Annotated in this window: 42 protein-coding genes and 6 pseudogenes; 27 read left to right on the top strand and 21 right to left on the bottom strand. The window is 70.4% G+C overall.

What is annotated here, in order from left to right; all coding sequences use genetic code 11:
* From ABZ656_RS02060 to ykgO, 6 genes and pseudogenes are all read left to right on the top strand, one after another.
* A partial coding sequence (locus ABZ656_RS02060; RefSeq protein WP_360263591.1) for a trypsin-like serine protease occupies positions 1-1,773 on the top strand: 1,773 nt, incomplete at its 5' end.
* A gap of 268 nt (positions 1,774-2,041) precedes the next feature.
* Positions 2,042-2,185, top strand: a pseudogene (locus tag ABZ656_RS02055) (oxidoreductase); the annotation flags it as partial.
* Between the two features lie 202 nt (positions 2,186-2,387).
* Positions 2,388-3,629 carry a cytochrome P450 gene (locus ABZ656_RS02050; RefSeq protein WP_101401941.1) on the top strand — a complete coding sequence of 414 codons (1,242 nt, stop codon included), beginning with the start codon at positions 2,388-2,390 and terminating at the stop codon, positions 3,627-3,629.
* Between the two features lie 629 nt (positions 3,630-4,258).
* Positions 4,259-4,423: a 50S ribosomal protein L33 gene (rpmG, locus tag ABZ656_RS02045; RefSeq protein ID WP_054230143.1), complete on the top strand. Its 165-nt coding sequence runs from the start codon at positions 4,259-4,261 to the stop codon at positions 4,421-4,423.
* A 65-nt stretch (positions 4,424-4,488) separates the two neighbouring features.
* Entirely contained in the window at positions 4,489-4,749 is a 261-nt protein-coding gene (locus ABZ656_RS02040) for a type B 50S ribosomal protein L31 (protein WP_360263586.1), read from the top strand.
* A gap of 115 nt (positions 4,750-4,864) precedes the next feature.
* Positions 4,865-4,987: a type B 50S ribosomal protein L36 gene (ykgO, locus tag ABZ656_RS02035; protein ID WP_054244622.1), complete on the top strand. Its 123-nt coding sequence runs from the start codon at positions 4,865-4,867 to the stop codon at positions 4,985-4,987.
* A gap of 111 nt (positions 4,988-5,098) precedes the next feature.
* On the opposite strand, the gene ABZ656_RS02030 is transcribed toward ykgO, so the two are convergent.
* Complete coding sequence (locus ABZ656_RS02030) at positions 5,099-6,217, bottom strand: histidine kinase (protein WP_101401943.1); 1,119 nt, start codon at positions 6,215-6,217, stop codon at positions 5,099-5,101.
* The gene (locus ABZ656_RS02025) at positions 6,214-6,885 is read right to left on the bottom strand and encodes a response regulator transcription factor (RefSeq protein ID WP_101401944.1); all 672 of its coding nucleotides are present in this window, start codon (positions 6,883-6,885) and stop codon (positions 6,214-6,216) included. Before ABZ656_RS02025 ends, ABZ656_RS02030 begins: the two co-directional genes overlap by 4 nt.
* Positions 6,886-7,728: 843 nt before the next feature.
* On the opposite strand from ABZ656_RS02025, the gene ABZ656_RS02020 reads away from it, so the two are divergent.
* Positions 7,729-7,944 carry a hypothetical protein gene (locus ABZ656_RS02020; RefSeq protein ID WP_360263581.1) on the top strand — a complete coding sequence of 72 codons (216 nt, stop codon included), beginning with the start codon at positions 7,729-7,731 and terminating at the stop codon, positions 7,942-7,944.
* A complete protein-coding gene (locus tag ABZ656_RS02015) occupies positions 7,935-8,138 on the top strand; it encodes a hypothetical protein (RefSeq protein ID WP_360263578.1) in 204 nt (67 codons plus the stop codon). Before ABZ656_RS02020 ends, ABZ656_RS02015 begins: the two co-directional genes overlap by 10 nt.
* A 191-nt stretch (positions 8,139-8,329) precedes the next feature.
* Here ABZ656_RS02015 and ABZ656_RS02010 read toward each other — a convergent pair whose 3' ends face one another.
* Positions 8,330-9,127 (bottom strand): hypothetical protein, encoded by a 798-nt coding sequence (locus tag ABZ656_RS02010; protein WP_101401945.1) that lies wholly within the window; start codon positions 9,125-9,127, stop codon positions 8,330-8,332.
* Between the two features lie 157 nt (positions 9,128-9,284).
* Positions 9,285-9,479: a ferredoxin gene (locus ABZ656_RS02005; RefSeq protein WP_360263574.1), complete on the bottom strand. Its 195-nt coding sequence runs from the start codon at positions 9,477-9,479 to the stop codon at positions 9,285-9,287.
* Between the two features lie 156 nt (positions 9,480-9,635).
* Between ABZ656_RS02005 and ABZ656_RS02000 the strand changes: the two are divergent.
* Positions 9,636-9,836: pseudogene (locus tag ABZ656_RS02000) on the top strand (helix-turn-helix domain-containing protein); the annotation flags it as partial.
* Positions 9,837-9,865: 29 nt separating this feature from the next.
* Here the strand turns inward: ABZ656_RS02000 and ABZ656_RS01995 are convergent.
* From ABZ656_RS01995 to ABZ656_RS01985, 3 genes are all read right to left on the bottom strand, one after another.
* Positions 9,866-11,053, bottom strand: coding sequence for an FAD-dependent oxidoreductase (locus ABZ656_RS01995; protein ID WP_101401947.1), 1,188 nt, complete (start codon positions 11,051-11,053; stop codon positions 9,866-9,868).
* A gap of 179 nt (positions 11,054-11,232) precedes the next feature.
* Complete coding sequence (locus tag ABZ656_RS01990; protein WP_360263571.1) at positions 11,233-11,991, bottom strand: 3-oxoacyl-ACP reductase family protein; 759 nt, start codon at positions 11,989-11,991, stop codon at positions 11,233-11,235.
* 658 nt (positions 11,992-12,649) lie between these two features.
* On the bottom strand, positions 12,650-13,099 hold the full coding sequence (locus tag ABZ656_RS01985) for a carboxymuconolactone decarboxylase family protein (protein WP_360263568.1): 450 nt from the start codon (positions 13,097-13,099) through the stop codon (positions 12,650-12,652).
* Between the two features lie 270 nt (positions 13,100-13,369).
* Here ABZ656_RS01985 and ABZ656_RS01980 point away from each other — a divergent pair, with 270 nt between their 5' ends.
* Entirely contained in the window at positions 13,370-15,007 is a 1,638-nt protein-coding gene (locus ABZ656_RS01980) for an NAD(P)/FAD-dependent oxidoreductase (protein WP_360263565.1), read from the top strand.
* Positions 15,008-15,322: 315 nt separating this feature from the next.
* Here the strand turns inward: ABZ656_RS01980 and ABZ656_RS01975 are convergent, their stop codons facing one another.
* Together ABZ656_RS01975 and ABZ656_RS01970 are read right to left on the bottom strand one after the other, a co-directional pair.
* A complete protein-coding gene (locus ABZ656_RS01975) occupies positions 15,323-15,721 on the bottom strand; it encodes a nuclear transport factor 2 family protein (protein ID WP_101401950.1) in 399 nt (132 codons plus the stop codon).
* Between the two features lie 35 nt (positions 15,722-15,756).
* Positions 15,757-16,152: a nuclear transport factor 2 family protein gene (locus tag ABZ656_RS01970; protein WP_101401951.1), complete on the bottom strand. Its 396-nt coding sequence runs from the start codon at positions 16,150-16,152 to the stop codon at positions 15,757-15,759.
* A gap of 152 nt (positions 16,153-16,304) precedes the next feature.
* On the opposite strand from ABZ656_RS01970, the gene ABZ656_RS01965 reads away from it, so the two are divergent.
* On the top strand, positions 16,305-17,351 hold the full coding sequence (locus ABZ656_RS01965) for a cyclase family protein (protein WP_360263560.1): 1,047 nt from the start codon (positions 16,305-16,307) through the stop codon (positions 17,349-17,351).
* Positions 17,352-17,411: 60 nt separating this feature from the next.
* Here ABZ656_RS01965 and ABZ656_RS01960 read toward each other — a convergent pair whose 3' ends face one another.
* A complete protein-coding gene (locus tag ABZ656_RS01960) occupies positions 17,412-19,409 on the bottom strand; it encodes a dehydrogenase E1 component subunit alpha/beta (protein WP_360263557.1) in 1,998 nt (665 codons plus the stop codon).
* Between the two features lie 197 nt (positions 19,410-19,606).
* Here ABZ656_RS01960 and ABZ656_RS01955 point away from each other — a divergent pair, with 197 nt between their 5' ends.
* On the top strand, positions 19,607-20,314 hold the full coding sequence (locus ABZ656_RS01955; RefSeq protein WP_101401953.1) for a TetR/AcrR family transcriptional regulator: 708 nt from the start codon (positions 19,607-19,609) through the stop codon (positions 20,312-20,314).
* 41 nt (positions 20,315-20,355) lie between these two features.
* Here the strand turns inward: ABZ656_RS01955 and ABZ656_RS01950 are convergent, their stop codons facing one another.
* From ABZ656_RS01950 to ABZ656_RS01940, 3 genes are all read right to left on the bottom strand, one after another.
* Positions 20,356-21,510, bottom strand: coding sequence for an acyl-CoA dehydrogenase family protein (locus ABZ656_RS01950; RefSeq protein ID WP_360263554.1), 1,155 nt, complete (start codon positions 21,508-21,510; stop codon positions 20,356-20,358).
* Between the two features lies 1 nt (position 21,511).
* The gene (locus ABZ656_RS01945) at positions 21,512-22,570 is read right to left on the bottom strand and encodes an alcohol dehydrogenase catalytic domain-containing protein (RefSeq protein ID WP_360263551.1); all 1,059 of its coding nucleotides are present in this window, start codon (positions 22,568-22,570) and stop codon (positions 21,512-21,514) included.
* Positions 22,571-22,645: 75 nt separating this feature from the next.
* On the bottom strand, positions 22,646-23,410 hold the full coding sequence (locus tag ABZ656_RS01940; RefSeq protein WP_180362380.1) for an enoyl-CoA hydratase-related protein: 765 nt from the start codon (positions 23,408-23,410) through the stop codon (positions 22,646-22,648).
* Positions 23,411-23,654: 244 nt separating this feature from the next.
* On the opposite strand from ABZ656_RS01940, the gene ABZ656_RS01935 reads away from it, so the two are divergent.
* From ABZ656_RS01935 to ABZ656_RS01910, 6 genes and pseudogenes are all read left to right on the top strand, one after another.
* Positions 23,655-25,244, top strand: a complete 1,590-nt coding sequence (locus ABZ656_RS01935; protein ID WP_360263548.1) for a long-chain fatty acid--CoA ligase — start codon at positions 23,655-23,657, stop codon at positions 25,242-25,244.
* Positions 25,241-26,059 (top strand): SDR family oxidoreductase, encoded by an 819-nt coding sequence (locus ABZ656_RS01930; RefSeq protein WP_360263545.1) that lies wholly within the window; start codon positions 25,241-25,243, stop codon positions 26,057-26,059. The genes ABZ656_RS01935 and ABZ656_RS01930 overlap by 4 nt, the downstream gene beginning before the upstream one ends.
* Positions 26,060-26,174: 115 nt before the next feature.
* A complete protein-coding gene (locus tag ABZ656_RS01925) occupies positions 26,175-27,137 on the top strand; it encodes an SDR family NAD(P)-dependent oxidoreductase (RefSeq protein ID WP_360263542.1) in 963 nt (320 codons plus the stop codon).
* A gap of 58 nt (positions 27,138-27,195) precedes the next feature.
* Positions 27,196-27,471, top strand: a pseudogene (locus tag ABZ656_RS01920) (winged helix-turn-helix domain-containing protein); the annotation flags it as partial.
* A gap of 19 nt (positions 27,472-27,490) precedes the next feature.
* On the top strand, positions 27,491-28,114 hold the full coding sequence (locus ABZ656_RS01915) for an SDR family oxidoreductase (protein WP_101401960.1): 624 nt from the start codon (positions 27,491-27,493) through the stop codon (positions 28,112-28,114).
* A 303-nt stretch (positions 28,115-28,417) separates the two neighbouring features.
* Positions 28,418-28,762, top strand: a complete 345-nt coding sequence (locus tag ABZ656_RS01910) for an acetyl-CoA synthetase (RefSeq protein WP_360263538.1) — start codon at positions 28,418-28,420, stop codon at positions 28,760-28,762.
* Between the two features lie 47 nt (positions 28,763-28,809).
* Here ABZ656_RS01910 and ABZ656_RS01905 read toward each other — a convergent pair whose 3' ends face one another.
* Positions 28,810-31,455: a glycosyl hydrolase gene (locus ABZ656_RS01905; protein WP_360263535.1), complete on the bottom strand. Its 2,646-nt coding sequence runs from the start codon at positions 31,453-31,455 to the stop codon at positions 28,810-28,812.
* 300 nt (positions 31,456-31,755) lie between these two features.
* Here ABZ656_RS01905 and ABZ656_RS01900 point away from each other — a divergent pair, with 300 nt between their 5' ends.
* A complete protein-coding gene (locus ABZ656_RS01900) occupies positions 31,756-31,950 on the top strand; it encodes an antitoxin (protein WP_360263532.1) in 195 nt (64 codons plus the stop codon).
* A 58-nt stretch (positions 31,951-32,008) separates the two neighbouring features.
* Here ABZ656_RS01900 and ABZ656_RS01895 read toward each other — a convergent pair whose 3' ends face one another.
* Positions 32,009-33,190: a glycosyltransferase gene (locus tag ABZ656_RS01895; protein WP_101403911.1), complete on the bottom strand. Its 1,182-nt coding sequence runs from the start codon at positions 33,188-33,190 to the stop codon at positions 32,009-32,011.
* A 565-nt stretch (positions 33,191-33,755) separates the two neighbouring features.
* On the opposite strand from ABZ656_RS01895, the pseudogene ABZ656_RS01890 reads away from it, so the two are divergent.
* Positions 33,756-34,063 (top strand): annotated as a pseudogene (locus tag ABZ656_RS01890) (alpha/beta hydrolase fold domain-containing protein); the annotation flags it as partial.
* Between the two features lie 119 nt (positions 34,064-34,182).
* On the opposite strand, the gene ABZ656_RS01885 reads toward ABZ656_RS01890, so the two are convergent.
* Positions 34,183-34,665, bottom strand: a complete 483-nt coding sequence (locus ABZ656_RS01885) for a MarR family transcriptional regulator (RefSeq protein ID WP_360263529.1) — start codon at positions 34,663-34,665, stop codon at positions 34,183-34,185.
* Positions 34,666-34,846: 181 nt separating this feature from the next.
* On the opposite strand from ABZ656_RS01885, the gene ABZ656_RS01880 reads away from it, so the two are divergent.
* Entirely contained in the window at positions 34,847-36,382 is a 1,536-nt protein-coding gene (locus ABZ656_RS01880) for an MFS transporter (protein ID WP_360263526.1), read from the top strand.
* A 169-nt stretch (positions 36,383-36,551) separates the two neighbouring features.
* A complete protein-coding gene (locus ABZ656_RS01875; RefSeq protein WP_075033207.1) occupies positions 36,552-37,253 on the top strand; it encodes an SDR family oxidoreductase in 702 nt (233 codons plus the stop codon).
* A gap of 71 nt (positions 37,254-37,324) precedes the next feature.
* On the opposite strand, the gene ABZ656_RS01870 is transcribed toward ABZ656_RS01875, so the two are convergent.
* Complete coding sequence (locus ABZ656_RS01870) at positions 37,325-38,746, bottom strand: VWA domain-containing protein (RefSeq protein ID WP_101401964.1); 1,422 nt, start codon at positions 38,744-38,746, stop codon at positions 37,325-37,327.
* Complete coding sequence (locus ABZ656_RS01865) at positions 38,743-39,600, bottom strand: MoxR family ATPase (protein ID WP_360263716.1); 858 nt, start codon at positions 39,598-39,600, stop codon at positions 38,743-38,745. The genes ABZ656_RS01870 and ABZ656_RS01865 overlap by 4 nt, the downstream gene beginning before the upstream one ends.
* Before the next feature lie 158 nt (positions 39,601-39,758).
* Here ABZ656_RS01865 and ABZ656_RS01860 point away from each other — a divergent pair, with 158 nt between their 5' ends.
* Positions 39,759-40,328, top strand: a complete 570-nt coding sequence (locus ABZ656_RS01860) for a TetR/AcrR family transcriptional regulator (protein ID WP_101401965.1) — start codon at positions 39,759-39,761, stop codon at positions 40,326-40,328.
* A 7-nt stretch (positions 40,329-40,335) separates the two neighbouring features.
* On the opposite strand, the pseudogene ABZ656_RS01855 reads toward ABZ656_RS01860, so the two are convergent.
* Positions 40,336-40,644, bottom strand: a pseudogene (locus ABZ656_RS01855) (3-oxoacyl-ACP synthase); the annotation flags it as partial.
* A gap of 308 nt (positions 40,645-40,952) precedes the next feature.
* Between ABZ656_RS01855 and ABZ656_RS01850 the strand changes: the two are divergent.
* Together ABZ656_RS01850 and ABZ656_RS01845 are read left to right on the top strand one after the other, a co-directional pair.
* On the top strand, positions 40,953-41,534 hold the full coding sequence (locus ABZ656_RS01850) for a dienelactone hydrolase family protein (protein ID WP_101401966.1): 582 nt from the start codon (positions 40,953-40,955) through the stop codon (positions 41,532-41,534).
* Positions 41,535-41,586: 52 nt separating this feature from the next.
* Entirely contained in the window at positions 41,587-41,982 is a 396-nt protein-coding gene (locus tag ABZ656_RS01845; protein WP_360263519.1) for a DinB family protein, read from the top strand.
* A 145-nt stretch (positions 41,983-42,127) separates the two neighbouring features.
* Here the strand turns inward: ABZ656_RS01845 and ABZ656_RS01840 are convergent, their stop codons facing one another.
* Both ABZ656_RS01840 and ABZ656_RS01835 read right to left on the bottom strand, forming a co-directional pair.
* Positions 42,128-43,294 (bottom strand): acyl-CoA dehydrogenase family protein, encoded by a 1,167-nt coding sequence (locus tag ABZ656_RS01840; RefSeq protein ID WP_360263516.1) that lies wholly within the window; start codon positions 43,292-43,294, stop codon positions 42,128-42,130.
* Between the two features lie 62 nt (positions 43,295-43,356).
* On the bottom strand, positions 43,357-44,559 hold the full coding sequence (locus ABZ656_RS01835) for a CaiB/BaiF CoA-transferase family protein (protein WP_101401969.1): 1,203 nt from the start codon (positions 44,557-44,559) through the stop codon (positions 43,357-43,359).
* 137 nt (positions 44,560-44,696) lie between these two features.
* On the opposite strand from ABZ656_RS01835, the gene ABZ656_RS01830 reads away from it, so the two are divergent.
* Both ABZ656_RS01830 and ABZ656_RS01825 read left to right on the top strand, forming a co-directional pair.
* Complete coding sequence (locus tag ABZ656_RS01830) at positions 44,697-45,110, top strand: LysR substrate-binding domain-containing protein (RefSeq protein WP_360263512.1); 414 nt, start codon at positions 44,697-44,699, stop codon at positions 45,108-45,110.
* Between the two features lie 180 nt (positions 45,111-45,290).
* Positions 45,291-45,616, top strand: a pseudogene (locus ABZ656_RS01825) (hypothetical protein); the annotation flags it as partial.

Genomic DNA, 45,616 nt, shown 5'->3' with positions numbered 1-45,616 from the left:
GCGTCCTCGACGCGGTCCGCCGAGCCGACCTCCTCTCCCTCCCCCTCGGACGGGCCGAGTCTCAGCGAGGAAGAGAAGTACTGGACGGCGGACCGCATGGACAACGCGGTCCCGATCGACTCCCCGCCGGCCCCCGCTTCGGCCGTATCGAAGCACGGCATCACGGCTGGCGCCGCCGTCGCGCACCAGCCGCCGCCATCGGGCACCCCCACCCCGGAGCACTTCCTCGGCCACCCGATGGTGGGCACGTTCTTCTTCGACGGCAAGCCGCTCGGCGGCCCGAAGACGTACTGCACCGGCAGCGTCGTACACACGGCAGCCAAGGACATCGTCCTGACCGCCGGACACTGCGGCCGTGGCCTGGAGAGGGCCACCCACCGCATCTTCGTTCCGCAGTACCGCATCGGCAGGTCCGCCGTCGAGCAGCCGTCCGGCGTCTACCCGGTGTCCCGCCTGTACATAGACCCGCGCTACGAGGCGAACACCAAGAAGCCGACCTCCGACCTGGACCTGGCCTTCGCGCAGGTCGACCCCAACACGCGGGGCAAGGTGGAGGACGTCACGGGGGCTTTGACCTTCACCCCGACCAGCAGCTACAACCACAAGGTCACCGTCATCGGCTATCCCGACGACGTCAGTGTCAACCCCGACCACGTGCCGGTCCGCTGCCCCGTCAGCACCTCCCGGCTGCCAGGCTTCCGACAGATGCGCATGACCTGCACCGGCTTCTACGGTGGCGTTTCCGGCGGCCCGTGGATCGAGGACTACAACAGCACCAACGGCACCGGCAAGGTCATCGGCAACACCGGCGGATACCACGGCGGTGGCAACGACGCCAACGACGACTGGGTGACCTACTCGCCGATCTACGGCAAGGACGCCCAGGACCTGTTCGCCGACGCCGCCGCGCATCGGAAAGTGGATGACGACAAGCCGCCGTACCAGCCGTCCGGAGACCCCTGGCTGCCCGGCGCGGCGACCACCTGGCAGAACGCCGACCTGATGGCCTCGGGCGACTTCCGCCAGACCGGCCACAGCGACATGATCGTGGTCTGGTCCGACGGCGAGGTCACGCTCTACCCCGGCAACGGACACGGCGGCTACGATCCCGAGCGGCAGCTGCTGCCCAAGAACTCCACGTGGAAGAACGCCAAGACCATCACGGCGGGCGACTTCACCGGGTCCAACCAGTTCGACCTGCTGGTCCGCTGGGTCGACGGCGAGGTGACGCTGTACGGCGACGTCGGCTCCAAAGGACTGAACTGGGCCGGCACCCAGATGATCAAACCCAACGACCTCTGGAAGAACGCGACTCAGATCGCCGCGGGCCGCTTCGCCGCCTCGAAGTACGTCACCGACCTCGTCGTGCGCTGGGTCGACGGTGAGCTGACCCTCTACACGAACGTCAGCGCCGGCACCTTCGGCCAGGAGCACCAGCTGAAGCCGAAGAACGACACCTGGCGGGACGCCACACTCCTGACGGCCGGTGAGTTCTCCGGCAACCAGAAATGGGACCTCATGGTGCGCTGGACCGACGGCGAGCTCGACAACTACGTCGGTACGACGACCTCGGGCCTCGGCGGCGAGCATCGCATCCTGGACCCCAACGGGCTCTGGAAGCACGACGCGGCCATGACGACCGGCGACTTCACCGGCAACGGCCGTACCGACGACCTCGTCATCCGCTGGTCCGACGGCGAGACCACCATGTACACCGATACCCTCGGCAACCAGCTGGGAACCGAACACATGCTCGTCGCCCCGACCTCCTGAGCCCGCCCGAACCACGCGGCCGGCCGCGGGATGACCTCCGCGCTGACCAAGGCTTCGCTGGATCGCGCAGAGCTCCGAGCACGAGCCGACAGATCCGGACGGCACCGCAACGTCCTTGAGAACGTCGTCCCAGTCCTCATGGCCGAGGCGAAAGACACGCCCGGCAACGACGCGTCCGACCGTGACATCGCCGCTGACCGGCCGTGGAACCCGCCGGTGACAGAAGCACGGCGAAGCCCCGGGCCCACGGCGAATTCCAGGGGGTTCCGAGGTGAAGGCCCAGATCGTCGAAAAGATGGACAGCATTGCGATCCCGCCGGCCGCGGTGGCCCGCGCCGTCGCCTTCGCCGTCGAGCAGCCGGACGGTGTCGACGTGGGTGACATCGTCGTGCGTCCCACCGCGCAGGATTGAGGTCCGTTCGCCGCCACGCCACGCCATGCCGCGTCATGGCCTGCCGACGCCCGGTTGTGGGGCGCGTACACGTGATCCGAGTCACGTCAGGTTCCCGTCGGTGAAGTGGCCCGAAGCCGTCAGTCTGCTCCGATCTCATAGGCCCCAGAGCCCCTCTGAGACCCCGCTCCCCGTTCCGAGGGAGCCCCCACCGAGGAGTGACATGGCTGAGACACCGACCGGAACCGCGAGCGACGCGGCCGAAGAGTTCCCCGAGTTCGTGCCGCCCAGGTCGGCCGCCTGTCCGTTCGCGCCGCCGCCGGCCCTTGCGGAGATCCGCGAGGAGAAGCCGATCAGCAAGGTGCGGATCTGGGACGGCAGCACCCCCTGGCTCATCACCCGCCACGAGGACCTGCGGGCCGTCCTCGGTGACTCCCGTGTCAGCGTCGACGACAAGCGGCCCGGCTTTCCGTTCCCGAAGAAGGCCATGGCGGAGAACGCGCACCACCACCCCGACACGCTTTTCAACACGGACGCCCCCGTTCACACCAGGCTCCGCCGGATGCTGACCTCCTCCTTCACCGCCAAGCGGATGGCGGCCCTGCGCCCCGCCATCCAGAAGGTCACCGACGAGCACATCGACGCGATGCTGGCCGGACCGAAGCCGGCCGACCTGGTCCAGGCACTGGGTCTGCCCATTCCGACGTTGATGATCTGCGAACTGCTCGGAGTCCCTTACGAGGACCACGAGTTCTTCCAGTACCACGCCACCGTCGCGGTCAGCCAGACGTCATCGGCCGAGCAGGACCGCGAGTCGAGCGTCGCGCTCGGCGAGTACCTGGCCCGGCAGATCCATGCCAAGACGGAGAACCCCGCCGAGGACGCGCTGTCCGATCTGGCGGCCCTGGTCAAGGCCGGTGAACTGACCATGGGTGAGGCGTCCCTCATGGCCGTCATCCTGCTCATCGCCGGGCACGAGACCAGCGCGAACATGATCGCGCTCGGCACCCTCGCGCTGCTGGAGCACCCGGAGCAGCTCGCCCTGCTGCGTGAGACGGACGATCCGAAGGTCGTGGCCGGAGCGGTCGAGGAACTGCTGCGCTATCTGACCATCGCCCACACCGGCCAGCGCCGGATCGCCCTGGAGGACATCGAGATCGGCGGCGAGGTCATCCGCGCCGGGGAGGGAATCATCGTCTCCCTTCCCGCCGCCAACCGGGACCCGGAGGCTTTCCCGGAGCCCGACCGCCTCGACCTGCTCCGCGACGCCCGCCAGCACAACGCGTTCGCCTTCGGCGTCCATCAGTGCCTGGGCCAGCAGCTCGCCCGCGTGGAGCTCCAGGTCGTCTACGGCACGCTCTACCGGCGCGTCCCCACGCTGCGACTGGCCGCCACGCTGGAGGAGATCGACTTCAAGGAAGACGCGATGGCGTACGGCGTCGCCGCGCTGCCGGTCACCTGGTAGCCCGTAGCCCGTAGCCCTTCGACACCAGCAGGGCATGCGAAGGGACATGCGAAGGGGCATACGAATGGAGGAGGGGGCCCCTGATCATGCCGAGCGCGTGCGTCGAGGACGTCCGTGTCCATGGCCCGGGGGCCGTCGGCGTGCCGCTGGATGAACCGTTCCAAGTTCCGGATCTCGTCCCGGACACGCGCGTCCCGGACACGCGGCAACCCTGGTCCGGACACGCGGCAACCCTGGTTCGGGCACGCGGCAACCCTGGTCCGGGCACGCGGCAACCCTGGTGGTGTCACGCACCGTTCCGGCTGCGCTATGATTGATCTTGAGCAGCCCGCCGGAAGAATTCGGCGGTAGGCCTCGCGTTGGTGGTCCAAGGAAAGACGTCCCGCTTCCTGCGGGGAGATGCAGGTGCAAGGCCTGCCCGGCGCTCCACAGCCCCGCCTCCTGTACTCCGGAGGCGGGGCTTGTTTCATTTCGCCCCAAGCCTCCCTGCCGCCCCCTGTCTCCCTCCCAGCCCTGGCTCCGGCCCGCTGCCCCTGCCCCGGGAATGCGCCGACCAGGTCCGCTGTTACAGCACACGTAGCTGACATGCGCGAGTCAAGATCGCGTGATGTGGGCGGAAGGAGGACCTCATGGCACGCAACAGCGCGCGACCCGTCGTCACGCTGAGGTCGACAGCCGGGACCGGCGTCACCTACGTGACGCGGAAGAACCGCGGAAACGACCCCGACCGGCTCGTCCTGCGCAAGTACGACCCGGTGGTCGGTGAGCACGTCCCGTTCCGGGAGGAGCGGTGAGCCGAGCCCGGCGCCACCGGGCGGACCCGCACAGGACCGTCGACCGTCACGAGGGAGGAAACCTCATGAAGCCCCGCATCCATCCCGAATCCCGTCCCGTCGTCTTCCGCGACCGGGCCGCGGACGTCGCGTTTCTGACCCGTTCGACCGCGCACTCGTCGAAGACGATCGAGTGGGAGGACGGGAGCACCTACCCGGTGATCGACGTCGAGATCTCGTCGGCGAGCCATCCGTTCTACACCGGGACCTCGCGGGTCCTGGACACCGCAGGCCGTGTGGAGCGCTTCGAGCGTCGTTACGGCCGTACGGCCTCGCCGCGGCACTGACGGCGGGCCGATCGCCGGCGCGACCGGCTTCCATTACGACCGGCTTCCGTCACGACCGGTGTCAAGCATGACCGGTTCACAGCACGACCGTTCCCCGCACGAGGAGGGCAGATCCATGAAGGTGCGCAAGTCCTTGCGTTCACTGAAGTCCAAGCCGGGGGCTCAGGTGGTCCGTCGACGAGGCGTGGTCTTCGTCGTCAACAAGAAGAACCCCCGTTTCAAGGCCCGGCAGGGCTGACGGCGCCCGGGGGACGACCGTCGCACACCACGCCCGTACCGCATGCCCAAAGCCGGCATGCGGTACGGGCGTGAGCCTTTGCCCCGAGACGTACGGGCCATGGCGCCGCGCTCAGTCCGCGTCCGCCGGGATGCGGAGCGTCACGCGGTAGCCGCCGTCGGGGGTGGGGCCGGACTCGAAGGTGCCGTTCAGGAGTTCGGCGCGCTCCCGGAGACCGACGAGGCCCTGTTGGGAGCCGGGCAGGGGCAGGGAGGGGCGGGTGGGGGCGTTGTTGGTCACTGTGACGCCGAAGCGGTCGCCGGTGTGCCACAGGCGGACGGTGGCGGCCGCGCCGGGCGCGTGTTTCCGTACGTTGGTCAGGGATTCCTGCACGGTGCGGTAGAGGGCGCGTTGTGTGGGGGTGGCGATGACGTTGGGGAGTTCACCGGTCAGGGTTGCCTCGATGCCGCTGGTCGACACGAGCTTGTGCAGGTCGGCGAGTGTGGGCTGTGGGGTGAGTTCGCCGACGCGGCTCCCGGAGGCCCGCAACAGCGCGACCATGTGGCGAAGTTCGTCCAGCGTGTCGACGCTCAGCGAACGGATGGTGCGGGCGCCCTCCTTGAAGTCCGGGTCCTTGGCGGCGACTTGAAGCGCACCCGCCTGTACGGCGATCAGGCTCACCTGGTGGGAGACGACGTCGTGCATCTCGCGGGCCAGCTGGGCGCGTTCCCGGGCCAGGACGGCCTGGGAGTGCAGCAGACGTTCGTGTTCGCGGGCCGTCTCGATCTCCGCGAGCCGGTCGGCCAGGTCCCGCCGGGCCTGGACGAGTTGACCGAGCAGGACGGGGGCGGCGGCCGTGGCCAGGGTGTAGAAGAAGTAGATCACCGTCCAGGCGCGTTCGTGTGAGCCGACGTTGCCCAGGGGCCAGGGCACGGCGGAGGCGACGGCGAACAGAAAGGCGGCCGCGACCAGGAGCCGACGGTCGCGGGAGCGCTCGGCGAGGGTGAACAGCGCGGCGAACGAGGCGAAGACGATGTCCACCATCAGGCTGGCCGGGAGCGTGAGCAGGAACACCGTGAGCGGAAAACGGCGGCGCAGGGCGAGCGCGGCACAGGCGACCGCTGTCGCGGCCGTCGCGAGGCGGCTCGAGTCCCCCAGGTTGATCAGGACGTCCACGGCGGCCACGGCGACGACCACGGCATCGACGACCGGATCCGGGATCCGCGCCCACCACGGCCTGCCCGCGTTCATCCCCGGTCCTCCGACCCGGTCCGCTCGTCCAGCAGGCCCGCCCGCTGGGCGAGCAGCGCGGCCCGCACCCGGCTGTTCACGCGCAGCTTGGTCAGGATCGCGCTGACGTGGTCCTTGACGGTGCCCGCGCTCAGGTGGACGCGGCTGCCGATGTCGGCGTTGGACAGCCCCTCCGCGATGAGCACCAGCACTTCGCGCTCCCGCTCGGTGAGCCGTCCGACGCGGGCGGCCTCCTCGTCGTCCGCGGCGGTCGCGCCGGGGTGGCTCTGCCACACGGCACGGGACGCCTTCGGTGACATCACGACACCGCCCGCGCACAATGTCCGTACGAGTTGGGCGAGTTGGTCCGGCTCGGTGTCCTTGAGTAGAAAACCGGCCGCCCCGGAGCGCAGTGCGGTGAGGATGTACTCGTCGGCGTCGAAGGTCGTCAGCATCGCCACCACGGGCGCGTCCGGCAGCGCCCGCAGGTGCCGCAGTACGGTCAGCCCGTCGACGTCCGGCATCCGGATGTCCAGCAGTACGACGTCCGGTCCCTCCCGCCGTACCGCGTCCACCGCCTCAGCGCCCGTCGTGGTCGCGACGACGTCGATGTCGTCGGCCGCGCCGAGGATGAGCTCGAAGCCGGACCGCACCAGGGCCTCGTCGTCCACCACCACTACCCGGATCACGCGCGTTCCGCCTCGTCCTTGATGTCATCGATGTCCTCGATGTCGATTGTCGTCACTGTGACCGTAGAACGGGAAAAGCCCGGTGCGGTGCTCCTGCGGGACGGCCCAGCCACGTGGCGGGTCGGTTCCAGTCGTCCGGGGGGTGTGGAGCGGACGCCTGTCGGATACTGGGCGATTGCCGCTCTCTCCAGCCTGTGAGCCATGACGCAGAACGCAGACGACACGGCGCTCTGCCCCCGCCTCGACCGGAGCCCGTGGCACCGCCCCGACAAGAGGCGTCCGAGACCACGCAACAACCCGATACCCGGCCCGGTGGGGCGCCTGATCGGAGTGGACCTCGCCCGGGGGCTCGCGGTCTTCGGGATGTACGCGGCCCACGTCGGCCCCGATCCCTCCGAGGGCGCTGTACTTCCTGCTGGTCCTGGCGCTGTACCGGCCCGGCGCCCGACCGTTGGCGGTCGTCGCCGTGAGCAGTGCGCTGATCCTGCCTCAGGTCCTGTACGTGGTGCGGCGGGCCCTCAACCCAGCAGCGGACCTCTCACACCGGGGGGTGGTTCGTCACCAAGTGTCACCGACTGCAGAAGATCCACCGAGCAGTAGTCCGACAGGCCGTGGGCGGCCACCTCGGCCAGTTCCCGGGCCGTCTGGGCCACCCGGGCGGCGGCGACGGAGGTGGTCCGGGCGGGATCTGGACCTGGCCTCCAGCGTCGTCCGTACCCGCTTCGCGATCACCGGTGCCTCGCTGGCCGTCCTCGGCTACGGCGGCTCCTTCCTGGTCCTGCGCCTCGTCCCGGCGCCGCCTGCGCACTGGGCGCCTCCGGCCGGGGCGAGGGCGGTTCGGTCGTGTCGGCCTGGTGGTCCGACACCGCGGGCTACCCGGCCGGCGCCACCCCGGCCTGGCTGCCGGCGGCCCCGCCGCACAGCGAGACGAGCCTCTCTGCCGTGGCCGACACCGGCGTGGCCATCATGGTCCTGGCCGCCTGCCTCGCCGCACCCGCGCCGTCCCGCGCCTTCGCCGACCGGCCGCTCCGGTCATTGCGGTGGGCACGATGTCCCTGACCGCGTACGTCTTCCGCATCGTCGGCATCCACGCCCTGGGCATAGAGCAATTGCCCGGCTCGCCGCCGCACGTGCTGCTCGGCTTCCTCGTGGCTGTGACCGTGTTCGCGACCCTAGGGTCCCGCCTCTTCGCGCGTGGCCCGCTGCAGTGGCTGCTCGGCCGGGCCCCCAGGATCGCGGAGCGCGTCCGATGAGGGCCCGTCGAGTGGCCGCTGGGAGCCCTGGCTCCTGACGGCGGCCGCGGCGGCGGCCGTCCTGGGCGTCCTACGCCCGGACTTGTACGCCTTCGCCGTCGACCACGTCGTCACCACGCTGGTCGGACACCCCTGACGGGAGGCCGACGACTCGGGCCGCCGCCCTGAGCGGGGCTTTCAGCCCGTCGACGTCACTTCTTCAGTGCCACCGCGTCCCCGGCCGAGACGATCCTCGCGGTCGTCGTCGTGCCGGGGAAGTACCAGCGCCAACTGCCCGCCGCGGTGGCGGTCACTTTGGTGCTGAGGTTTCCGTGGGTTCCCGACTTCACGGTCTTGACCGTGCTGTAGTGGGCGGCCCCAGCCTTCTTGAACTGGAGCTTGACCTGCTGCCCGGTGAAACCGTGGTAGGTGAGGTCCTCCCAGTCGGCACGGGACAGCTTGCCGGTGACGGTGAGCTCGGCGCCCTTGGCGACCGGTTCGGGCGACGCGTCGGTGGTCAGCTTCGAGGCGCGCTTCACCTTGTACTCGGCGATGCGGTCGGAGATCCAGTAGTCACCGTCGTTGGCCCTGACGGTGGCGTCGACCTGCCAGACGCCGGCGATCGTGTCGGCATCGGTGTCACTGGTGTCCGGGATCCAGGCTGGATCGACGGTCATCGTGGCTGTGCACACCGACGTGGTGGAGCTCTTCTTCACGCATGAGGACCCGGTCCAGTCGACGAAACCACGGCCGTTGGACGCGTTGAAGGTGCTGACGTCCGTGAGTCCCTTCACGCCCGAGTTGTCCTTGACGGTGATGGCGATCGGGAACGTGACGGTCTTCGACGTGCCCACGGTGACGTTGCCGCCGCCGTTGACGACGGTCTTCACGACCCGGACGTCGCCTCTCCCCTCGGCGTGCGCGCCGGTCGCCGTCAGCAGCACCAGGACCGCCGCCCCGCCCGCCGTGGCCCAGCTCCTGCCATGTCTGAGGCGTGTTCTTGCCTGCATGGTCCTCCCCTGTTCGTCGATCCCCTGATTCCGTACGGCGTCGGTGAACCAAGATCGCGACACCGTACGGAGAGGCTACACACGGGGGCGGCTCGGCCTGGAGCTGTCGTGCCTGGTCCTGGTGGGTGAGGTCGAGCCGGGGGAGTGGGGAACGTCTTCATTCCTCGATGCGGATCGCCAGCGCGGGGCAGACGGCCGCCGCGTTGCGCACGTCATCGGCCAGTTCCGGTGACGGGTTCTCGGTCAGCAGTACGACGATGCCGTCCTCGTCGCGCTGGTCGAAGACGTCCATGGCGGCGGCCACGCATTGCCCGGCAGCGACGCACTTCTCCTGGTCGACGACTACCTTCATCGGGATTCCTCCGTGGATGCTCCGCCCTTCGGGGCGGAGGGGAAGCGGACTCCTGCGCAGCAGGGCGGGGACAGGTGATCCGCCGCAAGGACGGATCGTCGTTCACCGCCAACAACCGGTCAGGTGGTCACAAGTTGATTTGATGGTTTGTGAGATATGGCCAGTCACGAGAAGCGGGCGTATCGGTACCGCTTCTGTCCGACGGATGCGCAGACGGCGGAGCTGTCGCGCACGTTCGGGTGCGTGCGGAAGGTCTACAACATGGCGCTCGCCGCCCGTACCGAGGCGTGGACGCGTCAGGAGCGGGTCGACTACCACCAGACGTCGGCGATGCTGACGGCGTGGAAGAAGACCGAGGGGAGCGTCAAGGGTCTCTCCTGATCGTTCTAATGGGTGGGGGACGGCGCGTTCAGCACGTCGACGATCTCCTGGCGGCGCAGGCGGGCCTGCTTGGGCATGTTCCAGCCGAGGACACCGGTGACCACGCCGTCGCTGCGGTACCGCGCGACGAATCGCCGTGCCGTCACATCGCCCTCGACGACGTCCACTTCGGCGTCGGGCGGCAGCAGGCCGTGCACCTGGAGCTTCGCGTCGAACTGGTCGGTCCAGAAGTACGGCACCGGCTGGTACGGACGGTCTTCCCCGAGGATCACCCCGGCGACCGCCGCGGCCTGCTCCGTGGCGTTCGTCCGGTTCTCCAGGCGTACGGGGCGGCCGAGTCGCTCGTGATGCCACCGGGCCACGTCGCCGACCGCGTAGACACCCTCCGCCGCGCGGCACCGGGAATCGCAGACCACCCCGTTGTCGAGGCGCAGTCCGCTGTCCGCCAGCCACTCCGTCGCGGGGGTCGCGCCGATCGCGACCACCACGGTGTCGGCCGGCAGGACCTCGCCCGTGCCCAGAAGCACTCCGGTGACCCGCCCGTGCTCCCCGGCCAGCCCCATGACGCCGGTGCCGAGCCGCAGTCGTACCCCGCGTTCGCCGTGCAGTTCCGCCAGCAGCCCGGACACCAGCGGGCCCACCTGCAGGGCCAGCGGCGCCGGCAGCGGGCCCGCCATGGTGACGTCCAGGCCCAACGTCCGTGCGGTGGCGGCGATCTCGGCGCCGAGGACACCCTCGCCGACGACCACCAACCGTGCGGAACCCAGCAGGTCCTTCCGCAGGGCCAGCGCGTCGTCGAGCGTGCGCAGCACATGTACGCCGGTCAGGCCTTCCTGTCCGGGCAGCACCCGCGGCCGTACCCCCGTCGCGATCACGATCGCGTCCGCCCGCAGTTCACGCCCGGACTCCGCCCGTACGGTCCGCGTCGCCGTGTCCAGCGCGACCGCCGCGTCCCCGAGGACGAACTCGGCGTCCAGCGTCGACAGCACCTCCCGAGTCCGCAGTGCGCAGCGGGCCGGCTCCCACGCGCCGGAGAGCACCTGCTTGGACAGCGGGGGCCGGTCGTACGGCGCGTGCGGTTCGGCTCCGAGCACCGTGATCCCGCCCTCGTGTCCCTTGCGCCGCAGCGCCTCCACCGTGGAGAGCCCGGCGGCGGACGCGCCCACCACCAGCACGCGGGCCGGGGCCGTCATCCGGGCACCCCGGGGGCTACGGTCTCCCTGGTGTCGTCCTCGATCTTCATGTGCTGCTCCGTTACGGCGTGGGTGCGGTGTCCCCGTGAGGAAAAATAGATCTAACGGTCGGTACAATCAATGGGTCGGGAAAGTCGCCTGCGAAATCCCGGCCGGTGCTTCGGCGGCCCCGTCGGGGCCTATGCCATGTAGCGGCCGCCGTTGGTGCTGAGCGTCTGGCCTGTCACGTAACCGGCCTCCTCGGAGGCGAGGTAGGCGACCGCGTAGGCGACGTCCTCCGGTCGGCCGGCCCGCTTCATGGGCATCATGGCCGCGACCGCCTCGACGTCGACGTCGGACTCCCGCACCAGCGGGGTGTCGATGAACCCGGGCGGGACGTGGTTCACGGTGATGCCCTTGTCGATGAACTCGAACGCCAGCGCCTTGGTGAGGCCGATGACACCGCCCTTGGACGCCGCGTAGTGGCCTACGGCCGGCGCTCCGGTCTGGGCCGCCGACGAGGAGATGTTGACGATCCGGCCCCATCGCGCCGCGAGCATGTCCGGCACCAGCTCCCTGGTGACCAGGAACGGCCCCTTGAGGTTGATCCTGATCATGCGGTCCCACGAGTCCTCGGTGATGTCCGTGAAGGACTCGTAGACGCTGATTCCGGCGTTGTTGACGAGGATGGTGACGGGGCCGAGTTCGTCGCGGGTGCGGGCGGCCGCCGCGGTCACGGCGGTGGCGTCGGCCGCGTCGCCGCCCACCGCGATCGCCGTTCCGCCCGCCTCGTGGATCGCGGCGACGGTCTTCTCGGCGGCCTCCAGCTTCAGGTCCCACACCGCGACCGCGGCGCCCTGGGCTGCGAGTACGGTCGCGATCGCCTGTCCTATCCCACGGGCGCCGCCGGTGACGACGGCGACCTTTCCTTCCAGCGACAGTGGCACTGGCAGCGGCATGGGGTGCTCCTTGTGTGCGTGGTCTCAGGTGCCGGGATCTCTGTTTTTGGGCTTCGTTCTCGGTGGGCAGGGGGTGGGAGCAGGCGTGGGGGAGAGGCTCTGCCCTCCCGGCGGCCTGCGGCTGGGAGAAGAGCTCCGTTCCCGGGGCGGCGGGGGGCGGAGCGGACTCCGCCACCGAGGCTCTTGGAAGCCGGAGTGGGACTTCGTCCCGGGTCTTGTGTGAGCCGGAGTGGGACTTCGTCCCGGGTCTTGTGTGAGCCGGAGTGGGACTTCGTCCCAGGTCTCGTGCAAGCCGGAGTGGGACTTCGTCCTCGGTCTCTCCGAGGTCGGAGCGGGACCCCGCCCCCGGGGCTCCTGGAAGCCGGGACGAACCTCGTCCCTGGTTTCCCAGGTACCGGAGCGGAACTCCCCCTCCGGTCAAAGGGGTTGGTGCGGGCCTCGGTCTGCGGTTCCGGGGGTTGGTGCGGGCCTCGGTCTGCGGTTCCGGGGGTTGGTGCGGGCCTCGGTCTGCGGTTCCGGGGGTTGGTGCGGGCCTCGGTCCGCGGTCCCGGGGGTCGGTGCGGAACTCGGTCCCCGGTCCCGGGGGTCGGTGCGGAACTCCGTCCCCGGTGTGACCGCCCGCGGCCCGGCCGCCGCCGTGATGGCGGGCCGGAGTCCGTCAGTCGGCCAGTGCCTCGCGGGCCGCGTCGCGGGCCGCCGTCGCCGCGGGGAAACCCGCGTAACCCGTGGCGTGGTAGATGACCTCGGCGATCTCGTCCTCGGTCAGTCCGTTGGTGCGTGCGATCCGTACATGGGTCCGCAGCTCGGTCTCGGCCCCGAGGGCGATCAGGATGCCCAACGTGACCAGGCTGCGGTCCCGGCGGCTGAGCCCCTCGCGGGCCCACAGCGCGCCCCAGACGCTGGTCAGGCCGATCTCGACCAGCTCCTCTCCGAGCCGACCGTCACGCAGGTCGAGGTCGTCGCCCTCGGGGAACACGCCGGGCAGCGCCTCCCGCATGGCCTTGAGCCCCGCGGCCCGCGGATCGGTCCCGGCCGCGGACCGACCACCCGGCACCTCGCCCCCGACAGCCTCGGCGGTGGTGGGTTCCTCGGCATCCATGGCCCTCATGTGCGCCTCCCGGTGCATGCGCTCACGTTCGTTGCAGCGAAAGTTAGATCAAACGGTCGGTACAATCAATGCTCTCGACAACATCGCTGCTGACGACCCTCGCGCGGTCCACCGCGTCCCGCCATTCGAGGACCTGCACTCTTCCCGCGTCACCGCCATTGAGTCGGACCCTTCCCCTCATCTACGCTCGGGCTGAATATTCGATCGACCGGTCGAAATATCAATGAGGCTCGCGTGGGGAGTCGCGGCCCCTGTCACGTTGGAGGGCAGATGAGCGAATCGACGAAGGTGTCGAGTGCGGCGGACCAGAACCGAGTCGACGTGCTGGTCGTGGGAGCAGGCGTCACGGGCATCTACCAGCTGTATCGGGCCCGCGAGGCCGGTTTCTCGGCGAAACTGGTCGAGGCCGGCACCGGTGTGGGTGGCACCTGGTACTGGAACCGCTACCCCGAGGCCCGCTTCGACTCCGAGAGCTACACCTACGGCTATCTGTTCTCGAAGGAGCTGTGGGAGGAGTGGGAGTGGTCGGAGCGGTTCGCCGGCCAGCCGGAGATCGAACGCTACTTCAACTACGTCGTCGACCGTTTCGGCCTGCGGCGCGACATCGTGTTCGGTGCCAAGGTGACCGCGACCGTCTACGACGAGCCGTCCGGGACGTGGAGCGTGCGGACCTCCGACGGCACCGAGCACCGGGCGCGCTTCGTCGTCGCGGCGACCGGCATCCTCTCCGTGCCGTTCATCCCGGACATTCCGGGGCGCGGCGACTTCCGGGGCGAGCAGCACCACACCGGTCTGTGGCCGAAGACGCCCGTCGACTTCTCGGGCAAGCGCGTGGCCCTCATCGGCACCGGGTCCAGCGGCGTGCAGATCGTCCCCGCGATCGCGGACGAGGTGGCCTCCCTGACGGTGTACCAGAAGGCGGCCGACTGGCTCACTCCGCTCAACAACGCCCCGATCGCGCCCGAGGAACAGGCGGAGCTGAAGGCGAACTTCGAGTCCATCCGCGAGACGCTGAACATCTCGCCGAGCGGGTTCCTCCACCAGATCACGATGCGTTCGGGCCTCGACGACTCCCCCGAGCAGCGGCAGGAGTTCTATGAGGAGCGGTGGAACGGCCCCGGCTTCACCAAACTGTCCGAGCACTACATGGACATGACGACCAACCCCACCGTGAACGCGGAGTGGTGCGAGTTCCTCGTCGGGAAGATCCGCAGCATCGTCAAGGATCCCGAGACGGCGGAGAAGCTGATCCCCAAGGGGCACGGCTACGGCGGTCGGCGGCCGCCGTTCGGGACCGGCTACTACGAGACGTACAACAAGCCGAACGTCTTCCTCGTCGACCTCAACGAGACGCCGATCACCCGCATCACCGGGACCGGCGTCGAGACGTCCGAAGGCACGCAGGACTTCGACATCATCATCTGGGCGACGGGCTACGACTTCGGGACCGGCGCGCTCAACCGGCTGGGGGTGCGCGGCCGAGGGGGGCTCGCGCTGGAGGAGTACTGGGAGGACGGCCCGCGCACCTACCTCGGGGTCGCGGCCGCCGGCTTCCCGAACTTCTTCTTCCCCGGTGGGCCGCACGGCGCCCTCGGCAACAACCCGCGCTACTCCGGCGACCAGGTGGACTTCGTCACCGACGCGCTCGTCCACACGCGTGAACGCGGCCATGACGTGATCGAGGTGACCGCCACCGCCGAGGACGAGTGGACGGACAAGATGAACAGCAGCGGGGACCTGTCCTCCTTCCTGAAGAGCAGTTACTTCTACGGGGCCAACATCCCCGGCAAGCCGGTGCGGCAGCTGCTGAACCCGACGGGGCGGTGGGCGCTCCAGGAGATGATCGCCGCCATCCAGCAGAACGAGTACGCGACGTTCGTCTTCTCCAAGGCCACGAAAGAGGCCTAGGTCCTGTCGTCAAATTCCCGTCGTCCGCCCGGAGGGCGGGCCCTGCGGCGTCAGGTGCGTGCTCTCGGCGTGCCGGGCACAGGCCCTCGTACTGGACGTACTTGGGTCTGTGCCTGGTGCGGTGAGAGTGCGTGCATGGCGTCGCGGGGCAGACGGGAATTTGACGACAGGGCCTAGGCGTACGAAGGCCCCGGCCGCGTGGAGGCGATAGGTCGTCTCCACGCGGCCCGGGCGAGCCGGGTTCCGGTTCCTCAGGCAGGCTGGTGGGCCCTGCGACGGCTTACTGCCCACCGCCCACCCTCTGCCCCCTGCGGCCTACGACGCGAAGGTCGTCACCCTCCGCTGGAACCGCCAGGCGCCGTCACGCCGGCTCAGGGTGTCGTCGTAGCGTCCGACGAGCTGCACCGCCCAGCCCGCCTCGCCGCGCTGGAAGAACGCCAGGTTGCTCACCGCGGTCGCCTCGTCCTCGGTCCACGAGGTGACGACCGTGTTCGCGGTCAGGTGGAGTTGGGGCCGGGTCGGCGCGAAGGCGGCGTACCCCTCGCATATGGCCTCCCGCCCCTCGAAGGTGCCGACGCCGGCGATCTCGGCGACGCCGTCGGGCCAGAACAGGTCGGCCAGGTCGTCGACGCGTCCGGTGTCCAGCGCCTGTGCGTAGGCGGCGACGGCGGCGTGCACGTTCGCCGCCACCGACGCCTCGGTCGATGCGCTCATCTCGCTCCAAATGGTGAGTGGGTCGACTGGGTCGACTACTGGAAGGTGGTGCTCCTGCGGTGCAACCGCCACGCGCCGTCACGCCGGCGCAGCGTGTCGTCGTAGTGCCCGACGAGCTGCACCGCCCAGCCGGACTCGCCCCGCTGGAGGAAGGCCACGTCGCTTGCCGCGGTCGCCTCGTCCTCCGCCCGCGAGGTGATGACGGTGTTGGTCACCAGGTGCAGCTGCGGCTGCGTCGGCGCCCACGACTTGAAGGCGTCCCGGAGCGCCTCGTGCCCCTCGACGGGGTCCATTCCGGGCAGCTCCAGCACCGCGTCGGGCGTGTACAGCGCGACGACGTCGTCCGTGCGGCCCGCGTCCTGGGCCTGGGTGTGCGCGCCGATCACCGCACGCACACCCGCCACGACCCACGCCTCTGTGGATTCGCTCATTCTTCTCTCCAGGGTTGGTGTTTCGACCATGCAGTCTATTGCCGACTCCAAGGGAATGGCAGAGTCGCGTGCGGATTTGTTGACCGATTGGTACAATCGCAAATAGCATGCGGACGGCTGTCGACGGGGACTGTGCCGAAGGAGGCGTGATCATGACGAAGCGTTGGAAGCAGCGTCCGCCGGGTTCGACGTGGGGCGACTGGGGTGAGGACGACGAACTGGGGCGCATCAACCTGCTCACCCCGCAGAAGGTCCTCGAAGGGGTGCGCGAGGTCGAGCACGGGATCAGCTTCAGTCTGAGTCTGCCCCTCGACTATCCGGGCGGTTCGGCGATGAACCAGCGGCGGTACCCGCCGATTCTGCGGCCGACCGAGGACCTCGAGCACAAGCAGGACGTCTTCTACAACGTCGTCGCGCGTGAGCAGATCGACCCTTCGCTGATCGACGTGTGGTCCGACGACGTGGTGACCCTCTGGCTCCAGTACTCGACCCAGTGGGACTCGCTCGCCCACCAGGGCGCCGAGTTCGACGCGGACGGTGACGGGGTCGCCGAGCCGGTCTACTACAACGGCTACCGGGCAGACGCGGACCTGGTCGGGCCGCAGGAGGACGCCAAGGGGGACGGCAGCGGGAGCCTCAGCTTCGCCCGCCACCTCGGTCTGGAGAAGATGGCGGAACACGGGGTCCAGGGCCGGGGTGTCCTCATCGACATCGCCCACCACCTCGGTACCGGCTACCAGCCGGTCGGCTTCAAGCAGCTCCAGGACATCATGGCCACGGACAACGTGGTGGTGGAGCCCGGCGACATGCTCCTTCTGCACACCGGATTCGCCACCCAGATCCTCGCCTGGGAGAAGAACCCGGACCCGGTGGCGATCCACCAGACGGCCGCCTACCTCGACGCGGACGACCCGGACCTGCTCGAATGGATCGCCGAGTCGCAGATCTCGGCGCTGATCTCGGACAACTACGCGGTCGAGGGCGTGGGCGTCACGCAGGCCCAGGGCCCGCACACGCTGCTGCCGATCCACCACCTCTGCCTCTTCAAGCTCGGCGTCCCGCTCGGTGAGCTGTGGTACCTGCACGACCTGGCGGCCTGGCTGCGGGAGCACAACCGCAGCCGGTTCCTGCTCACCGCGCCTCCGCTGAACCTGCCGGGGACCCAGGGGAGTCCGCTCACACCGGTCGCGACCGTCTGACGGCTGCTACGACGGGAAGGGCCCCCGGAATCCCGGGGGCCCTTCCCGTCGTAGCCCTGCTCAGACCGCGGCGATCCTGCGCAGCGTCTCCGCGATCGTGTCCCGTGAGGGAAGCCAGGTCCGTTCCAGAGAGGGCGCGTACGGCGCCGGTACGGAGGGCGGCGCGACCCGGGTGACGGGCGCGTCCAGGTGCCAGAACCCCTCGTCGACGGCGAGGGCGGACAGCTCGGCGCCGACGCCGAAGTCCCGTACCGCCTCGTGCGCGATGACCAGGCGGTTGGTCTTCGCGAGGGAGGCGAGGACGGTCTCCCGGTCCAACGGGGCGATCGTCCGCAGGTCGACGACCTCGACACTGATGCCCTCGGCGGCGAGCAGCTCCGCGGCGGCCAGACAGTCCTGGACCATCCGGGACCAGGAGACCAGGGTGATGTCGGTGCCCTCCCGGACCACCTTGGCCTTGCCCAGGGGGATCAGGTGCTCCACCGGCGGCCGGGGGCCCTTGAGGCCGTACTGCAGGCGGTTCTCCACGAAGACGACCGGGTTGGGGTCCTGGATGGCGGCCCGCAGCAGGCCGTAGGTGTCCGCCGGGTTGGAGGGCATCACCACGGTCAGCCCCGGTATGTGGGCGAGGATGGCCTCCAGGCTCTGCGAGTGCTGACTGCCGGAGGAGCGTCCGGCACCGAACTGGGTGCGCACCACGAGCGGCATGGAGGCCCGGCCGCCCGTCATGAAGCGCAGCTTGGCGGCCTGGTTGAGCAGCATGTCGAGGCAGACGCCGATGAAGTCCATGTACATGATCTCCACGACCGGCTTCATGCCCGCCATGGCCGCACCCACCGCCGTACCCAGGATGGCGCTCTCACTGATCGGGGTGTCACGGACCCGGCCGGGGAAGGCCCCGGCCAGGCCCCGGGTGAGGCCGAAGACGTTGCCACCGGCGCCGACATCGATCCCGGCGACGAACACGGCGGGATCCGCGGCGAGTTCGTGTTCCAGGGCGAGGCGCACGGCGTCCATGGAGCGGAAGATCTCGGCCTCGGCCGGAAGCGGGGCCGGCTCGGGCAGGGCGGGGCGCGGGGCCGACACGAAGTCGTACAGCGTTTCGGGTGCGGGCTCCGGCAGACCGCGCGCCCACTCCACAGCCGCCTCGATCTCCTTGTCGATCTCCTCGTCGACGGCGTCGGCGAGCGCTGCCGCGACGCCGGCCGTCTCCAGGCGCAGGCGCGCCACCAGCAGCGGGTCGCGTTCCTTGGCGGCGGCGACCTCCTCGGGGGAGCGGTAGCGCTCGGGGTCGCCCTCGTAGTGGCCGTGCCAGCGGTACGTCTCGGCCTCCACCAGGACCGGGCCGCCGCCCTCGCGCAGCCGCCGTACGACCTCGGTCATGGTGCGCGCCACGGCGACGACGTCGTTGCCGTCGACGTGCTCGTACGCGATGCCGTACCCGGCGGCGCGGGCGGAGAGCGGGGCGCGGTGCTGGTCGGCGGCGGGCGAGAACTCGGAGTAGTGGTTGTTCTCGCAGAGGAAGACGACCGGCAGGTCCCATACGGCGGCCAGGTTGACGGCCTCGTGGAACATGCCCTGGGCGACCGCCCCGTCGCCGAAGAACGCCACCACCACGTCACCCGCGGCGCGCAGCTTGGCCGCGGTCGCCACCCCGGTGGCGATGGGCAGTCCGGCGCCGACGATGCCGTTGGCGCCGTAGATGCCGAGGCCCGGGTCCGCGATGTGCATCGAACCGCCGCGGCCGCGGCAGGTCCCGGCGTCCTTGCCCATCAGCTCGGCCATCATCGACGCGGAGTCCAGCCCCTTGGCCAGCACGTGGCCGTGGCCGCGGTGGGTGGAGGTGATGCCGTCGCGTGCGCCGAGGGGCCAGCAGGCGCCGACAGCACTGGCCTCCTGTCCGATCGACAGATGCAGGAAGCCGGGAATCTCCGTCGCCTTGTACAGGTCGGAGGCCCGCTCCTCGAACCGTCGGATCCGGCGCATCCGACGGTACATTTCCAGGAGCTGCTCCGCGTGCGCGGGAGTGGTGCCGGTGTGCTGCGGTGCCTCGGTCATGCGCGTCCTCGCAATGCTCGCGCAGACGGCGCGCTTGCGCGCCGCCCGGGTCCGTCTTTTAATGTACCGTTTGGTCTAGCAAACTGGAGCGGCGTCCCGGAGTCCGCTTCCCCCCAGGTGCGCCGACGGCCGTCTGGAGCGGACGCCGGGTTGGTCTCGGTCGAGACACGTCGTCACATCAGGCGGGGAGTGAATCAATGCCACGACCACCGGGTCATGGGCCGGGCTTCGAAGTCAGACGCCAGAAGATCATCGACATCGCGGCCTCCCTGTTCGCCGAACAGGGCTACGCGGCGACCTCCATCAACGACCTGGGCCGCGCGGTCGGGCTCGCCAAGGGAGCCCTGTACTACTACATCGGCTCCAAGGAGAACCTGCTCATCGAGATCCAGTCGCGGGTGATGCGGCCGCTGCTGTCGCGAGCGCGGCAGATCGCGGAACTCGACGAGGATCCCCTGCTGCGGCTGCGGCTGCTGTCCGAGTCGCTGCTGACGATCATCTTCCGCAGGCTCGACCACATCTGGGTCTACGAGCACGACTACCGCAGTCTCAGCGGCGACGAGCTGGAGACCCTGCTGGGCCAGCGCTCCGACTTCGAGCACCTCGTCTCCGGCCTGCTCGCGGAGGCGGTCGACCAGGGCATCTTCCGTGCGCTCCAACCGCGCCTGGCGACCCTGCAGTTCCTCAACCTGCACAACCACACCTACCAATGGGTGCGCCCGGAGGGGCAGTGGGACGCCGCGTTCCTGTCGCGTGAGTACTGCGCGACCCTGTTCCGCGGTTTCGGCGCGTCCGACAACGCCCTGCCGGACGTGGAGGAGCGGGCCGCCGCGTTCAAGCGCGACCGCCCCGACCTGCCGCTCGACCCCGAGGCGGAGTGGCAGCCGGCCGCTGTCGGCGGCTGACCGGACCCGCGGTGCGCCACGGCGCACCGCGGGATGCCTCCTCACGCCTGCTTCACCAACGCTCTGGCGATGACGTTGCGCTGGATCTCGTTCGTGCCCTCGCCGATCTCCAGGATCTTCGCGTCGGCGTAGAACCGGGAGATCTCCGACTCCCTCACGTAGCCGTAGCCGCCGTGGATCTGCACCGACGCGGAGGCCGCGCGGTTGGCGACCTCGGAGGCGTACAGCTTCGCCATGGCGGCCTCCGTACTGTGCGGGCGGCCCTGGTCGGCGAGCCAGGCGGCGCGGTAGACCATCCAGCGGGCGGCCTCGAACTCGGTGCCGATGTCGGCGATCTTGTGCGCGACCGCCTGGAAGGCCGAGAGCGGGCGGCCGAACTGGTGGCGTTCCGTGGCGTGTTTGACGGCCAGCGCCAGCGCCGCCTTGGTGAGCGAGAGACCCAGCGCGGCGACGCTGATCCGGCCCTTGTCCAGTACGGACAGGAACTGGCGCAGCCCGCCGCCCTCCTCGCCGATCAGATGGTCTTCGGGGATCCAGCAGTCGGTGAAGACCAGCTCCCGGGTGTCCATGGCGTGCCAGCCGAGCTTCTTCAGCTTGTGGCCGCAGGCGTAGCCGGGCGTGCCGGTGGGGACGTAGAAGGTCGCGTACCGCTTGCGTCCGTCGTCGTCCCGGCCCGTCACGGCCAGCAGCGTGACACCCTGGCTGATCTCGGTCCCGGCGTTGGTGATGAACATCTTGGTGCCGTTGATCACCCAGCCGCCGTCCGCCCGCCGCGCGGTGGTGGCGATGCCGGCCGCGTCGGAACCGGCGTCCGGCTCGGTCAGTCCGAAGGCCCCTATCGCCTCGCCCCTGGCCAGCGGCGCCAGCCAGCGCCGCTTCTGCTCCTCGGTGCCGTAGGCCAGGAGCGGCAGGGAGGCGATGGTGGAGTGCGCGTTCCAGGAGGAGGCGACCGACTGGTCGGCGGCGCCGAGTTCCTCCATCACCGCCACGTACGAGACCGTGTCGGAGCCGGCGCCGTCGTACTCCTCGGGCACGAGCATGCCCATCAGGCCGAGTTCACCGAGCTTGGTGAAGACCTGGGCCGGGAAGTGCTCGTTCTCCGACCACTCGGCCGCGTGCGGGGTGATCTCCTTGGCTGCGAACTCGCGGACCATGTCCTGCAGGGCCCGAGTCTCCTCAGACAGGTCGAAATCCATCTCACAGTCCCTTCGGGGTCAGCAGCACCTTGAGGTGCCGGGCGCGGCCGGCGGCCAGGTCCTCGAAGACCCCGGCTCCTTCCGACAGCGGAAAACGCCCGGTGATCAGTGCCGAGGCGTCCAGGCGCCCGGTGCTCATCAGATCGATCACGCGGGGGATGTCGAAGGTGTAGCCGAGAGTGCCGAGCACGGCACGCTCGTAGAAGACGAGCTGTCCCATGTCGAACTCGACGCTGCCGTGACCGACACCGGCGAGCACGACCCGGCCGCCGCGCCGGACGGTCGCGACGGCCTGCGCCGCGAGGTGCGGCACCCCGGTCGCGTCGATGACGGCGTCCGGCCCGATGCGCCCGGTCCGCAGGAACACCTCACGGCGTACGTCGCTCTCGCGCGGGTCGAAGGCCTCGGTGACGCCGAGTTCGAGGAGCCTCTCCCGGCGTTCCTCGACCGGCTCGCTGACATAGAGCCCGGCCGCGCCCGCCAGACGTGCGGCGAGGGCCACGGCGAAGCCGATGGGGCCGCCGCCCACGACCAGGACGTTGTCTCCCGGACGCACCCCGGCCCGGGTGACCGCGTGCAGTCCGACCGCCAGGGGCTCGGCCACCGCCGCCATCTCGTCGCTCACGTTGTCCGGAAGACGCGTCAGCCCGGCGAGCGGTACGGTGACGCGCTCGGCGAAGGCCCCCGGCGAGGCGAGACCCACCGAGCCGCCCTTCGGGCACAGGTGGTACTCGCCACGGGTGCACCAGTAGCAGACGCCGCATCGCCAGCAGGGGTCGGCGGTCACCCGGTCGCCGATCCCGATGCCGGGCGCCTCCGCGCCCAACGCGACCACCGTTCCGCTCAGTTCATGGCCGAGGGCGAGCGGTGGCCGAGCGCCGGTGAGGGGATGCGGGCCCTCGCGGATCATGTGCGGGCCTGCGAGGAACTCGTGCAGGTCGGTGCCGCAGACGCCGCACCAGGACACGTCCACGACCGCCTCGTGGGGACCTGGCTCGGGCGGCTCGGGGACCTCCTCGAGGCGTAGGTCCCGTGCGCCGTGCCAGCGCAGTGCCTCCATGTTCGCCACCCCTTTCTTGATCGCCGTAATTGGCTGCTGCGCTGTCGTGGCCGGGCGCGCAGTTCCCCGCGCCCCTCACGGGGCGCTGCCGAAGCGTGCCTGTCCGGGACCGTGGTCCAGGAAGGAGCGGATCCCCGTCGTGGCGTCCGTCGTGCCGAAGACGCCCGTGAACAGGGACCGTTCCAGGGCGAGCCCGGCGGAGATGCCGATGTCGGCGCCGTGGTCCACCGACTCCTTGATCGCCTCCAGGGCCGCGGCCGGCCCCTCGGCGAGCCGACGGGCGTAGCTCAGGGCGGTGTCGAGCGCCGACCCGGCGGGGACGACCTCGTCCACGAGTCCCAGGCGCAGCGCCTCGTCGGCGGCCACCCGGCGGCCGGTCATCAGCAGGTTCTTCGCCCGCGACGGCCCGATCAGCCGGGTCAGCCGCTGGGTGCCGCCCGATCCCGGCATGATGCCGAGCTGCACCTCCGGCTGGCCGAGGACGGCGTCGTCGGCGGCCACCCGGTAGTCGGCCGCGAGGGCCAGCTCCATCCCGCCGCCGAGCGCGTACCCGGTCAGCGCCGCGACGACCGGCATCGGCAGCCGGGCCACCTCGTCGAAGGTCCGCTGCAACGCGCGGTTCCAGCCCCGCACCTCCTCGGGCCCCATCGCGGCCAGGGCCTTGATGTCCGCCCCGGCGGCGAAGAGCCGCTCGCCCCCGTGGAGCACCACGGCCCGTACGTCCCGGGCGTCGGCCAGCTCGCGCGCACAGGCGGAGAGCTCCGCCCGCAGGGCCGAGTCGAAGGCGTTCAGCGGCGGGTTGTCGAGACGGACCGTGACGACGGGGCCGTCGATGTCCATTCGGATGCGTGGCACAGAGGCACTCCTCGTCTGGCGGAAGCGACATCGCGAGCGCGCGGATGGTTGTCGAGGCGCACGCGCCGTCGTAAAGTGCGGCGCACAAGTTTTATAGACCAATGGGTACACTAAATCTTGAGGGTGGGCAACCGACCGGTCGGATTCCGGCCTGCCCTCGCTTTCCCTCCGCGCAGAACGAGAATTCCGCACACCCCACATCGCATATCGCGCATCGCACAGTGACCGCGTGAGCCGCGGCAGGCAGCGTTCGACGTCGAACACGACCCAGCGAGAGAGTCCCGTGCACAATTTCGCGAGCATCCTCGATTACCACCTGGCCCAGCGGCCCGACGCCGTCGTCGTCGCGCAGGACGAACAGAGTCTGACGGTGCGTCAATTCCATGAGCGGGTCAACCGGCTGGCCGCCGGGCTGGCCGAACTGGGGATCGGACGCGGCGACGTCGTCGGCCTGCTGCTCTACAACCGGCCGGAGTTCCTGGAACTGGTCTATGCGACCAACCGCCTGGGCGCGGTCTTCCTGCCCCTGAACTACCGGCTGTCGGATGAGGAGTGGCAGTACATCCTGGGCCACGCCCAGGCCAAGGCGATCGTCACCGAACCGGAGTTCGCCTCCGCGGTGGAGCGGAGCGCCGGCTGTCTGACGGACCTGGAGCACCGGATCCTGGCCGGCGACGGTCCCAGGAGCGGCTGGACCGGCTACGAAGATCTGCTCGCCCGGCACCCGGGTGCCCGCATGGAGCCGGTGGACGTCGGCCTCGATGACCTCCAGCGGCTGATGTACACCTCCGGCACCACATCGCGCCCCAAGGGCGTGTGCGTCACGTACGGAAACCTGCAGGCCAAGAACCTGGCCCACATCGTCCACTTCGGTCTGACCGCGGTGGACACCACGCTGGTATGCGGGCCGCTCTACCACGTCGGCGGCCTGGACATGCCCGCCCTTGCGACCCTGTACGCGGGCGGCGGCGTCGTCCTCCAGCGCAGGTTCGACGCGCGGGGCGCGCTCCGCGCGATCCAGGAGCACCGCGTCACCAACGTGTGGCTGGCGCCCGCCATGGTCAACGCGGTCCTGGAGGTCCCCGACCGCGAGTCGTACGACACGACCTCGGTCCGCTTCGTCCTGGGCGGCGGGGAGAAGACCCCGGAGCCCGTGCTGCGACGGATCACGACCGCGTTCCCGAACGCCTGGTTCGCCGATGCCTACGGACTGACCGAGACGGTCTCGGGCGACACGTTCCTCGACCGTGAGCACGCGCTGTCCAAACTGGGCTCGGTCGGGCGGCCCGTGCCGCACACCCGCGTCAGGATCGTCGACGACACCGGCAAGGAGGTTGCGGCGGGCGAACTCGGTGAGATCACGCTGCGCGGCCCGAAGGTCTTCGCGGGGTACTGGCGCGACGAGAAGGCCACGGCCGCGGCCCTGCGTGACGGCTGGTTCCACACAGGCGACATCGGGCACGTCGACGAGGACGGCTTCCTGTTCATCGACGACAGGAAGAAGGACATGATCGTCTCCGGCGGCGAGAACATCGCCACCCCGGAGGTCGAACGGGTCCTGTACGAGCACCCCGCCGTGCTGGAGGCCGCTGTCGTCGGTCTGTCGCATCCCCGCTGGGGCGAGGTCCCGAGGGCGTTCGTGGTGTTCCGGCCGGGAGCGAGCACCGGGACCGAGGAACTGCGGGAGTTCTGCCGGGCACGCCTGGCCAAGTTCAAGGTGCCGACCCGCTTCGACATCGTCGACGAACTGCCCCGTACGCCCTCGGGCAAGGTCCTCAAGCGGACCCTGCGCGACATCTCGACGGGAGGCGAGCGATGACCGACGGGGACACCGATGTGAACACCGACGGGAACACCGACGGGAACACCGACGTGAACAGTGAACTGCGTCTGGACGGGCGGACCGCGTGGGTGACGGGGGCAGGAAAGGGGCTCGGCCGCGCGATGGCCGTCGCCCTGTCCCAAGCCGGTGCGACCGTGGCGGTGACGGCACGGACGGCGTCCGACCTGGAGCGGCTGGAGGCCGAACGCGCCGAACACGGCGGCAAGGTGCTGGTGCTGCCCGGATCCGTCGACGACTCCGCCGCCGTCCGCACCATGGTGGAACGGATCCACGCCTGGTCGGGCCGACTGGACGCGGTGATCAACTGCGCCGGAATCAGCCCCCACTTCACCCGCAGCGAGCGGACCATCGACGAGGACTGGCGCCAGGTACTGGACGTCAACCTCCAAGGCACCTTCTACTGCTGCCGCGAGGCGGGCAAGGTGATGCTGGAGCAGCGCTCCGGCTCGATCGTCAACGTCTCCTCGGTGCACGCGAGCGCCGGGTTCGAGCGGATCGCCGCCTACGCCGCGAGCAAGGGCGGGGTCGAGGCGCTCACCAAGTCGCTGGCCGTCGAATGGGCCGACTGCGGGGTGCGCGTCAACGCCCTCGCGCCGGGCTACTTCCACACCGACCTCAGCTCCGGGCTCCTGGACAGCCGCTGGGGCGAGCGGATCGTGCGCGGCACTCCCATGGGCCGGGTGGGCGGTGCCGAGGAGCTCGGCGGCGCGGCGGTGTTCCTCGCCTCGGACGCCTCCCGTTTCGTCACAGGGACCACGCTCACGGTGGACGGCGGCTGGACCGCCTGGTGAGCGGCTTCGCGGACGGGGCGGCCCCGACGGATCCATTGTATGTAACGACCGGTCGGTTTAAAGTGTGCGGGCAGTCGAGACCCGCAGCGACAACGCAGTACGACAGGAGTCACCCATGAGCGAGTTCAGCTTCGAAGGACGCGTCGCGGTCGTCACCGGCGCGGGGCGCGGCATCGGCCGGGCCCATGCCCGCCTGCTGGCGGAGCGAGGGGCGAAAGTCGTCGTCAACGACCTCGGCGGGTCGATGGAGGGGGAGGGCGTCGACAAGGGGCCCGCGCAGTCGGTCGCCGAGGAGATCGTCGCGGCCGGCGGAGACGCCGTGGCCGACATCAGCGACGTGTCCACGCAGGCGGGCGGCCAGGCGATCGTCGACGCCGCTGTCGATCGCTACGGCCGTATCGACATCCTGGTCAACAACGCCGGGATCATCAGGTGGGGCGGCCTGCCGGAGGTCGACCTCGAGAACCTCGAACGCCATCTCGCCGTGCACCTCATCGGCTCGTTCAACACGATGCGGGCCGCCTGGCCGCACTTCGTCGAGCAGCGCTACGGCCGAGTCGTACTGACGACCTCGAGCGGCCTGTTCGGCCTCGACAACAACCTGTCGTACGCGGCGGCGAAGGCCGGTGTGGTCGGACTGGCCCGCAGCGCGAAGCTGGCCGGTGAGCAGCACGGGATCAAGGTCAATCTGATCGCGCCGGCGGCGCAGACCCGGATGGCCGGAGGTGACGCGCCGGTCGCCGAGGGCCGGGCCGCCGCCGACGGGCCGCCCGTGCCGTCCATGCCGTCGGAGGCCGTGTCGCCCATCGTGGCGTTCCTCGCCCATGAGGGCTGTCCGGTGAGCGGGGAGATCTACACGGCCGGAGCCGACCGCTTCGCGCGGCTCTTCATCGCCTCGACCGAGGGCTATCTGTACCAAGGCGGTCGGAGCGGTCAGGGCGGCGGCCAGGGTGGTCCGGCCACTGTCGAGGACATCGCCGAGAACTGGGACGCCATCAACGACGAGACCGGCTACTCCGTGCCGTCCGACCTGATGTCGTGGTCCGGTTCGTTCCTCAAGCACCAGTTCGCCGAATAGATTGCTTGAGTTAGGCAAGCAGCTGCGCGCCCGGAACCCCGGGCGGCACGAGGGGATGCCGCGCCACGGCGACCTGGTCCTCGACGACGCCACCTGCCAGGCGCGGCGCGGAGCCAGGCCGCTCGGTCTCACACCCGCCGAGTACCGGCTCCTGGGCCATCTGATGGCCAACGCGGAACACGTCCTGTCGAAGGAGCAGATCAGCCGGTACGTCTGGGGGGGGGAGTACCGCGCCAACCCCGCGATCGAGAAGCTCGTCTCCCGGCTTCGCCAGAAGGTGGACCAGGAGGGCCGACTCGGGCCTCAGAGCCGTCGCCGAACCGTTCGCCCTTGATGTCACCGACCGCGAGGGCATGGCCCGGCTCGCCGAGCGGGTCGCGGAACTGGGCACGCTCCGGGCCGTCGCGCACGCCGCCGGCATCTCGCCCACCATGGCGGACTGGTGGCGCATCTTCGAGGTCGACCTCGTCGGGACCGCGTTGCTCGCCGAGACGCTCCGCCCGCTGGCCACCGCCGGAACGGCGATGGTCTACTTCGCCTCGATGTCCCCGCTGCTCGCGCGTATCGACCCCGATCCGGCCGTCGCCGCGATCCTGGACGACCCGCTCGACCCGGACTTCCTCGACAAGATCCACGACGCCCTCGGGCCGGCCATCGAGAACACCGCCATGGCATACCCGTGGGCCAAGCACGGCGTGCACCGCTTCGCGCGGAAGGAGGCCGTACGCCTCGGACCGATGGGAGCCCGGGCGTGCTCCCTCTCGCCGGGCATCATCGACACCCCGCAGGGCCGGCAGGAGGCGGCGACCCACGCCTCCATGCAGCGGCTCATCGACGCGACACCGCTGGGCCGGACGGGCCGGTCCGAGGATGTCGCCGGTGTCGTCGCCTTCATGCTCTCGGACGACGCCGGTTTCCTGAACGGCATCGACATCCTCGTGGACGGTGGTGTGGTCGCCGCCGTGCGCGGCGACTGAGGCGGACGCGAGCACGCCGGTTCGGCGCTCACGCCGCACGGTTCCCGGGAGGCGGGCATGCTGGTGCTCGTCGGGATACGGGCGGACGGGTGGAGGCGCGCGATGCGGTGGTGGGCCGGTTGGACGGCGGTCGCCGGAGTGGTGCTGCTCGCGGCGTGCGGTGGATCGGCAGGCACCGGCCGGGGACCGTCGCCCGGACCCACGAGTGCCTCCGCGACTGCCTCCGCCAGTGCTTCTACGAGCGGTTCGGCGGAGCCGGGGCGAGGGGTACCGTCCGCGTCGGGCCCCGGATCCGCCGCCCCGGTGGCCAGTTGCTCCGCCGGGCGGGTGGAAGTCACCGTCTCGCCCGGGGACGCGGTCGAACGGCGGTTGTGCGTACGGACCGGAACGGTGGTCTCGCTCACCCTGCGGCCGCGCGCGGATGACCGGCGCTGGACGGCCGTCCGGAGTGCGGCGCCCGCAGCGGTGCTGGTCTCCGGATGGCGCGTCGACGCCGACGGGACCGGCCGTGCCACCTTGCGCTGCGCGAGCGTACGAGGCGGGGCGGCCGGGATCACGGTGACGGCGAAGGCTCCGGACGTGGCGGGCGCGGCGCGCACCGCGTTCACGCTCCGGGTGAGTGTGGTCCCGTATGCGAAGGAGGGGTGAACCCGTCGCTTGCGGCGGCGGGTTCACCCCTCCGTCATGCCTGCGGGTCAGCCGCAGTCGCGCACCTTGATCGTGTAGATGCCGCGGCCGTGGGTGGCCGCGTACAGCGTGCCGCCGTCCGGGCTCAGCTTCAGCTGGAGCACGGCGACCGCCGGGAGCCGGCCGACGCGCTGCCATGCCGTACGGCCCGGGGCGCGGTAGACCACGCCGAGGTCGGTGGCGACGGCGAGGCCCCCGTTGGCGGTGACGACCGCGGAGTTGGTCGGCACGTCGGGAAGGTTCGCGGAGATGTCGGTCCAGGTGGTGCCGCCGTCCTTGGACTCGAATACATGGCCCACGCCCGCGCCGGGGCCCTCGGTCCAGTGCCGGGAGAAGCCGTTGACCTCCAGGTACACGTGGTCGGCGTTCTTCGGATCGACGGCGAAGCCGCTGAGGTAGCGGTTGGGCACGGTCGCGTCCACCGGCAGTGCCACGTCGTGCCAGCCCGTGCCGTCCTCGTTGCCGACGGAGATGCCGCGCGCGAAACCCTGGTTGTTGCAGGGGCCGCACCACGCCGCGTACACCTTGCCGCCCGACGCGGCGACGGCGGTCGCGGTGCGGCCCGCGCCGAGGTCGTACAGGCTGGTCCACTCGGAGCCGCTGCGGATGGCGTAGCCGTGCGTCTGCACCCACACGTGCCGGCCGCCCGCGATCCACGTCGAACTGTTCTTCATGTCGGCGGCGAGCGGGGCGATGAAACGGGCCTCACTGGTGGCGTTGTCGGCCGGGGCGACGTTGTACGAGGTGACCTTGCTCGCGTCGTTGACCCAGGAACCGTCGTTGACGGCGCAGTTCTGGGTGATCTGCACGGCCAGGTAGACGTACTCCTCGGCGATGTCGCAGCCGTTGGCCGGGTCGGCGAGTGTGTCTCCGCCGTCACCGCCGAAGTCGGAGCCCATCACCTTGTCGTCGCTGCGAAGGACGGACTGGCCGTTGTCCTGCAGGCCGCCGGTGACCGAGAGGCCGCCGTGGGCGAGGTCCTTGCCGATGCCCACCGAGTAGTACTGGAGCGTGTCGATCGTGCCGTCGTTCAGGGACGTCCAGTCGGTGGCGTGGCCGGAGGAGTCCTGGGCGCCGTCGAGCGGCCGCCGGTAGGCTCCGCCGTCGTTGCCGACGTACACGTAACTCCTGCCGTGGTAGCGGCCGATGGCGACCCCGTGCTGGTCGGAGTGGGTCGTGGCGTTGCAGTCGCCGGTCTGCTTGGCGGGGTCGATGCTCCAGCAGGGGAAGCCGAAGTTCCAGTACGGGCCGACGGTGGACCAGGTGCCGCCGCCGTCCTTGGTCTCGTAGACCTCCTCCAGGCCCGCGTACACGTGCTGCGCGTTGGCCGGATCGACGGTCAGGAACTGGTTGTACCAGGCCTGTACGCCGGGCATATAGCCGCTGGAGGTGAGGGCCGAGCCGTCGGCGGCGAGCTGCTTGTAGTCGGCGATCTTCGTCCAAGGACCGAAGGGAGAGCCGGACTTGGCGACGTAGATACCCTCGAGACCGCTGTCCGGGTTGCTGTTCAGCTGTTCCGGCGACTGGTCGATGGCGTAGTACCGCGAGCCGTCGGCGGACCGGGCGAAGGTGACGTTGCCGACGTTGTCCGCGTCGGACGGCAGATCGCCCAGACCACTGGTGATCCGCGTCCAGGTGCCCCGCACCTTGGTGTAGAAGCCGTTGTAGTCGTCACCACTGCGCCAGCCGACCGCGAGGACCACCTTGGAGGGGTCCTTCGGGTCGATCGCGATGTCGTTGGCGAGGTTCTTGTACGGGGCGGAGGGGTCGCTCGCCAGTGAACCACCGGGGAGGTAGTCGGGGTTGGGGGCGAACTCCAGCTTCCAGGCGCCGCCCAGCGTCTTGGTGGAGTGGCTCCACACGCCCTCGCTGGTCGCCGCCCACACCTTCCCGCCGCCGAAGCGCAGCTGGTGGATGGTGGTGCTCTCCAGCTCGTCGCCGCCGACCCGGCTGCGCGCGGAGAACGTGCCGTGGTGTGCGTCGGTCAGAACGTACACCCCGCTGCCGAGGTATGCGTCCGCGTTGGTGTTCGCCTCACCGGTGCCCAGCCACAGCCGCCCGGACCCGTCCAGGGCCAGCGCGCCGGTGGACTGCGAGGACAGCCGGTCGCTGACGGGCTCCCAGTGTCCGCCGCCGGACCGGGAGCGCCATACGCCGCCGCCCGCGCTGCCCGCGTAGACGTACCCGTCGTCGTCGGCGGCCATCGCCGCCAGGCGGCCGGTGACGTTGCCTGAACCGCCGCTGGAGTTGGAGTCGAAGTCGCGGTAGCGCGGGTCGTCGGAGTTGTACGGCAGATCGGTGACGTTGCGCCAACTCCCGCCACTGGAAGGAAGGTTGTTCAGACCGGTCCAGGCCGCGCCGTAGGCGCCCGGCGTGACGACGCCCGGTGAGGTGCGGGCCTCGGCGTACTGGTCGGCCCCCTCGGCTATCTCGTCGGACTCGTTGCCGCCGTCGGAGTCCTGCGCCGTCACCTTCGGGGTGATGCCGCCCGTCGACTGTGCCCGGGCTGCGGCGAGTTGGGCGAGCGTGCGAGCCCCGAAGGGCCGGCCTCCGTCCGGGCCGGGCGCGGCGCCGGCGGGTAGAGCGACGAGCGCGGCTGACGCGGTGACGGCACAGATCGTGAGCCATCGTCTCTTGCGGGTGGGTACTGACACCTGGTCCTCCCAAACGGCGTTGACACAGCCTTGGGACAGACAGGACCACGAGGGACGGGTGAGCGTCCCGGGGCTTGCCCAACTCTTGTCCGGAACCTGCCACGATCTAGGTGTTGTGCGGCGCGCGGCCGGGTGCAGGCGCCTCCGCGCACGGGGGCGCGTCGGGATCCGGCGGGCCGGACCGATCCGCGCCGTGCGCTTCCACTGCCCAAGGGCGCCGCACCGTGGGCCTGTTGTCCGCCGTAGCCCCGGTGGGATCGTGCCCGTGATCAGGCCGTGCCGCCGGAGAAGGAGTCACGCGTGTTCGACAACCTCAAGAACCTCAAGGACAAGGCCGAGGAACTCGCCGAGGCCCACGGCGACACGATCTCCGACGGACTGGAGATGGCCGGCGACGTCGACGACAAGACGGACGGCAAATACACCGACAAGATCGAGACCGGTGTGGACAAGGCGCAGGAGTACGTCGAGAAACTGGGCGAGAAGGAGGCCTGACCCCGCGCGGCGAACGCAGGTCCCAGGCCCCGGGGGCGCCCCTTCCCGGCGGGTTCTCTCAGAAGGGTTCCGGGAGAGGCACCCGGCCCGACCTGCTGCGCACCTGTTCGATGAGCGCGGCGTACGCGGCGATCATGCGGGTGCGGCTGAACCGTTCGCGGCTGAGGGCCAGGGCCGGTGCGAACTCGGCGCCACGTGCCACCGCCTCGGACCAGGCCAGGGCGATCGTGTCGGGATCGGGCGGGGTCAGGAAGCCGTGCCCGGTCACGATCGAGGCGCTGTCGCCGACATCGGTGGCGACCGGAACGGCCCCGCACATCATGCCCTCGATCAGGCACAGCGGCGCCGCCTCGCCGCTGGAGGAGGTCAGCGACACCACGTCGGCAGCCGCGTAGACGGTCTCCATGTCGTGCCGTACGCCGAGCAGGGAGAGGCGTTCGGCGAGCGGGGCGTCCTCGCCGAACGCGGAGGCGATGTCCTCACGCAGGCAGCCGTTGGCCCGCGTCATGCCCGCTCCGCACATCAGGACGTGGCCGTCGGGCTGTCGGCGCAGCCAGGCCCGGGCCGCCCGGAGGAACAGCGGAACGTTCTTCATCGTGGCGTAGCGTGCCGCGAAGACGATCACGGGCGCACGCTCCGGGATGCCCAGGGACGTTCGCAGCTGAGCGCGTCTGAACGGGTCGGGGCGGAATCGCAGCAGGTCCACGCCGTTCGGGATGACGTGCAGCAGGCCGGCCGGGATCCCGGCCGCGGCATACGCGGCGCGCGTCGACTCGGCGCAACAGATCCCGGCGGCGATCCGGCCGTCGGAGACCGCCGTCCGCAGCTCGTCCAGGGCCGCCCCCTGGTTCTCGGGGTCGGAGCGGTGCAGACAGACCACGACGGGCCGACGGGGCAGACCGGCCTGGTTGAGCAGGCCCAGTGGCTGTTCCTTGAGGGACAGGATGACGTCCGCGGCGGCCACCGCCCGCGCGGTGGCGGCCAGCTCCGGCCCGGTGAAGGTCTCGGGGCCGCCGGGTGCCCCGGGGGTGCGGCCCAGCGAGGTGACCGGCACGCCCGCCGCGGTCAGTGACCGGTAGCAGACGTCGTCCTCCATCCGCTGCCGGGTCGCCTCCCGATACATTTCGCCATTCACGCTCAGCACCGCATGCCGCTGGCCACCCTCGTGGAGCCCCAGCACCACATCACTGTGCACGATCCGGGCCCCGCCCGAGAAGAATCCTTCATAGATCGACAGCACACGCAGTTCGTCCATCACGCGCACCTCTTGGCCCGTCTCGCAGGAAGGGAGGAAACCTTTTCAACCCCTGTGATCTGCGGGTTCTCCGCTATGGACACAGGAGAAACTTGCGAGCCTGTGAACTCGTCGTTTCGAATTCGGACACGATTGGTTACGGCGTACTGTTCGGTTGATCAGCCGAATGAAGAGGCGGAGGTCGTGGGCCCGGCGGCCGTTCTCACACCGGTCGACTGGTAAAAAACAGGCCAGAAATTTCCTGGCCCGGGGATGCGTGACACGTACAATCCGCCGACCCCTCGGCCGGGGCGCCGGGCTGCGGGCGTCCGGCGAGGCTGATCGTCAACGCGGCCGATCCCGGCCACGGCCACTTTCGTGCGGGACTTCTCCGTGGCGAAGGAGAAGTCCGTCGGCGCCCCGGCCGGGCCTTCTCCGGCCGGGCGGCGACCACGTCGGCGGTGTCACCCGCACGGTCCGGAGCGCCGTTGTGCGCAGCGGTGACGTCATCGCCCTCTACGCGGGGCCGGACGGTGCGGCCGGGGCGACGGAGAGCCCATCCGCGGCCCGGGTGTTCGGCAGCGCCCACACCCACGACCGCCCGGTCCGCGATCCGGCCGTCGGCGCCGAGGCCGCCGTGGTCTTTTCCCGAGTTCGACCTCTCGCCCGAGACCCGCCGTCCCGTGGCCATCGAGCAGAACTACACGGTGGAGCGCGGCGACCGGCTACTTCCTGCGCCGCGACGGCATGCAGTGGTTCTGGGACCAGGACGAGACCGACGAGGCCGAGCGCACCCAGATCACCGCGTCCCCGCTGCGCGCCGTCACCGAGCAGCTCAGCGGCCTGCCCCCGGCCCTGGTCATCACCGGCGAGGCCGACACCCACGCCGCCCGTGCGGCCACCCGACGTCAAGGTCGTCACCCACGACCTGTTCGTGGACCGCTCAGGCGGTCGGCGTCCCGCGGGCCGCTCTCACAACCGCCTGACCCGTCCGGGGGTCAGGAATCCCGGCCGTCCTTGGCGACGAACAGGCGCGAGAGCAGGCCTTCAAGGGTGGACCGCTCGGCGTCGGTGAGTGAGTCGAGGGCCTGGTGGGTGCCGTGCATGCCGTCACGGATGCTCGACACGGCCGCCGCCCCCTCCTCCGAGAGGACGACGTTCTTGACCCGCCGGTCGGTGGGGCTGGGCTCGCGGTAGACGAGGCCGCGGGCCTCCAGCCGGTCGATGATCCCGGTCATGTTCGAGGCGTCGCAGCGCAGTGTGCCCGCCAGGGCCCGCATCGGAGCCGGGCCCTGGCGCAGCACGTTGAGCGCCTTGGCCTGGCTGTAGGTGAGGCCGTGCGCGGCGGCGGCGCTGGTGAGATCCGCGTAGAGGCTGACCATCGACGCCCAGAGGGTGTCGAGAAGCATGACGTTGGAGACGGCGAGGGGTCCGGCGTCGGACGCCTCGGTGGAGCGGCTCGTTCCAGATGTCGCGGACATGGACCCAGCGTAACCCGAAACTTGACTACCTCAATCTTCGATGCTTACCTCTATCGAGTTACTTGAGGACCTCAAACTTCCAGGCTCTACAGCTTTGCGGACTTCAAGTTTCGCGGCATCACCCTCCGTGACTGCTCGACGCCCTGACCAACCCGACGCCCTGACCAAACGGAAGAACACCGTGACACCCACAGATCGCGTGGCGCCCGGGCGCCCCATCGGCGACCTCTCACTCGTCCTGGTCCTCGGCCTCGCGGCCATGATCGTCTCGATGATGCAGACCCTCGTCGTACCGATCCTGAGCATCATCCAGAGCGACCTCGGTACCACCACCGCCAACGTCAGCTGGGTCACCACCGCGACCCTGCTGTCCGCCGCGGTCTTCACCCCGCTGCTCGGCCGGTTCGGCGACATGCACGGCAAGAAGCCCACGCTGATCGGGGTTCTGCTGCTGATGATCGCCGGTTCGGTGCTGGCGGCGACCACCACCTCGCTGCTGTGGCTGATCGTCGGCCGGGTGCTCCAGGGCGCGGCCACCGCGATCTTCCCGCTCGCCCTCTCGGTCCTGCGCGAGGAGATACCCCCGGCGAAGCTGCACGGCGCGATGGCGCTGGTGAGCGGCACGCTCGCGGTCGGCAGCGGACTCGCCCTGGTGGCGGCCGGACTGCTCACACGGGGCTCGGACCCCGACTACCACCGGGTGTTCTGGCTCGCCGTGGCGCTCGCGGCCCTCGCCCTGGTCGGCGTCGTCCTGCGCGTCCCCTCCTCGCGCTCGACGGCCGGCGGCCGTACCGACTGGCTCGGCGCGGGAACGCTCGCCGCGCTGCTCGTCCTGCTCCTGCTGCCGATCTCGCAGGGACACGAGTGGGGCTGGTCCTCCGCCCGCACCGTCGGCCTGTTCGTCGCCGCGGTCGTCATGGCGGGTGTCTGGGTCCTGGTCGAGCGCAAGGTCCGCGCGCCGATGGTGGACATGGGGATGTTCGCCCACCGCCCGGTGCTCTTCACGAACCTCGCCGGCCTCTTCCTCGGCTTCGCGATGTTCTCCCAGTTCATCGGTGTCGCGTACCTGGCGCAGATGCCGAAGGAGCTCACCGGCTACGGATTCGGCGCCTCGGTGCTGCGCGCCTCCGTCGAGTACCTGCTGCCGACCACGCTGATCTCGCTGCTCGCCGCACAGTTCGGCGGGATTCTCGTCGGGCGGATCGGGGCGCGGTTCACCCTCGCCGTGGGCGCCGTGTTCGGTGTCGCCGGCTTCGCGTGGCTGACCCTGGCGCACGACACCTCCGCGTCGATCATCCTGGCGGGCCTGCTGATCGGTGTCGCGATCAGCTTCGGCTACGCGGCCATGCCCGCGCTCATCGTGGCGAGCGTGCCGCACCACCAGACCGGCATCGCCAACGGACTCAACTCCATCTCCCGTTCCGTCGGCAGCGCGATCGCCAGTGCCGTGATCACCTCGCTGCTGGCGTCCAAGACCATCCAGCACCTGCCGGCCGGCGCGCCCGCGCTGCCCGCCGAGAGCCAGTTCACGCTGAGCTTCGCGATCGCCGGAGTTGCGTTCGTGCTGATCGTGGCCGTGGCGCTGGTCGGTCTGACCAGGGGGGCGGCCCAGGAGTACACGGTCGAGACGAAGGCCTCCGCCACCGACGACGATGCCGTCACCGAGGACGCCGCGGCGGACGAGGCTGTCGTGGAGACGGCAGGCGTCACGTCCTGATCCGGACACGGTCAACGGCTCGCCCCGTCCATCGGGGCGAGCCGTTTTCGTGTCCGCTCCCAGCCCCTACCTGCCCCCTTCGCGCCTCCCGCCTTGCTCTTGGGAACCGATCGGTTTACTCTTCCGATGAAGGGAAACCGATCGGTTTCCCGTGGTTTCGGGAGTTCTCATGACATCCATCGAAGGTTCGGTCGTCCTGGTCACCGGCGGCAGCCGCGGCATCGGCCGTGCGCTCGTGCAGGCCCTCTACGAGCGCGGCGCGTCGAAGGTGTACGCCACCGCACGCGACCCGCGGACCGTCACGCACCCCGACGCGGTGCCGCTGGCGCTGGAAGTGAGCGACCCCGCGTCCGTCGCCGCGGCCGCCGAGCGCGCGCAGGACGTCACCGTCCTGATCAACAACGCCGGCGCGTCCGTGAACGCGAACTTCCTGGACTCGCCCGTCGAGGACGTCCGCCGTGAGTTCGAGACGAACTTCTTCGGCCCTCTCCTCGTCACGCGCGCCTTCGTGCCGATCATCGAGCGCAACGGCGGCGGCCACATCCTCAACGTCCACTCGGTGCTGTCGTGGGTGGGGCTCCTGGGCTCCTACAGCGCCTCCAAGGCGGCCTTCTGGTCGCAGACCAACTCCCTGCGACTCGACCTGAAGCCGCGCGGCATCGACGTCACGGGACTCCATGTCGGTTACGTCGACACCGACATGGCCGCGAAGGTGGACGCGCCGAAGTCCTCGCCCGAGAGCGTCGCGGCACAGGCCCTCGACGGCATCGAGTCCGGCGCCTTCGAGGTGCTGGCGGACGACCTCACCCGGCAGGTCAAGGCCCAGCTGGCCGAGGACCTGGGCGTGATGTACCCGCAACTGGTCGCGTAAGACAGACGGGAACACGGGGACGCCGGGAGACGGGGACGCGGTGAGGCCGGTCCCGTCCCGCCACCCGGCGGTCAGACCGGCAGCAGGCGGCCGATCAGCCCGCTGAGCTGCCCTACGTTGCGGCACTCGTGCATCTCGACGAGCCCGGCGTACTCGGGCGCCGCCGAGTCGCCCGTACCCCACTGGGAGAGCGGCTCGGGGTTCAACCAGTAGACGCGGCGGGCCCGTTCGGAGAACCGTCGGACGGCCGGCAGATTCGGGTCGCCCATGTTCGTACGGGCGTCGCCGAGGACGAACACGGTCGTGCGCGGCCCCACCGCCTCGACGTACCGCTCGGCGAACTCGCCGAACGCGACGCCGTAGTCGCTGCTGCCGTGCCAGCCCGTCAGCGTCGCCTCGGAGCGGATCCGGGCACCCAGCCCCTCCGGATCGGCCGCGCCGTGCACGAGCAGGCCGGTCACCTCGTCGATCCGGTTGACGAAGGCGAACACCCGCACCTTGCTGAACTGGTCGTGCAGCGCCTGCACCAACAGCATCGTGAAGTCCGAGAAGCCCGCCACCGAGCCCGACACATCACACAGCAGCACCAGTTCGGGCCGGACGGGGCGGCGCCTGCGCAGCACCGGCCGCATCGGCACCCCGCCCGTGGACAGCGAACCGCGCAGGGTCCGCCGCAGGTCGATGGTGCCGCGCGCGGCCCGGCGACGGCGTGCGGCGAGCCGGGTGGCCAGCTTGCGCGCCAGCGGCTGCACCGTCCTGCGCAGCTCGGCGAGCCGGTCCCGCCCCGCGAACAGGAAGTCGACCCGGTCGGCGGTCGGGGCCACCGCCCGCCGCGCCAACTCGTCCCGGCCGCGCCGCTCGGCGACCCGGCGTCGCGCCTCCGTGGCGACCAGCGCGCGGAACATCTCGATACGCCGCCGGATCTCGTCCTCCAGCAGCCGGTCGGTGAACCCCGCCGCGCCGTCCTGCCGCGCCCGGACGCTGTCACGGACGCGCGCCATCAGCGTCTGCGGGCGGAGCCGGTCGAGCGTCTGGTACGACGACCAGCCGTCCGACCCCGGCGAGGAACCTCCCCCAAGGTCTCGACTTCGCTCGACCAGGGGGGACCCCCATCCCCCGAAGCCGTCCACCGCCTCGATCGCCAGCCGCTCCAGCGTCTCCCGGTCGCCGGCGGCGAGCGCGGCCGCGAGCCGGTCGCGCAGCTCCTCCCGGTCGGCGGCGGGAGCGTCGCTCTCCTGCCCTTCGGGCATCGGTGCCCCGACGAGACGCGGGAAGTACAGGTCGAAGACGGGGTCGAACACCCGGCGCTGCCCCGTGCCGTGCAACAGCGTGGCGGCGAGGCCCTCACGCAGCAGTTCCCGGTCGGCCAGGCCGAGCGCCGCCATCGCCTGCGCGGCGTCCACGGTCTCGCCGGTGCCGATCCGCACGCCGTGTGCGCGCAACGCGCCGACCAGCCCAGTCAGCCGCTCGGCGACGCCCGTCGGCGCGTTCACGTGGCGTCCAGGTCGAGCTTGGCGGCCGCCTTGAGGATGTCGTCCTGGTGCTTGAGGAGCACGCCGAGGCTGTCACGTACGACGGTCTCGTCGAGGGTGTCGGCCCCGAGCGCGAGCAGGGTGCGCGCCCAGTCGATCGTCTCGGCGACCGAGGGGACCTTGCGCAGGTCCATCTCGCGCAGTGCGCCGACCACCCGCACCACCGACTCCGTCAGCGTCGCGTCCAGACCCGGCACCTTCAGCCGTACGATGCGACGCTCCAACTCCTCGTCCGGGAAGCCGATGTGGAGGAAGAGGCAGCGGCGGCGCAGCGCCTCCGACAGCTCACGGCTCGCGTTCGAGGTGAGAACCACGAAGGGCCGGCTGGTCGCGGCGATCGTGCCGAGCTCGGGGACGGTGACCTGGAAGTCGCTGAGCACCTCCAGCAACAGCCCCTCCACCTCGACGTCGGCCTTGTCGGTCTCGTCGATCAGCAGCACCTTGGGATCGTCGCCGCGGATGGCGGTCAACAGGGGGCGTGCCAGCAGGAACTCCTCGCTGAAGATGTCCGTGCGCGCCTCGTCCCACGTCTCGTCGCGGCCCGCGCTGATGCGCAGCAGCTGCTTGGCGTGGTTCCACTCGTACAGCGCCCGGGACTCGTCGACGCCCTCGTAGCACTGGAGCCGGACCAGTCGCGCCCCGGCCACCTGGGCGACGGCCTTGGCGAGTTCGGTCTTGCCGACGCCGGCGGGGCCCTCCACCAGCAGCGGCTTGCCCAGACGGTCGGCCAGGAAGACCGTGGTCGCGACCGCGGGCGAGGGCAGATAGCCGGTCTCGGCGAGACGCGCCGAGACATCGTCGACGGATGTGAACAGCAACGGGGCCTCCAGCGCGGCACGGCGGGGTGGGACACACTGTCCGATCGCCACTATCCAAGCGCTTGTTCAGTCGATGTGTCACGTGTGATTGCGCCCACGCGACCCGGGGAGACCGATCGGTTTCCCAATCTCGTCCCGCGCTGTAACCTGCCCTTATGGCCACTACAGACAAGGCGTCCACCAGGGACCGGCTGCTGGACGCGGCGGCCGACCTGATCTACCGCGAGGGCGTATCCGTCGGCATCGAGGCGCTGTGCCGGTCGGCCGGTGTCTCGAAGCGGTCGATGTACCAGCTCTTCGAGAGCAAGGACGACGTCCTGGCGGCCAGCCTGGAACGGCGGATTCCGCGGTACGAGAAGCAGCTCGCGCCGGATCCGGAGGATGCCGGGACGCCGCGCGAGCGCATCCTGGGCATCTTCGAGCGGATGGAGGCGGCCTCGGTGCGGCCCGAGTACCGCGGCTGCCCGTTCCTCGCCGCGCTCGTCGAACTCAAGGACCCCGGGCACCCGGCGTCGGTGGTCGCGGGCGGTGCGAAGGGGCGTATGAAAGAGGTGTTCCGTGCGCAGGCCGAGCTGGGTGGTGCGCGTGATCCCGAGCTTCTCGCCCGGCAGCTGATGCTGGTCTTCGACGGCGCGAGCGCCCGGGCGGGTGCCGGGATCGAGACGCTGGAAGGGCTGACCACGACGACGGTGGCGGCGCTGCTGGATGCGGGCGGGGTGAAGTAGGCGGGCCCGCCGGTACCTCGCCGAGCCCCAGGTGATGCGCCACCTCGGGTGTGGTCGCCGGACAGGGGCGGTCCGGCGTCGTCGTCGCCAGCAGTACGAAGTCGGCGCCGTGCCCCGCGGAGTCCAGGGCGGCCCGTCCGGCGGCCACCGCGAGATCACCGGTGCTGGTGCCCGGCTCCACGATCCGGCGCCGTGCGATGCCGGTTCGGGAACGGATCCAGGCGTCCGAGGTGTCCAGCCGGGCAGCCAGGTCGTCATTGCTGACGACACGCTCCGGCAGGCACGTGCCGATCCCCCCGACCACAGCAGCTGACATCACAACCACCTCTCCCCGCGTCGGCTGCCGGTCAGCAGCATGGTGCTCACCTAACCCGTTGTGGATCACCAGGGACAAGTGCGCTCAGGGGGCGTGCACTTCGGTAAAGAAGCACTCCGCCGTCGCACCGCGCATCCGATGGACGAAGCGCGGAATGCCTTGCTCCGGGCGCCCGCCGAACACCACGCCCGCCCACCGGAGGAGGTGTTTGGCGTGGGTGCGCGGTGACCGCCGGGCGATGTCAGTGCCCCCGTCCATACTCGGTCCCGCGGGGTCACTCGGGCTGCGCACCGACGGAGGGGGCCGACATGGCTGAAGTACTGCTGTTCCACCACACGCTCGGACTGACGCCCGGCGTGCACGCTTTCGCCGAGTCGCTCAGGGGAGCCGGACACGCCGTCCACGTGCCGGATCTGTACGAAGGGCGGGTCTTCGAGAACCTGGAAGAGGGCGCCGCGCACGCCCAGGGCATCGGGTTCGGCACCCTCGTCGAGCGCGGCCGGGCCGCCGCGGCCGAGCTGCCCGCCGAGCTGGTGTACGCCGGTTTCTCGCTGGGCGTCCTGCCGGCGCAGTACCTCGCCCAGACCCGGACCGGCGCGAAGGGCGCGCTGCTGTTCCACTCCTGCGTCCCGGCCTCGGAGTTCGGCGGCGACTGGCCGCAGGAGGTCCCGGTCCAGATCCACGGCATGGAGGCGGACGAGTACTTCGTCGACGAGGGCGACCTCGACGCGGCCCGCGCCCTCGTCGAATCGGCCCCCCACGCCGCCGAACTGTTCCTCTACCCCGGCAAGCAGCACCTGTTCGCCGACAACAGCCTGCCGTCGTACGACGAGCACGCCGCCACCCTGCTCACCCGGCGCGTGCTCGTCCTCCTCGACGGCATCGAGTAGGGCCCGCGCACGGCAGCGGCGCAGTACGGTCCGCACCGGTGGTCGGCGACGAGTGGTCGTTCGTCGAGACCCTGCGTACCTCGTCTTCGTCACCGGCGCCTGGGCGCGTCGCAGGGTCCTCGACGAGCCGCTGTCGTACCACCCGTTCGGCGTCCCCCGGACCGCCTATCCGCGTGCGGACGCGGCGGTCCTCGGCATCGACCTGTCCGCGCGTCCGTCGTTCGCGGAGGCGATGTCGGCGCGCGCCGACCGCATGGCGCTGATACGCGGTCTGGTCGACGGTCTCACCGACTCCGAGCTCGAACGGCCCTGCACACAGACGCCCGCGCCCGGCTACCCCGAGGAGACGCGCACGGTCGGCAGCCGCCTGGAGGTGGTGATGGGCGAGGAGTGCGAACACCTCCGCTTCGCGGTGCGTGACCCGGCGACGCTGGAGGCGGCGGGTTAGGGCCTGTCCGGCGGACCAAGTCGCAGGAAACGGGCGGTGCCTCATCGACGCAGATGGGCGCGCCAAGCCCCGCGTCTGCGGCGTGATCCGCCGGACAGGCCCTGGACGCCGGCCCTGACCGGCTCGCGGGCGGGGCGGGACCGGCTCACGCGTCCAGCCCACCCCGATTGACGAGCTGGCGCACGATCACGTTGCGCTGGATCTCGTTGGTGCCCTCGCCGACGATCATCAGCGGTGCGTCCCGGAAGTAGCGCTCCACGTCGAACTCGGTCGAGTAGCCGTAACCCCCGTGGATGCGCACGGCGTTGAGGGCGATCTGCATGGCGGTCTCGGAGGCGAACAGCTTGGCCATGCCCGCCTCCATGCCCACGCGCCGGCCGGCGTCGGCCTCGCGCGCGGCGTGCAGGGTGAGGTGGCGCGCGGCGGAGAGGGACGTGGCCATGTCCGCGAGATAGTTGCCGATCGACTGGTGCTGCCAGATGGGCTTGCCGAAGGACTCCCGTTCCTGTGCGTACGCGAGCGAGTCCTCCAGGGCCGCCCGGCCGACACCGAGGGCTCGGGCGGCGACCTGGAGCCGCCCGGTCTCCAGCCCCTTCATCATCTGGGCGAACCCCTCGCCCTCGACTCCGCCCAGGACGGCGTCGGCCGGCACGCGGTGGTCCTCGAAGGACAGCTCGCAGCTCTCGACGCCCTTGTAGCCGAGCTTCGGCAGGTCGCGGGAGACGGTGAGCCCGGGGCCGTGCTCGACGAGGAGGACGGACATGCCCCGGTGGGCGGGGGTGGCGTCCGGATCGGTCTTGCACAGCAGGGCGATCAGCCCGGACCGCCGCGAGTTGGTGATCCACGTCTTCGAGCCGTTGACCACATAGCCGTCCGCTGTCCTGCGGGCGAGAGTCCGCATCGCCTGGAGGTCGGACCCGCCGCCGGGTTCGGTCAGAGCCATCGTCGCCCGGACCTCGCCGGTGGCCAGCCGCGGCAGCCAGCGCCGCTTCTGCTCCTCGGTGCCGAAGTGCAGCAGCAGCTTGGCCACCACGGTGTGGCCGCCCATCGCGCCCGCCAGGCTCATCCAGCCGCGCGCGAGCTCCTCCGTGACGAGCACATAGCAGGAGGTGGAGACCGGTGTGCCGCCGTACTCCTCGGGGACGGCGAGTCCGAAGATCCCGAGCTTCTTCATCCGCTCGATCAGGGCTTCGGGGTAGGTGTCGGTGTGCTCGAGTTCCCGGACGACCGGCTTGACGTCCTTGTCGACGAATTCGTGCACGGTGCCGACGACGAGCCGCTCGTCCTCGGACAGGACGTCGAGAGTGCTCATGCTGTGCCGCTCCTTGGGAGACGGGCGGGGAGGGGAGGAGAGGAAGCCGCCGGCCCGGGGATTCAGACGACGCCATCGGCCCGGAGGGCGTCGATGTCGGCCGCGCTGTGTCCCAGCGCGGCCAGGATCGCGTCGGTGTGCTCGCCGACGGCGGGAACGGCGTCCATACGGGGAGTGACCCCGGTCAGATCGACGGGCGGCAGCAGCGCGGGCACCGGCCCCGCGCCCCCGGGCAGTCGTACGTCCTGCCAGCGGTCGCGCTCCTCGAGTACGGGGTGGGTGAGGAACTCCTCGACCGTGTTCACACCGGAGTTGGCGATGGCCGCCGCGTCCAGCAGCTTCATCGCCTCCTGACTGTCCAGTGCGCGGAACCGCTCGGCCACGATCGCGTTCAGCTCCTCCCGGTGGGACACGCGGTCCGAGCCGGTGGCGAAACGCGGGTCGTCGACGAGGTCCGGGCGCCCCAGGAACCGCTCGCACAGCGCGGCCCATTCGCGCTCGTTCTGGATCGAGAAGAGCACGTCCTTGCCGTCGGCCGCGGGGTAGGCGCCGTACGGGGCGATGGTGGCGTGCTGGGTGCCGAGCCGTGGCGGCTGGGTGCCGCCGTGGCGCGTGTAGTACGCCGGCTGTCCCATCCACTCCGCCAGCGCCTCGAACAGCGAGACCTCCACCGCGCGGGCGACTCCCGTGGTGGCGCGCGTGAACAGGGCGGTGAGGACGCCCGAGTAGGCGTACATCCCGGCCGCGATGTCGGCGATCGACACCCCGGCCCGGGCGGACCCGTGCTCGTTCCCGGTCAGGGAGACCAGCCCGGTCTGGCACTGCACGAGCAGGTCGTACGCCTTGCGATCGGCCCAGGGCCCGCTGGTCCCGTATCCGGAGATGGTGCACGGGATCAGAGACGGGTACCGCTCCCGCAACGCCGGGGCGTCCAGCCCGAGCCGGGTGGCCGCGCCCGGCGCCAGGTTCTGTACGAAGACGTCGGCACCGGCGAGCAGTCGCTCCAGGACGTCCCGGCCCCGGGCCGACTTCAGGTCCAGGGTCAGGGACTCCTTGGAGCGGTTGAGCCATACGAAGTAGCTGGACTCGCCGTGCACGGTGGTGTCGTAGCGACGGGCGAAGTCGCCGCCTCCCGGGCGTTCCACCTTGATCACCCGGGCGCCGAGATCGGCCAGCTGACGGGTGGCATAGGGTGCCGCCACCGCCTGCTCGACACTGACGACGGTGATGCCGGAGAGCGGAAGCGCTTCGGAGAGCTCGGTCATGGGGCGACCTCCAGAGGCTGGCCGGGAGACCGCGGCGACGCGGCCGTGATGCCATCATGGTCGCTCATGGAGGCCTCGGTGAAATAGCAAGACCTGATGGCTCCATACCGGATGCGGATACGGACGCGGATACGGATGTGGGCGCCGCCGAAGCTGCGAACGCGGGCGGCGGCACGGATGCGCGGGAGGCAGCGGTGGACGTGAAGCAGCTCAAGGCGCTCGTGACCGTCGCCGAGGTCGGCAGCGTCACGCGGGCGACCAACTCCATGCGCGTACAGAAGCGGCTCGTCCTCGCGGGTCACGGCTGGACGGTCCTGCCGGGCGTGGGCATCGCCGAGGACGTCTCCGTGGGCACCCTGAGCGCCGCGCCGCTGAGCGAGCCGGACGTGTGGCGCTCGATCGTCCTCGGGATGCCGAGGACGGGGCGTACCCCAACGGCCGTCGAGGTCGTCGCCCGCGAGCTGAACCGCCAGGTCCGCACGGCCGTACACGAGGGCAGATGGCCCGCCGCACAGTTGCACGCACAGGGCGTGGCGACCGAGGGGGAGTGAGGTGCGAGGGGGGGCGGGGGAGCCGGGAGAGCCGACAGGGCCGACAGGGCCGACAAGGCTGACAAGGCCGAGCGAGCCGGGGAAACCGACCGGGCGGACCGGGCTCTCATACCGCCGGGCTATAGAGGCATCAGAACCTTCTATTGTCCAACTTCGTTCATCAGCCAACATGATGGAGGAATGCAGCGCACCCCAGGCCCGCTCGGGTCCTACGTGGAGTCGTGGGCCCCCGAGGCGGTGACCGACGCGGACGACCTGACCGCCGCCCCGGTCGCCGCGCTGTCGGCCCTCCTGGACGAGCCCGCACCCGTCGCCACCACAGGCGACACCCTGCCGCCCCTGTGGCACTGGCTCTACTTCCTGCGCCGGCCGGCCCAGCGGGACCTAGGCCCTGTCGTCAAATTCCCGTCCGCCCTGCGACGCCATGCACGCACTCTCACCGCACCAGGCACAGACCCAAGTACGTCCAGTACGAGGGCCTGTGCCCGGCACGCCGAGAGCACGCA

The organism is Streptomyces sp. NPDC007095, from assembly GCF_040634475.1.
In the GTDB taxonomy this organism is placed as follows: Bacteria; Actinomycetota; Actinomycetes; order Streptomycetales; family Streptomycetaceae; genus Streptomyces.
The sequence above is the reverse complement of the archived record's forward strand: the minus strand, read 5'-3'. Positions and strand labels throughout refer to the sequence as shown.

Excerpts from the sequence above, each read along its gene's own strand:
- ABZ656_RS01985 (WP_360263568.1), bottom strand. The coding sequence starts at position 13,099 with ATGAGGGCCATGGATGCCGAGGAACCCACCACCGCCGAGGCTGTCGGG.
- ABZ656_RS01970 (WP_101401951.1), bottom strand. The coding sequence starts at position 16,152 with ATGAGCGAATCCACAGAGGCGTGGGTCGTGGCGGGTGTGCGTGCGGTG.
- ABZ656_RS02030 (WP_101401943.1), bottom strand. The coding sequence starts at position 6,217 with ATGAACGCGGGCAGGCCGTGGTGGGCGCGGATCCCGGATCCGGTCGTC.
- ABZ656_RS02005 (WP_360263574.1), bottom strand. The coding sequence starts at position 9,479 with ATGAAGGTAGTCGTCGACCAGGAGAAGTGCGTCGCTGCCGGGCAATGC.
- ABZ656_RS01930 (WP_360263545.1), top strand. The coding sequence starts at position 25,241 with ATGACCGACGGGGACACCGATGTGAACACCGACGGGAACACCGACGGG.
- ABZ656_RS01840 (WP_360263516.1), bottom strand. The coding sequence starts at position 43,294 with ATGAGCACTCTCGACGTCCTGTCCGAGGACGAGCGGCTCGTCGTCGGC.
- ABZ656_RS01950 (WP_360263554.1), bottom strand. The coding sequence starts at position 21,510 with ATGGATTTCGACCTGTCTGAGGAGACTCGGGCCCTGCAGGACATGGTC.
- ABZ656_RS01850 (WP_101401966.1), top strand. The coding sequence starts at position 40,953 with ATGGCTGAAGTACTGCTGTTCCACCACACGCTCGGACTGACGCCCGGC.
- ykgO (WP_054244622.1), top strand. The coding sequence starts at position 4,865 with ATGAAGGTGCGCAAGTCCTTGCGTTCACTGAAGTCCAAGCCGGGGGCT.
- ABZ656_RS01955 (WP_101401953.1), top strand. The coding sequence starts at position 19,607 with ATGCCACGACCACCGGGTCATGGGCCGGGCTTCGAAGTCAGACGCCAG.
- ABZ656_RS02015 (WP_360263578.1), top strand. The coding sequence starts at position 7,935 with ATGTCCCTGACCGCGTACGTCTTCCGCATCGTCGGCATCCACGCCCTG.
- ABZ656_RS02010 (WP_101401945.1), bottom strand. The coding sequence starts at position 9,127 with ATGCAGGCAAGAACACGCCTCAGACATGGCAGGAGCTGGGCCACGGCG.
- ABZ656_RS01990 (WP_360263571.1), bottom strand. The coding sequence starts at position 11,991 with ATGCCGCTGCCAGTGCCACTGTCGCTGGAAGGAAAGGTCGCCGTCGTC.
- ABZ656_RS01960 (WP_360263557.1), bottom strand. The coding sequence starts at position 19,409 with ATGACCGAGGCACCGCAGCACACCGGCACCACTCCCGCGCACGCGGAG.
- ABZ656_RS02050 (WP_101401941.1), top strand. The coding sequence starts at position 2,388 with ATGGCTGAGACACCGACCGGAACCGCGAGCGACGCGGCCGAAGAGTTC.
- ABZ656_RS01995 (WP_101401947.1), bottom strand. The coding sequence starts at position 11,053 with ATGACGGCCCCGGCCCGCGTGCTGGTGGTGGGCGCGTCCGCCGCCGGG.
- ABZ656_RS01875 (WP_075033207.1), top strand. The coding sequence starts at position 36,552 with ATGACATCCATCGAAGGTTCGGTCGTCCTGGTCACCGGCGGCAGCCGC.
- ABZ656_RS01965 (WP_360263560.1), top strand. The coding sequence starts at position 16,305 with ATGACGAAGCGTTGGAAGCAGCGTCCGCCGGGTTCGACGTGGGGCGAC.
- ABZ656_RS01860 (WP_101401965.1), top strand. The coding sequence starts at position 39,759 with ATGGCCACTACAGACAAGGCGTCCACCAGGGACCGGCTGCTGGACGCG.
- ABZ656_RS01885 (WP_360263529.1), bottom strand. The coding sequence starts at position 34,665 with ATGTCCGCGACATCTGGAACGAGCCGCTCCACCGAGGCGTCCGACGCC.
- rpmG (WP_054230143.1), top strand. The coding sequence starts at position 4,259 with ATGGCACGCAACAGCGCGCGACCCGTCGTCACGCTGAGGTCGACAGCC.
- ABZ656_RS01945 (WP_360263551.1), bottom strand. The coding sequence starts at position 22,570 with ATGGAGGCACTGCGCTGGCACGGCGCACGGGACCTACGCCTCGAGGAG.
- ABZ656_RS01940 (WP_180362380.1), bottom strand. The coding sequence starts at position 23,410 with ATGGACATCGACGGCCCCGTCGTCACGGTCCGTCTCGACAACCCGCCG.
- ABZ656_RS01980 (WP_360263565.1), top strand. The coding sequence starts at position 13,370 with ATGAGCGAATCGACGAAGGTGTCGAGTGCGGCGGACCAGAACCGAGTC.
- ABZ656_RS01915 (WP_101401960.1), top strand. The coding sequence starts at position 27,491 with ATGGCCCGGCTCGCCGAGCGGGTCGCGGAACTGGGCACGCTCCGGGCC.
- ABZ656_RS02040 (WP_360263586.1), top strand. The coding sequence starts at position 4,489 with ATGAAGCCCCGCATCCATCCCGAATCCCGTCCCGTCGTCTTCCGCGAC.
- ABZ656_RS01925 (WP_360263542.1), top strand. The coding sequence starts at position 26,175 with ATGAGCGAGTTCAGCTTCGAAGGACGCGTCGCGGTCGTCACCGGCGCG.
- ABZ656_RS01975 (WP_101401950.1), bottom strand. The coding sequence starts at position 15,721 with ATGAGCGCATCGACCGAGGCGTCGGTGGCGGCGAACGTGCACGCCGCC.
- ABZ656_RS01835 (WP_101401969.1), bottom strand. The coding sequence starts at position 44,559 with ATGACCGAGCTCTCCGAAGCGCTTCCGCTCTCCGGCATCACCGTCGTC.